Here is a 57,671-nt window from a genome sequence, read left to right on the forward strand (position 1 = left end):
CACGTTGGGATACGCGATCGACGGGCGCCGCGTCGGGCAGTTCAGGAAACCGATCGGCATCGCATCACGGCGGGCGAGTTCTTTCTTTAAGTCGACGCCCGTCATTCCTTTGCCGATCTGGTGGACGGCGCTTTGCTCGATGAACGGCAAGATATTGTAGACCCAGCCCCCGGGTTGGCCGGTCGTGGCGCCGGCGTTGGGATCGCCCGTCCAGTCGCCGAGCCAACCCGATGACGGCAGGCATTTGTGGGTGCTTTCATGCATCGCCATCGCTAGCGACAACTGCTTGATGTTGTTGCGACAAGAAGACATGCGGCTCGCTTCGCGCGCCGCCTGCACGGCCGGCAGCAAGAGGGCGACCAGTACGCCGATGATAGCGATCACGACGAGCAACTCAACGAGCGTGAATCCACTGGCTCGTGCGAAGGTGATGCGACGACTCATGGTTTTGCCTGCTTCCGTCCTGTACGGGCTTTGCGAAGAAAATGTGGGAGGGGTCTCTGACCCCGATGCGGCGTCGAAGTGCATCAACTGTTTGTGGTGGTGACTGGCATCGGCGTCGGAGACGCCTCCCACAAGTTGTGTGGCTTGGCGTCACCGGCAAGATGCCAGTGACGCCAAGCTGACTATTTATTTCATCTGCGACGGCGGTGACGCTGAGCGATCAAGCCGATGAGGGCTGTGGCCGCCAAGAGCCCCGTCGCCGGTTCGGGCACGCCAATGACGTCGATCTCCCAAACCAGCGGCGACGCGATCGGTGCATTGAAACCATCGTCGATGCCCGTGAACGGGTTCACGCCCACGAACGGATCGCGCAACTCGCCTTGGGTGTTGTCGACCGCGTAGAAATCGAAAATGACGTTCGTCACGCCGCTCGCGAGCGGCCCGCCGCCGCCGTTGGTGATCTCCACCAGCGTCGAACCCCACTGCCCCGTGTTGATCGTGCCGGAGAGATCGGATTGAAAGTAACCAAGCGTCGAGAAGCTGCCGCCGCCGTTGGTCGACGTGCTGATCACTGTCGTCGAGAAGACGCGGCCATCCTTACCGTTGTTGCCGGTGAGGATTTGGATCTCGTTGATCGTCTTCGCGCCGCCGAGCGTGTACTGCACGCGCTTTACCGGAGTTCCCGCCGCGGGAAGATCGTTGAGCAAGCCGTAGAGGCCGGTGTTGTTGACGCCATCGGTGAACGTCGGCAATCCCTCAGGTAGCAGCGAGTTAGGCGCCGCGGGATTCGCCGGATGCCAACCCATGTCGCCGGCGAGCTCGACGCCGATTTGCCCCGCGATGAGGTCGTTCGTCGAGATCAGCGCCGCGAGGCTGGTGTTCGCCGGGCCATGCGTCGTCACCGCCGTTGGCGCTCCCCAAGCCGGCATGCCGAGGAACGTGGTCGCCGCTGCAGCAAGAAACCAAGTTGCGATCTTCATTAGTCGCTCTCCGTCGTTGAAAAAGAGTTCAAGAAGAGTTGCTCTCTCCCCCTCCCTCGCAGGAAGGGGCTAGGGGAGGGATTAACGAATCCTCAACCCCGCCTCCAGCCTCTCCCTCCAGGGGCGAGGCGTATTAAGTACGCAAGTTGCAACGTGTGAACGCGGTCAACTTGCTAGTTTTCGCAGACTGCCGCCCGCGTTCGCCTGCTTTGTTGCGAGATCGACGCCAACATCCCAATGCAAACTAGCGTCAGCGCCGAAGGTTCCGGGATCGCAGCGATGCCCACGGTTCCGAATTGATTTTTCCAAACGGTCAGATCGTCGCCGTCTACGTCGTGATCGCCGTTCGCATCGCCGGTGGCTAGCGACCCGGTTCCCACGGCGCCGAACCCGCGCTGCCAGACAAGAAAATCTTTGCCGTCGACGACGTCGTTGCCGTCGAAGTCGGCCGAGTTCGCCGTGGCCGCGTTGCCGATGACGTCGATTTCCCAGATCAGCGGCGCCACGAACGCAGGCGTAAGACCGTCGTCGATCGACGTGAACGGATTCACGCCGTCGAACGGGTCGCGATATTGGCCGCCCGTGTTGTCGACGGCGTAGAAATCAATCTGCAAGTTCGTCACGCCTGCTGCGAGGACTTCGGCGTTGTCGTTGAAAATCTTCAGATGCAAGGCGTGATCTTCGGTCGCGCCCGGGACGCCCGTCTCGTTGTTGATCGACCCGAGTGGCGCCGACTCAAAGTAGCCGAGGAGCGCGAAGCTCGAACCGCCGTTCGTCGAGTAGCGGATCACCGAAGTGCTGAAGATCCGCCCGTCGGCGTTGTTGAGATTGCCCGAGAGGATGCCGATCTGCTGGATGTCGGTCGGGCCGGGCAGATTGTATTGCAGCTTTTTTGTTGGCGTGCCCGTTGGCGGGAAATCGTTGAGCAGCCCGGTGACGCCGGAGAGGTAGCCGTCGCCGTCGGTAAACGCGGCAAGTCCGTTTGGGTTCGCCGAGTTGCCCGACGCCGGGTTGCCGGGATGCCAGCCATGGTCGCCGGGGAGTTCCGTTGCGATCAGCCCGGCGAGGATGTCGTTCGTGGCGATGAGTCCGTCGAGCTCGGCGGCGCTAGCGCCGCGCGTCGCTTCGGTTGTAATGGTAGCCGAGGCCGGCGTACCGCACAGTGCGATCGCCGCCCAGCTCCAGAGGAGCAACTTGCGTCTCATAGGATGTCCTGCCAATTAGCGAGTGCAACGCAATCGGCCTCGCCCAGGCGAAAGAGTTTTCCGCCCCTGCCCCGCCGCAAACCGCCGATTGCTGACGTGAAGTCGTGAAAGGAGAACGTCGCACGAGAGCAGAAAAGCGAATGTCTCGTCGACTGGGGGCAATTCTATCAAAATGGCATGCAATGGATTGTCATTCCTTTAAGGAATATCACTTTCCGAGGTTTACACGCGCCTTCGCGATGCGTAATGTGCGCGATTCGTCTTGGATTTTTCGCGAAGGGTGGCTTCCAAAAATTTGCTGCTGTCATTGTCAACGACGACGGCCCGCGTGCATGGCGAACCATGACGCGGGCCGGGTGAGGTTTCGAGTTGACGGTGTTCGAGTACCGCTCCGGCGGGTCGTTGACCCGCGGCTACTAGGCGTGGGCCATTGCCCACTCGCGCAAGTCGTGTGGCGTGTCGTCTTCGCGGTTCATCGTCGGCAGGATGTTGTGCAGAATGCCGGTCTCGGCGTCGAGGTCGGCCACCGAATCGATCACCAGGTCCGGCTGGTAGGCGAACTTCGTGAGATCCTCGCGCTTCGATCCGCCGCTCAGGACGAGGATCGTCTTGTAGCCCATTTGCACGCCGCCTTGGATGTCGGTCTCCATCGTGTCGCCGATCATGATCGTTTCGCTGGTGGCCATGCCGAGTTCCTTGCGGGCCATCCGCATCATCACGGGGCTCGGCTTGCCGACGCTGAACGCTTGGATGCCGGTCGCCTTCTCGATGAGCGAGACGATCGCCCCGCAGCCGGGCCGCGTGCCGCTGTTGGTGGGGCAGTTGGGGTCGAGATTCGTGGCGATCAGCTTCGCCCCGTCGAGCACCATTTGCACCGCTTGTTCGAGCATTTCGAACGAGAGCGTTCGCCCTTCGCCGACGACGACGTAGTCGGGCGAACGATCGACGATTGCGTAGCCGTTCGAGTGGAGGGCGTTCAACAGCCCTCCCTCGCCGATGACGTACGCCGTGCCGTGCGGCTTTTGCGAGGCGAGGAACCGCGCCGTCGCCATCGCACAAGTGAAGATGTGCTTGTCCTCGACGGGGATGCCCATGCGAGTGAGCTTCATCGCCACGTCGCGACGGGTCCGCTGGCTGTTGTTCGTGAGGAACATGAACGGAATTTTCGATCGCCGTAGCCCGGCGATGAATTCCGCGGCGCCGGGAATCAATTCGTGGCTGCGATAAATGACCCCATCCATGTCGATGAGGAAGCCTTTGCGCGTACCGATAGTCATGGGATTGCTCCGTAGTCGAAAAAACGTGAAGGCAAGCCGACGGCGGTCGCATCATGCGCCGCGCGGGCAAGACTTGCCGATTTGTAGGCGGGAAAGCGGCAGGCTCTCAGTGTGAGTCGCCGGCTTTTGGTAGGCGGGCCGTGCGATCAGCATGCTTCGATCGCACGGGGCGAGTGAAGTATGACGACCGACGGTGAGGGGGATGTGAAGCTTTGTCGCGGGGACGCAACTTCATCGAAAACATACTAGAGCAATGAGCGTGCCGAAATGCTGCTGCGCGAAGTGACAGCAGCGCAGATTGCGGTGAAACGTCGCTCCACACGCGGCCAACTTCACCCCATCTTCACAGCATTGCGCGAATCGACTCGTTTTTAGCGCGACGCCGTGATCGCGACCACATGCTCGTGGCTGTAAATGCCCAAGGATTAGGCAGTGCGAATTGGGCGCGGCGTGCGAATAGCACGGTCGCGTAAAATTGCCAGCACATGCTTTTACGCTTGCGAAATCCAGCCGCGTCGCCGTCCGCAAATTGCCGCTCCGCAGAACGCCAGCAGTGCGAAACTCGCTGGTTCCGGCACTGGCAGAGCGTGCGAGAACATCCAATCGTAGATTCCCTCCGAGTAGTAGACCCCCAGCACCCCGGTGTGGTCGCCTGTCGGTTGCTCGTAGTACATGAGATCGAGATCAGGCCGCGAGATGAAATAGTTGGTCGTGCTTCCCGGCGGTTCGGAGTAGACGATCTCTTGATGGAACGGCACGGCGAGATTCGCAGCCAGAAAATACTTCGAACTTTGCGCAGTGGGATACGTCGGCGCCGGTTCGCCCGCCGCGGCGAGAATCTGACTCACCACGTTGCGGCTGTTCGAAACCGACGTCGTTGCATCGTCGCGAGCATGAACCGCGATGATGGGCGTATCGGTCAGGTTGGCGGCTTTGAAATCGGTCCCTTGCAGCGCCGGACTCACGACGAGCCCAGCTGCGAATCGCCCCGGGTAGCGGCTGAGCATGTTCCATGTGCCGCCGCCTCCCATCGAGTAGCCCGTGACGTACAAGCGACGGGGATCGGCGCCCAACTCATTCACGGCGCGGTCGATCATCGTCGTCACCCAGTCGGTGACGCTAGTGCCCGTCCAGCCCAAATTCGTCTGTGGCACATAGAGCATCGCGCCGCGGCGCTTCGCCTCGTCGGCGAGCATGTCGGGCGTTTGCTCGATCTGTAGCGTGTTGTTCGTCCCGCTAGCCCCGCTGCCGTGGAGGTAGATGACGAGCGGAACCGGATGAGCGGGCGACGCCTCGGGCGGAGCGTACAACCGCCCGGGCATGACGACGCCTCCGGGCGGCGTGCGTAGGGAAAAATCGACAAAGTCAGCGATGTTAGCGGCATGAGCCGGCGCGGCGAAGGCGACGATCGTCGTCGCGATGAGCGCATAGCATGGGCGCAGAATCATTCGTCTCTCCTGGCAGAACTTGACGGAGAACTAAGTAGCGAGCAACGCAAACGTCAGTGAGAAGGCAGCGACAAGAAGATGCGCGCCGTCGCCAAATTTGTGCAGCAATCGATGTTCAACAAGCCAACGGAACGGACGCCCGTTCACCGCACATAAAGCGGCGATCGTCGATCGCCGTATTGATTGATCGCCAAAACGCCGCCCCTATCGCGTCCGATTCCAAGCCAGCGCCAACGGCGTCGCCGCAATCGGCGCCACCACCAGCGACAGCGAGCCAAGGACAAGCGTTCGAGCGGTCACATCGAGAAACGCCATCTTGGCAACCATGCGATCCTGTGGACCCATTGCAGGGAGCATGTTCGCGCCCGCCGCCAGTAGAATCACCCAGACGACAACCGCGGCCATCGCAATCCGAGGCTGCAGCAGCCCGCGGTGGAACGCGTAATAGAACGAGGCGACTGTCGCCGCCGTCGCGGTGACGCCGAACAGAGCGCCGAAGGCGTGCACGATCTCGTCGCGCCCAAAACGATGCACTACAAGATCATTCAGCAACAGCAGCGCGATGAAGCCAAAGCTGATGTAAGTGATCACGCGAAAGATGAGGCGGCCTCGATCGGCGAGCGCCATAACGATGGCCGTCGCCATAGTCGCCCATGACAGCAGGATGGCGCCGAAGAGCAACGCCCAGCGGTGCGCGGGAGGGATGCGCTGCATGGGCGAGGCGCCAGCCAGCCAAGCGAGGAACAGAATTAGCAGAAAAATCACACCCCAGCAGGCCCACGTTTTGAGGAAGCTTCGCGCTGTCACCACCAGCAGCTGGCGCGACATGTCCACGGTCGTGATTGGGCGCGACGCCAGAAACTGCCCGATGCTTGTTTGGTCTTTTGAGCCTAAGGCGCCTAAGAAGAGTCCGCCGATGGCCGTCGCGATCGAGACCATGCCGCCGCTGAACGCATACGCTTCAACCAAGTCGCCCGGGTCGCGATTCACGAACATCCACAGCACGAACGCAAACGCGCTGGCCGATAGCACGCTCGCCGGCGCTACCCAGCTGCGTTGTTCGAAGTACCACGTTTGCGCCGCGAGCGGCGCGGCGAACGTTGTCGTCTTTCGTCCCTGAATGCGACGTTCGCTGAAGTCGTCGAGCCAACTGATCACGCCGGTTGAAAACGGCCGCTCCCCGCGGCGGCTGCGAGCAAAGGCTTGGACGCCGAGCCGATAGGAGATTGCCGTGATAGTCAGCAGGCAGATTGCTTCGGCCGCCGTCATCGACTGCCAGGGATGCTTCAACTCGCCGAACATCGGGCCGAAGTGCGACTTGATCCAAAAGCTGAACACCCCGGACACGACCGTTAGCGCGAATAGCATCCAGCGAGACTGGTAGGTCAGCCACATTGCAGAATAGGCGACGACGATAATTGCCGCGCCGAAAATCGCCGGCTCAAGCGTCGGCCACTGCAGGCGAAACGCCGCGTTCATGACGGCGGTCCAGACGATGAGATCGACGGCGATGATCGCTGCCGCAGGCAATATAAGCCCGTGCATTAGCGTCGCCGCCGTCGCCGGATACGAGTAGAGCCGTTTGTGCATCGTAGCGCTTAGTGCGAGCAGAGAAGCGACCAATGCCAGGATGTTCGTTTGCACGAAGCAGAACCCAAGCAGTTGATTTGATAGATCGCCGTCTCGGCCGAACGACGTGGCGCCCGTGCCCATTGATGCGAGGACGAGTAGCGGAAGCGCGAACGTCGCTAGCGCCGCGCCCACTACTTGCCAGCGCCCGCGAGTCACCAGTTCCCAAGCCATCGCTCCGGCAATCGATCGCATCGCACCCTCCACTCGCACGAACTTTTTTTACGCCCCGCTTCTTCAAATCGGGGGGCGCACCGCGCTACATCCACTGATCGTCACCCACTCACCTGCGATACAAAAATCTCATCGAGCGACAAAGCTGCATCGCCCACCACGGTCGCCCCCAGCGTTGCCGCCGCGCTCCGCAATTGGTCGCTGTCGCCGTTGCAGAGATAGGTCCATTCGAACCCGCCCCCCGAGTGCGAAAACGCTCCCACGAGCGCCGGCGGGCGTTCATGCGGCTCGTTGAACCGCAGCGTCACGCGGCGATGCCGATCTTTCACGTCTTCCATCGTGGCGGTGAGCAGCACTCGTCCTTGATGAATGATCGCCACTCGGTCGGCCACTCGTTCCACCTCGTCGAGTAGGTGCGAGGAGAACAGGACGGTGCGCCCCTCCTCGGCGATTGTGCGAATGATGGCGCTGAGGATGTCGCGGCGTACCACCGGATCGAGTCCTGACGACGGTTCGTCGAGCACCAGCAGCGGCGGCCGATGGGCGAGCGCCGCCAGCAGGCCGGCTCGCGCTCGTTGGCCGCGCGAGAGCGTTTTAATTCGCGCGTCGGGATTAAGATCGAACGCCTCGCGCAGCTCCTCGGCGTAGCGCTCGTCCCAGTTGGGAAAAAACGCTTGCGTGTAGTTCATCAACTCGCGAACCCGCATCCAGTCGGGCAGGTCGCGATCTTCGGAGAGGTAGCCGATGCGCCCCAGCACGCCGACAGGATTCGCGATCGGATCTTGCCCAAAGACGCGGACGCTCCCCTGCTCCGCTCGCAACATGCCGAGCAGGTGCTTGATGAGCGTCGTTTTGCCCGCGCCATTGCCGCCGATGAGACCGAACACGCCGCCGGTCGGCACGGTGAGCGACACGTCGTTGAGCGCCATCTTGGCGCCAAACTGCCGCGTGAGGCGATTGACTTCGATGCACGGCGGCGCCAAGGAAGGATAAGCGTCGTTCATGGGGAGTTCTCGAACGAAAGAGAGGGAACCACAAAACCCAAGCCTTAGCCTCCGGTTCTTCAAACCGGGGGCGTGTTGCGTCACCCATCCGGAGGAGTCATCGACTCGTTCCGTTTTTCCAACAACTTCGCTAAATCATCAAAAGAAACATCCATCTGCCGAGCTTCGGCGAGCAGTGCATCGACGCGCTCGGTCAGGATCTTCATCCGCTCCTTCCGCGCCAGCGGCGACCCCTGCTCGGAAACATACGTGCCGGCCGTGCGGCGTTTCTCGACGATGCCGGCCGTCTCCAGTTCGCGATACGCGCGGGCAACCGTATTTGGATTGACGATCAACTGCTCTGCCAACACGCGAATCGGCGGCATCTCGTCGCCCGGCGACAATCGCCCGGAAGCGACCATGTACTTCACCTGATTGACGATCTGCTGATAGATCGGCACGCCGTCGGCGGTGGTGATGTGGAGTTGCATGGCGAGCGTCGTCGTCGATTTTAAGCCGCGCGAATGCGAGGCGTCACTTGTATTAATTCAATAATACAATCGACGGCGGGCGAGTCAAGAGAATTTTGAGTAATCGCGGCGGCGACGCCCTAGCCCCAGGCTCTGCCCTGGGGGGAGTTTCCAATCCATTGGGCGCAGTCGCGCAGTAGGCCAACCTCGGGCGGAGCCCGGGGCTAGAACGTTGGCGCGAACCACAGTGCGCGACGTTCCGGCGGGGTGGCATGTCGTGGCGGAGTGTCAGCGTGGTGAATCGTCATGCGCCCCGCGCGCCCAATGATCAGCGCTCCGGCCGGTCGTTGACCGGCGGCTACTTGCGGCGCTGAAGCGCTAGCGGCGCGGCGAGGAGGGCGAGCAGTGCGGCGGCTGGCTCGGGGACGGGGGCGGAGGTCGCCGTTGCGGGGAACATGCCGTACTGGCGTTGCCACACGAGGTAATCGGCGCCGTCGGTCTTCGCGTCGCCGTTAGCGTCGCCGAGCGCGGTCGCGCCGAACGCTCCCTTCCAGATCGTGAGGTCCTGCGAATCGACGTCGCCGTCCTTATCGAAGTCGGCCGCCAAGAAGCTGCCGCCGACCACCGCGAGCATCACCGCGTTTGGCGTGTACTGCACGTCGAACGACAGCCCGCCGCTGAGAGCGGGCAGCGACTCCGATGAAAACGTTCCGCTGATCCCGTTGGCCGCGGTGAGGATAGTGAACGTTTCGCCGAGCATCGGCGCGAAGCCTGGCGCCAGCGACACGGCGAGCGCCCCGGCCAGCGTTGACGAGCCGCCGACGCTCACCATACCGAACGCATCGGTCGGGCCGTCGCCCGTTTCGAGGTTCGCCACTTGCAGGGCCAGCGACGACGACGGCACGAAGCTGAGGTTCTCAAGCATTACGATCTCGCTCGATGCCGAGACGTAAATCTTGCCGCTGTTCGCTACCGCATCATGAAAGACGCCGGTCGCTCCGCCGACAACGGCGATCTCCGCTCCCAGGTTGTTGTCGACGGCGCCAAACACGTCGACTGTGCCGCCGGTGATCGCGAGCTGCGAGCCGGAGTTGTTGTCGAGCCCCGCCCCGCCGACGCGGAGCGTGGCGCCGTTGCGAGCGTCGATATCGCCGTTGTTGGCGATGACGCCACGGACTTCGAGTTCTCCGCCGGCGAGATCGACGAGGCCGGTGTTCGTCAGCAAGCCGGTGAGCAGCAGGTGATCGCCCGTTTTCGTTTGGAGTCTGCCCTGCGTTTGACCGTTCACCGAAACGCCTTGCATGTCGAGCGTGCCGGAACCTTGCAGCAAACCAGAGATGGTGAGGGCCGTGTTCGACAGGGCCGTCGACGTCCACCGCCCTGCGGCCAGCGTGACGCGGCCGGTCGGCGAGATTTGCGACATCGCGCCGGTCGTCACGGTTCCGCCGTTGGAGATTGTGATGGAGGCGTCGCCAGCGCCCGTATTCAAACTCGCGGCGTTGATTTGCAGTCGCGAGCCGATCCCATCGACGACCAACTCGCCGTACGAGGCCGACGTCACGCCAACGTCCACGACCGTGTCTACTGACAAGCGACCGCCACCGTTGATTTCCAGCCGCCCCGTGCCCGCGCCGCCGACTGCGACGCCGTTCGCATGCCAATACGAGAGGTCGCCGCTCACGAGCGCCGATCCGACAGCCGTCAGGTTGGCCCCGATGGTCACCGTGTCGGAATCGAGGAAGCCGCCGGCGAGGACTTCGACTGAAGCCGTGCCGTTGAGGCCGACCGTCATGTCGTCGCCGTTGGAGTACGTCGTTCCCAGTCCCGTCACGACAAGCTTGCCGGTCGAGGTGCTTTGGCCGCCGATGGTCGTATCGTCGGGAACGATGATCTTCGCCAGGTTGGCGACGGAGACCGTGCCGACCCCCTCGTCGCCGATTAGCATGTCGAGGCTGGCGTTAATAAGTTCGTAGTTCGCGCCGTAGCCGTTCAAGCTGAACACGCCGATGCCGGCAACGCCGTTGCCGATGATGGTGGTTCCCGTGTTCGTGAGGCCGGTGCTCGCCGTGACGGTGACCGATCCGTAGGCGGCGTCGCCGATGGTGAACGCTCCGCCGATCGCGCCGCCGCCGGCCGGCGGCACGGGCGTCACGGCGCCGATGGTCGTCACCGCCGCGGACGCCGTCTCCTGGACGCCGCCAAAGCCAATCGCAAGAACAGCCGCCAGTGCCGAGCGTCGACGACGCCCCGCCTGCAAGAGGGAGTGCTGAATCATGAGAGGTCGATCCAAGTAGGCGAAAACGAGAGCCTGCGCCGCCGGAGCCATCTTAATTCCCCGGCGGCGCGGGGGCGATCATTACAGCAACTTGGCGAGTTCCCGCCGCCGGGCGGCCGCGATTCCCGCCGCCGCGAACGCCAATAGGGCGAATCCACTCGGTTCCGGCACCGCTGTGGCTACCGGCGTGCCGACCGCCACGGCCGGCTTGCTGCCAAACTGCTGCTGCCACAGCAGGAAGTCGGCGCCGTCGCTGTCGTTGTCGCCGTCAGCGTCGCCAAGCTGGTTGAGGTTGAAGGCGTTTTTCCAAATCGCGAGATCAGTCGAATCGACGTCGCCGTCTTCGTCGAAGTCGGCCGTGAAAAACGGTTCGTTCACCACCTGCAGCTGGACGGCGTTGCCGAGGTAGTTCAGATGGAACGCCAGCCCCGCTGGCATGCCGGAGACGTCGATCGTGTCGAAGACGCCAGTCACCGTGTTGCCGGTGATGATATTGAACGTGTTGCCGAGCGCCGGCACGAAGGCGCCGTCGATGTCGATGACCAAGCTGCCGTCGAGCACCACGTCGCCGCTGGCGACGAGGCGATCAAAAGCGTTGAGCGCCGTGCCGGTCAGCTCGACTTCGACCAGGCCTGTGCTCGCTTGTTGGTAATCAAACAGATTGACGCGGCCGATCGTATTGAAACCTCCCGGTCGGAAGGTTCCCTGCATGTCGAGCAGTACTCCAATGTCCGCGAGATTGTCGGCGATCATGTGACTGCCGCTGGGAATAACGATCGCTCCGGCGCCGCTGAACGTCGCGCCGGCCTCGATGCCGATATTGTTGTTCTTGAGTTGTAGGTTGCCGTTGAGCGTTGTGCTGGATCCTGTTTGGATATCCAGGAAGCGATTGTTCTGTACGTTGATGGTCGACGCCGTTCCAGCGCCGACGACTATCGCTCCGCTGATCGTCGTGGTTTCGTCAGCCTGCAAGGTTCCTTGCGTGAGGTTGAGAGTCGAACTGGAGTTGAAATTAAATCCGAATCCCTTTGTGTAGACCTTGTGATCGCCGACGGCGGTCGCTGTGCCGCCGAAGGTGAACGTGGCGTTGTCGCGCAGCTCAAGATCGCCGCTGAGCGCGTGGAGCACGGCGTTGTTCGCGGCGCCGTCCCAATCGTTGTCGTTACCGGCGGTTTCGAAGACGAGCGAACCGCCGTTCGTTGCGGAGAGTTGAGTATTGTTAATCACGCGAGCCGAGACCAAGCCATGTCCGCTGATGCCGGCGGCGACGTCGTTGGTGATTGTCCCGCCGCTCAGCACGCCGCCGTTGAGCTGCACGCCGGCTGAGACGTTGTTGTTCCAGGCGTTCGTTACGTGGAGCGTCCCATCGGCGTCGGCCGTGCCGACCTGATCGACGTCGATGATGGCGCCGTTGATGGTGAGCGTGCCGTTGTCGGCTCGCAGCTTGGCGTTGCCGTCGAAGTCGATGCCCGTGTTGATCGTGCCGAAGCCGCGCAGTTCCTTGCCCGCGTCGGCGCCGATGACGCCAACGCCGCTGATCGTGCCGCCGGCAATCGTGTTGGGATCGTTGACGTTGTCGCCGCCGGCTAACCGGAACGGCTCAGCGGCCGTGCTGATGTTGACGGTCCCCGCGATGTCGAGGCGAGCCGTCGTCCGCACGTCGCCGGTGACGTTGATGGCGCCGTTAACATTCACGTCGCTGCCTGCCAGCAGCGTCGCGGGCGCGTTGTCGTTGGCGAGGTTCATGACGCCGGGGCCGTTGAGCGTCCATTCCCCGTTAGGGTCGTCGAGATTCACAGTCAGCACGCCGGTTCCGGCGTTGTTGTTCACGTCGAGCGTGTTCACGCCGCCCCCGCCGTTGACGCGGCCAAAGTTGGCGAACGTCGCGGCGTTGATCGTCATCGGCGCATCGATGTTGATGAACTCGCCGAAAGCGTCGGCGCCGTCGAGATCGACCAAGCCGCCGACCATGTTGAGCGTCACCGCTTCGTTGACGTTGACGAGTCCGCTGAAGAACATCGAGCCGGAGCCCGTGAAGCTCGCGTTGTTGCCGCCGTTGACGGTATCGAAGCTGACGGCCTCGTTGAACGCGAGCGAAGCGCCGGCGGCGACGTTGACGTCGGCGTCGGAGTTGAAGTCGATGTTAGTGAAAAACCTCGCTTGCGAATTGATATTGCCGTCGCCGGTGACGTTGAGATGCGCGCTGAGGGCGCCGGCGTCATTGCCGATGTCGATCGATTCGCCGTCCCACTCCGCGCCGACGGCGCCGGTGGAGTTCATGTTGAGCACGCCGTCCATCACGAACTCCGCGTCGCTGGTGATGACCTCGATGTTGCCGCGATTGAGGTTGATCGTGCCGTTGAAGGCGTTCGTGGCGGAGTCGGGATCGTAGTCGGTGGTGTTCACCGTCAAGTCGCCGCCGCTTTCAACCGTGATCGTGTTCGTAAGCACCCCGAAGCCGTCGAGATTAAAGTTGTTCTGATTGATCACGACGTTGCGATTCGCGGCGACGGTGAAACTCGACGACGCGGTCGGCAGCGTCATCCCCGCCGCGGCGCCGAGCACCGTCGACGAGTTGAAGATCACCAGCCCGTTGTTCACCAGCGTGCCGCCGTTGATCGTCAGCGGCGCGTCAAATTGCAGCGTGCCATCGTCGTCGACGACGGTAATGGCGCCGCTGTTCTGCGAAAAGCTGGCTCCGGCAATCGTCGCTTTGCCAGCCAGCGCTCCGCCAATGCCGCCGACGGCGCCATTGTCGATGGTCATCACGGCGCCCGCGCCGAGGATCCAGCTTGAGGAGATATCGAGCTTCGTTTCCTGCGTCATCGTCAACGCGCCGTTGAAGATGTCGCTGAGCGGAACGTCGATGTCGAGCGTCTGATTGCGGGTGACGTTGACTGCCCCGCTCTCGCCTGAACCGTCGAGATCGAACCTCGCGTCGACGTCGACTGCCGAGACGTGTAGCGTTGCCGCGGCCGGCGGAACCAAGATCAGCGTCGACGGATTCGACGCGCTGATCGTACCGTTGTTGTTGATCAGCGTCGTGACCGCGGCGATGGAATCGGTCATCGACCATTCGCCATTGCCCGAGAGCGTGCCGCCGGAGTTGATTGTTACCGTCGAGTTGGCGGCGCCGACGACGAGCGATTCAAGCGTTCCGCCGTCCAGAAAAATCGTGGCGCCATTGCCGATCGTCACGTCGGCAGCATCGAGGACCGACAACGCTCCCGTCAAGTCGAGCCGCGTGCCGGAACCGCTGAGCGCCGTGGGGCCGTCGACGGTAAGCGTGTGGCCGTTGAGCAGCAACTCAGAGCTTGCCGACATCGTCAGCCCGTTGATCACATTGTTGGTGCCGAGGGTAACGATGTTGTTCGTGTTGAAGATCGCCGCATCGTTGGAATCGGGTTCATCGGCCGGGTTCCAGTTGGCGGTGCTGCCGCCGTCGTCCCACTGGGCGGTGCCGCCGATCCAGGTAGTGTTGACCGCCGACGCCGGAGCGGCGAGCAGCAGCGAGACGGAGCCTAACGAACCGAACGACCAACGAACGAGGCGAGAACGAAGCGACCGAGAATGGGGCGACCGAGAACGAGACGACATGGTGCGGTGTCCTGTTGAATGTGGGCGCTGCCCTGCCGGCGTGCCGCGAAGGCGACGCCAGCGGTGCGCGTACCGGGGGCGGGGATTCCGACGTAGGGGAACGGCGAAACTTTCTAGCCGAGTCGCTCTCTAGCGGAGTCCATGTCGACGCCTAAGAAATTAGGCTCGCATCGCAGACTCATCGGATGGGGACGAGCGCAGTGTTCCCCCCGGCGAGGCGGTCCAGCCTCAGCACCGGCGACCAGAGACAACTTCCAAGTAAGAACCCGAAATGAACAGGCAGTGTTCGGGGGTTAGTATACCGGCGTTGCGGTCGGCCGCAATCGAATTGGCGCCAACAAAATGTGCGTGACATTCTGCTTTACAGCTGGGCGCGTGCGTCCGCGTCTTCAGCGGGTACAGGGATCGTCGGCGTGATTGTCGCCGGATCGTCGACCGGCAGCACCGGCTCGACATGCCGTAAGTCATCCGCTGTGTAGGCGTTTGGAATCGGATTGCCGGCTTCCTCGATGAAGTACCGCATCGATCGGGCGCGCGGCTCCCACTCCATTTCACGGATCGTGCCGGTCCGCGGCGTGTTCTTCTGGCCGCGTGAAAGAACTTCGACCCAGTCGCCGACTTCGTACCCTTCCCAGGGCACTTCTTGCCACATCGTCCGCTTCACGCGCAGCTGCAACTGCCCGTAGTGGAGCGTGACGAACGGCCCATGCTCGCCGTCGCGGCGAAAGACCCGTGGACTGGGAATCGTCTCGTGCGCCGTCGGCACATCTTCGGGATGGACCCAATCGTCCCCATCCTCGGGCCACCAAGGATAGAAGCCGTACTTCGGATCAGTCTTGAGTTTGAGGAGATCCATGTTTCCGTTTCCGCCGAGCGCCCGCTGCGAACCTCGCTATCGTAAACTGCCGGACAAAGCCGGGTCAAAAAACTCACCCGGCCGCTGCGGTTTGCCTGCCGAACGCCGGCTGCTGCTCCGGCCCCGCACGACCTATACTTGGAGACCGATTGTGCAACCCGCGCGCCACACCAACCCCGCGATGCTGCCAGCGGTCAACCAAGAACCACCCTCGCCACACGAACCACACTCGCCCTAGCCCGGCGGCCGTAGGGCCACGCCCTCCGGGCTGAAGCATCGTTCGACGTCGCCAACTCGAACCCGCCGCAACCCGGACCGCGTGGCGGTCCGGCTGCCAGTGGCGGTGAGTGATTGCCAGCAATGATCAATTGTTGGACGGCAACGACCATTAAAGCGAACAGTATTAACGAACTGTAAAGAAGTAGAGCTGCGATGAAACTTCACGATCTGCTGTCACACCATGGTATCGCCGCCAATCCCTTCGCGGACGAGGACGCGCAAACCGACCCCGTCTTCCAGGGCCGCTGCCGCGCGAGCACCTTCCATCCGCAGTGGGACAAGATCTACGGCGACCCCAGCAGTCCCGCCACGTCGATCGTCTTCGGCGAAAAGGGCGCCGGCAAAACGGCTCTCCGTCTGCAGATCGCCGGTCAAATCGACGAGCATAATGCCAAGAACCCGGCCGGCCGGGTGTTCGTTATTGAATACGACGACTTCAACCCGTTTCTCGATCGCTTCGCTGATCGCCTCAGCAGCCGCAAGCGTCGCGACGCCGGCAAGGTGCTGGCGGAATGGAAGCTGTGGGATCACATCGACGCGATCCTCGCGCTCGGCGTCACCAGCATCGTCGACCGGCTGATCGGCGTTGCCCAACCGAGCGGCCCTGCGGCGAACACGCTGCCGGCTGATGCTGCGAAAAAGCTTGACCGCTTCCAAAAACGCGACCTGCTTCTTCTCGCCGCCTGCTACGACAGCTCGCTGACGGAAACCTTCCACACTCGCTGGTACAAGCTACGCCGCAAAGTTGGCTACTGGCCCTGGCTTAGCTGGGGAATCGCGCTGCTCGGCGTCGCCGTCACCGCGGCCGTCGCGGGCGTCATTCTCTACAACAAGAAATACGAGTGGCTGCAGACCGTTTGGCCCTGGCTGATCATCGCCCTCGGCTGGGCGCCGTGGCTCGCGCAGGCCTGGACTTGGTGGTTCCGCGGTTGGGGCGTGGCGAAGAACTTGCGGTCCGTCACCCGCAATGCAAACCCGTTGCGCAAGGTGTTTACGAAGTTCCTCGCTCGCGATATTCGCAACCAACCGCTGCCGAACAAGCAGCGAACCGACGATCGCTACGAGCTCCTCTACAAGTTCCAAGGAGTGCTGCGGGCCCTAGGATTTACGGGGATTGTGGTGCTCGTCGACCGCGTCGACGAACCCCATTTGGTGAACGGCGCCGTCGACAACATGCGCGGCCTCGTCTGGCCGATGCTCGACAATAAGTTCCTCAAACAGCCCGGCGTCGGCATGAAACTGCTGCTGCCGATCGAGCTGGCTGAGCATATCGAAAAGGAAGATCGCGACTTCTACCAACGGGCCCGGCTCGACAAGCAGAATATGGTGCCGTCGCTCGAATGGACTGGCCAATCGCTCTACGACCTGGCCGACGCCCGCGTCGCCGCCTGCGGAGCGGCGGGGAAAACGGCGCGGCTGCGGAGCTTGTTTGACGATTCGATCACGGATCAACGGCTGGTCGACGCCTTCGCGGGCTTGCGCGTGCCGCGGCATCTGTTCAAGTTCCTCTACCGCTTGCTAGCAGCCCACTGCCAGCAGTACACCGACGCTTCGCCGTCGTGGAAGATCTCGCCCAGCACGTTCGAAGCACAGCTGGCCGTCTACCGCAAAGACCAGCACACCGTCGACCGCGGCCTGGGGGCGTAGCAGCAATAGCCGCCGGTCAACGACCGGCCGGAGCGGTGATCGATAAAGAATGGGGAATGTGGAGCGTGGAATGGGGAAGTGCCCATCACCCCCCATTCCCCATTCAGCATTCCCCATTTGTATTCGCTCCGGCGGCTCGTTGAGCCGCGGCTACCACTCGATGCGGCTACCACGCCGCTAACGCGTCTTGACCCGTTTCGGCCCATTTGCCACACTCCCGCCCCCTTGCTGAATCTTCGGCGATTCGCCGCGATGGCGTTCGCACCCACGGATGGGAGTTGAGTGATGCGTATTGCGATGTGGGCGGCCCTGGCCGCGATTGGTTTCTCGATTGGCTGCGGCGGTTCGGACGCCTCGAAGCCGGTCGCCTCGACCACGGCGGCTCCTAGCGGCGCCGCGACCGCGGAGATTCCGAGCGATCCGGTCGGCCGGGTCGTGTACGAATTCCTTGAATCGGTTCGCGTCGGCAAAGGGAGCGAAGGAGCTGCGAAGCTGCTCACCCCGCTCGCGCTGAAGGGGATCGACGAACACGAAATGTGCATCGCCCCCCCCGGCAGCTCGACGGCGAGCTTTAAGATCAATCACGTCGAGATGATGGAAGACGGCGAGCACGCGATCGTTCACACGACGTGGAGCGACGTCGACGCCGACGGCGTCCCCTACCACGACTCCATTTACTGGGCGTTGCGCGTGGCTGAAGGGGGATGGCGGATTCACGGCATGGCGCCGGAGCCGCCGGAAGGCGAGGAGTTCGTCAAAATCGACTTCGAAAATCTGGACGAGTACATCGAGCAGCAACAGCCGTCCCCGGCGAACGTGCCGGCCGACCAACTCGCGGCGCCAGCCGGGCAGGCCGCTCCTGCTGGCGAACAACCCGCCGCCTCGGTCGCATCGGACCCGTTTAATCAAACGGCGCCTCGCTAAAAACGCGAGAAAATCAGGCTTTTTCAACGAAAACTGCTATTGGGCGTAAGTGGCTATTTGTCAGCCACTTACGCCTTTTTTCGTTGGCGTAAGGCGTTAGCCGGGGTCGTGTGAAGCTGGGGGAATTTCCCTAGAAACGGCTAGGCTCCTCCACCCGCGGCATAGGGTGTGCTAAGCTTTCGAGTCCTTAAGGTCATCGCAACCCTTGAAGGTCGCGTACACCACGCCGTTTGCCATCAACCACTTGACAGTGGTAGCTGGTCCGGTAATTTGGTCCTTCCTAAGTTCGCTGACGCGAACAAACGGTGTATACCCCCTAAGTTTTGGCGCCCGCCAACCTCAGCATTCAGTCGTTCGCGAGCGAATGCTGTCAATCGAGTTACTAGAGAGTATCTACCCAGCCGCGATCGACCGTCGAGGCGGCACAGGGGAGAGAGCTAAGTCGACGGTCACGTTGGGTACCCCAATATTTTTTTTCCGCTTTCACGTGGGAGGAGTCTGAGATGAATCGTATCGTTCTTTCGACGGTTGCCGTCCTGGTCGCTGTGGTTGGTTTCGCCATGGTCGGTGAGGATCAGCAAGCCAACGCGAGCCTCTTCGGCCGCAAGTGCTGCAAGCCCGCTTGCTGCGAACCGGCTGCCCCGGTCTGCTGCGAACCGGTCTGCGGCGGCAAGAAGAAGCATTGCGGTGGTTTGTTCGCCCGTCTCCGCGCCAAGAAGTGCTGCAAGCCCGCTTGCTGCGAACCGGCTCCGAGCTGCTGCGAACCGGCCCCGGCTTGCGGTTGCGAAGCCCCGGCCGCTGACTGCGGTTGCGAAGCTGCCGCTCCTTGCGGTTGCGAAGCCGCTGCCCCGGCTGCCGCTCCGGAAGCTGCCCCGGCCGCTCCGGCTCCGGAAGCTCCGGCTGCCTAACTTGATGGCCGCTTAACGCGGTCAATCAAAAAATAAAGACCGGGCCTCGAGCAATCGAGGCCCGGTTTTTTTTATGCGCCGATCGCGATGCCCGCAGTAGCCGCCGGTCAACGACCGGCCGGAGCGGTGATCAAAATAATGCTGAAGGATGAATGCGGAATGCTGAATGAATCGATTTTCTCCGCATTCATCCTTCAGCATTCAGCATTTCTTCGCGACGCTCCGGCGGCTCGTTGAGCCGCGGCTACCGCTGCTCGATGACCTGCAGCATCTCGCGGCGAATATGCTCGAGCCGCTCGGCGTCCTCGATCTTCCCGCCGCCGCGATTCGTCACGTAGAAGACGTCGACCACCTGGTCGATGTTCGTGGCGATCTTCGAGTGCCAGATCGTTAGCTCCAGATCGTGGAGCCGGCGGGCGAGGCTATACAGCAGCCCCACGCGGTCGAATGTGTATACCTCGACGACCGTCGCCGTCGCCGACGCCGTGTTGTCGATCCGCACGTTGTTCGGCAGGCCGGTGAGGCGGAGCGACGCCTCGGCGCTGTCCTGCCCCCAAATCTTGCGGAACCGCGGCGGCTCTTTCGCGTCGACCGACTTGATCATGTCCTTCGACACCGTAGCGAGCCGCGACGGCGGCGGTTCGCCGCTGGAGTCGGGGTCGGTCACCACGAACCGCAGCAGCAACAGGTCGTCGGCCATCACCTGCATGTCAGCGGCCAAAATCTGCAATCCATTGCTCGACAGGGCGCCCGCCATGCTGGAGAACGCCCCGCGACCGCGGCCTCGATCGACGCCGGCGATGAACTCGACCGTGGCGTTATCGCGGTTGTAGTGGCCCCACGCGTCGGCGCCCTGTTCGGGCAGCTTGCGGAACCGCCGTAAGGCTTCGCCGATGTCGCGCCCAGAGTGGGTCGCCAGGAATGCCGCGGGGAACGCCTCAATCTGACGCTGGAACCAGGCATCCCCCTGCTCTGCCGGCGACAATACTGACGCCATCTCGCGCCGGCGTTCGTCGAGCGCCCGCGAGTGCGGCGACGGCTGCCCTTCGAGCGTGGCCAGCGTCTTGTGGAACAAGTCGCCCAGCACGTCGACCTTCCACTGCGTCAGGACGTCCGGGCCAACGGCCGCGAGGTCGGCGCAGCTCAGCACGAACAACATCCGCAGCCGGTCGGGCGTTTCGACCAGCGCCGCAAACCGCCGGATGAGCTCGCGATCGCCAATGTCCCGCCGCAACGCGAGATCGGTCATGTTCAGGTGCTGGTGGACCAAGAAGCTGACGTCCCGCGTCGCCGAGGGATGGAGGAACAGCCGCGGGCCAACCTCCTCAGCAATCCGGCGGCCAACCTCGCTATGCTCTTCCTCAAAACCCTTGCCGAGATCATGCAGCAAGAGCGCCAGATGGAGCCGCTTCCGATCGGCCACGTGGCGATACGCCTCGCCGAGCGAATCTTCCCGCTTCGCGAAGCTGGTCACTTGTTCGATCGCGTGCAGGCTATGCTCGTCGACCGTGAACTTGTGGTACTGGTTGAACTGCAGCAGGCAGCGGGCGTGCTTCATCGCTGGGATTACCTTCTCGAGGTATCCCAGCTCGTGCAGCAAGCGTAGCGACGGCGCCGCCAGCGACGGCGTGCCCAGCAGATAGAGAAATCGCTCGGCGACCGCGGGCCCGACCTCTTCGCCGCATTCAGGGGCCGCCAACAGCAGCGCCGAATAGGTCGAGTGATCGAGCGGTTTCCCTTCGCTGATCGACATGTCGACCAGCCGCAGCACTTCGCCGAGGTTTCCCTGCAGCTTGGCCATACCGCTTCGGGTGGCCGACACCTCTCGCACGCCGATGCGGTAGTCGCCCTCGACCTTCCGGCCTAGCACTGGCTCGAGCATGCGGGTCGTCATCGTGACGCCGCTAAACGTCGTCGCCTCGCGACGGCGGGCCATTTGCCAGACATGGTTCGTGTGGCGAAAGTAGTCGCGCATGAACTGTTCGACCGGCAGCAGTCCCTCGCCGCCGCGGTAGCCCATCAGGGCGGCGATTCGCAGCTGTTCCGCCCGATCAAGCAGATCCTTCGCCGAGTTCGCGTGGAACTGCATTTCGTTCCGCAGCCGCAGCAGAAACGCCTGGGCCGACTGCAGGCGGTGGTGGTCGAGCTTCGACATCGCCCCCTGCATAAACAGCCGCTCGGGGTCGGATTCGCCCAGCTCCGCGAAGCCAATCCACCGCAGTAAATGGATGTCGCGCAGCCCGCCGCGAGAACGCTTCACATGCGGTTCGAGCAGGTAAAGGCTCTCGCCGTATTGGTTCCGTTCCTCGGCTCGAGCGTCGCAGAATGACTTGCAAACGGCCTTCGACCGCTTCTGCACCATGCGGTTGAACAGCTCGCGAAAGTGCTGATGCAACGGTTGACTGCCGGCGATAAGTCGATTGTCGATGAGCGACGAGCAGATGACGCCGTCGGTCCGGGCAAGCTGGATCGCCTCCTCGGCTGAGCGGAGGCTACTGCCGAGCTGCAGGCCAGCGTCGAAGATGGCATTGGTGAACCGCCGCACCAGTGCAGAGAGTTCCGTCGCGTCGGCGCTGCCGTGCAGGAGCATGAGATCGACGTCGGAGAATGGCGCTGATTGGCGACGACCGTACCCGCCGAGAGCGACCAAGGCAAGCTTCGTGCGGGCCTTGGCGGCGTCCCCTTCGGCCGCCGCGGCGGCGTCGAATAGCTTGCCGACGACGCCGTCGACGAGCGTCGTCAGCCGGTTGCAAACCTGCTGGCCGTCGAGGCCGCGGTCGTGCATTTCGCGAATCCGCGCCCTGCCGGCAACGATCTCCTCACGAGCGGCGGCGATGGCGTCGGCCATGTTCGCTGCATTGCCAGAAGGAGGAACGGAACTCACTATTCGTTTCCTGGACCGTAGGTGGGGCGATGAGCCCAACAGCGTCTCGTATGATGCTCGCAGTGCCAGCCGGACTAAACCGCGTCAGCGCCCGTCTCGCCCGTGCGGATGCGAATCGTATCGCGCAGGTCGGAGACAAAGATCTTGCCATCGCCGATCTGCCCCGTCTGAGCGGTGCGGATGATCGTGTCGACCACCTTCTTCAACTCGGCCTCCGAGACGACGACTTCCAGCTTCACCTTCGGCACGAAATCGACGGCGTACTCAGTGCCGCGGTAGGTTTCAGTATGGCCCTTCTGCCGGCCGAAGCCGCGGACCTCGGTGATCGTCATGCCGCCGAGCCCCTGCGAAGTGAGGGCGTTCTTCACGTCTTCCAGCTTGAAATGCCGGATAATGGCTTCGATCTTGATCATCGGAACAAACCTTCGTCGGGGATAAGAGCGGGGGAGCGAGCCTTCCATTATATCACGGCGGCCTCCGGACGCTGACGCTTCCGGCTCGGCGAATTGTCGACAGCGGCGCGGCGATTGTCGAGACGGCAGACGCCCAAGATCAAGACTTCTTTTCCCACAGAACGTCGGGCACGCCCGCGGCGTGGTTGGCGTAGCGGGCCATCACAAATAACAGGTCGCCCACCCGGTTGAGATACTGAATGACAGCCGCCCGAACCGAAGCCGTTTCGGCCAGCGCACAAACGTCGCGCTCGGCGCGGCGGCAGACGGCGCGGGCGACGTGCAGCGCGGCGCTGGCCGAGGTTCCCCCCGGTAGGACAAACGTTTTGAGCGGCTGGAGGTGATTCTCGAACCAGTCGATCGCCTGCTCCGCCGCGGCGATATCAGCGTCGTCGAGCAGCAACTGCCCTGGCGCCGCATCGCCCGGGCTGGCCAGCTCCGCCCCCAGGGCGAACATCTCGTGCTGCAGCCTAGCGAGCGGCTCGTCGAGCGCCGTCGGCAGGTCGGCCGACCGGCAGACGCCGAGTTGAGCGTTCAGTTCGTCGACGGCGCCATACGCGGCAATGCGTAGGTCGTTCTTCCGCACCCGTCCGCCGCCGTACAACCCGGTGAGCCCAGCATCCCCCGTCCGCGTGTAAATCTTCATCGCCCCACCCTCCCCTTTTCCGTCTTCCCTGAACCCCGAACCCCGACCACTGAACCCTCCGTAAGTTCGGATTGTATCAATTGTTCGGCCTGCCGCCGCCCAGGCGCCCGCCGCTGCCGGCTGCATCTGCCATCCGCCGTTCAGCGACCGTTTGCGCTGACGCTCGTCCGCTCCCCCCTCTAGCGCAGGCCGCACCGGTCCAGTTGTATCGGCTGGGCGGACGGCGGGTTCGCGAAAGCTGTTTGCGGACAGTCGCGAAGCGCACTCGGTTCGGACCGTGACCTACGATTTAGTAAGAAACCGTGAGGTCGCGGCGACCGTACCCCTAGGGCGTGCGGAGGGCCAGCCTCCCGGCCGCGTTGACCAGACGCTCCGCGCATATCACTCCCGGCGTATCGCGTTGAAGTTGGTTGTTTGACGTTAGGTATCAATCTCTGCTTGACCTTGCCGTGAGTGTTCGATGGGCTTCCTGAAGAAATTCTTTCGCAACGTCTATCACGAAGAGCTGCCCGCAGCCCCCGCCAGTAGTTTCGAAACGCTGAACGAAGATCAGCTCGAAGCTCACCTCGGCGTGGCGCGGTACGGCAGCTTTACGTTGAGCGACGCCGTGCGTCCTTCGTATGCCTTGGAAGTCGTTCCGTCTTGCGGCTACCGTCACGATACGTACCGCGACGAGCAATCGAAGAAGAACGTCCCGGTGCTGATGGCCGCCGCTTCGCGCGAGCAGTTGTTCGAAACGTTCATGGAACTGCTCGATCCGCTCGGTCCGGTCGTCGACGTCGTCCTTGAGACGAGCCACGATTACAACGCCTCGGGTCACCAAGACCTGTACCGCGAACACATCGACATGCCGATCCTGCAGTCGATTCTGTGGGACTTCGAAGACCTGCTCGTGAACGACGGCTGCACCGGCATCGCCGTGCTGAACCCGGCGACTCCGCAGGAAGTGCAGTTCGACGAGCACAAGCTGCTGATCGTCTACGGCAAGGAATTGAGCAAGTACGAGCATGTGCTCGGCGATTGGAACATTCCCTGCCGCGACGACATGCGGTTCATCACCGAAGCCGAGCACGTCCACTCGACGAACGACGAGTACATTCAGCAGTTCGAACAGCTGAAAATGCGGCTGGGCATCGAGAGCGAGTACTAGCATTCGCTTTTTGAAGAAGTCTCACGCAAAGGCGCAAAGGGAATACAGAGAAGGGTTGGGAATCGTCTTCCCAACCCTTTCGTCTTCCATCTTCTTTGCGTCTTCGCGCCTTTGCGTGAGATCTATTTCTCTGCTAGCACGCGGGCGGTTCGGTCTTGTGCCAACCGCCCCCTTTCACGAAGATTCGCCGCCCACGTCTCGGGCGGTCGCCGCTTGAGATCCGTCTTCGCTCGGAAAAGGAGTTCCGCGCTTTGTCGCTGGTGCGCCGATGGCTGCCCAAGATTGCCGCTGCAACGCGGAGGCCGGACTGCTGCGCGCTCCTTGGCTGGGGCGTCCTGCTCGCGGCGGGCTGCAAGCCGATTGAGGTCATCCAACCAGTCGCGCCCGGCCAGCAAGTGATGGCGCCTCCGCAGCTTTTCGGCGCCCCGCCTGTCATTAGCGGCCAAGGGGTGATGGTCGATCCATTCTCAATGGATCCGAATAATCCGATGGCGACCGGCGTGCCGATGGTCGTCCCCGGCGACGGCGGTTCGAGCCAAATCCACATCCCCGTCGCCAACCGCGATTGGACGTGGGAGCAAATCGTCGACACGGTCGACGATTACTTCCGCATCGAACGTGAGCGGCAGGTGCAGCTTGTCGGCGACGTCCTCACCGAAGGTCGCATCGACGTTCATCCACAGATTGGCGCCACGATTCCCGAGTTCCACCGCCGCGACTCGGTCGGCAAGTACAACCGGTGGGAAAGCACCTTCCAAACGATCCGCCGCCGGGCGACGATCCGCGTGATGCCCGACGCCACCGGCTACCTTGTCGACGTGCTGGTCGAGAAGGATCTCGAAGACCTGCCGCGGCCGGAGAATTCGACGGCCGGCGCCGCGACGTTCCGCAATGATTCGTCGCTTCCTAGCACGGCGGCTGAGGCGGTGAGCCGGACAAAGCTGGCGAGCAACTGGATCTTCATCGGCCGCGATCCGGAATTAGAGCAAGCAATTATTGCCGACCTCCAGTCACGGTTGCTCGTTTCGCCGACGATGCCGGTTGTCGCGCAGTAGGCGTGTCACGGCGAAAGAATTCACCAATTCTTCAGGTGATCGCTGGCGTGCCCGCTGTGAGTAAGGGCATCAGAGGTCTTTGTGCCTTATTCCGCGATTGGTCGCGAAATCGCGCACGCCGTCTGCATCTATCCGCAATGGCTGCCGGGCGATCGATAGTCGACGCATGAGAATTGCCGCGATATCGCGACCTCGCCCGTCGAACGAGCGGACTTCTTCTTGGACGACGCGCAGTGCGCTTAACCGCAAGCGGCGTGACGTTCGCCGCAGCCTAAATCGGAGTCGCAGCACTGCTGGCGGGAACTACGCATTGTCTGCCCGTATCTCGGTGGTTAGCATCGAATTGGGCGAACTGCGGCGTTCGCTCTCTCCTGAACAGAGACCAGGCACTCTCCTTCTTCCGCGGATTCACCCCCATGAGATGTTCGTTCTCGGGCCAGCGGGGCATGCGCCTCGCCTTGGCCGTCGTTGCGTTGTCGTTCCTTCCTCAGCTCTCGCAAGCACAGACCTATACCTGGAATGGCGGCAACAGCGCCTACGGCACTGCCGGGAATTGGTCGCCGAGCGGTCCGCCGACAAATGGCAGCAATGTCTTCATCAACTCTGGGACGGCGAACTATTCCAGCGGCAATACGAATCCTCGCTCGGTGAATGTCGCATCGACGACCGGTTCGTCGGCCACGCTCGCGATGACCGGCGGCGAAATCTTCGCTGACCAAGGCAACGACGGCGGCGTCCGCATCGGCGAAGCAGGTACGGGCGTCGTCACTGTGAACAACGCGACGCTCCGCACGGGCGACGGCAGCATCTTTGTCGGCGGCCAGAACGGCGCCGGCACGGGCACGCTGACCCTCAGCGGCGCTGCGGGGCAGGTGCAGTCGACCGACGACTTCGTCCTCGGCCGCACTGGCACCGGCACCTTCAACATGCAGGGCGGCTACGCCACGGCCGATTACACCGTCATCGGCAAGTTCGGTACGGGCACCTGGAACCAGTCGGGCGGCGCGTTCGTGCAAACGAGCGGCGACTTCGAAATCGGCGACGGCGGCAATCCCAGCCAAGCGAACATCGCCGGACCTCGCACCGGGACGATGAACCTCACCGGCGGCGTCCTGCAAAGCTCGGGCTTCATCGCCATTAGCAATCGTCGCGGCAACGGCTTCGTAAACGTCAACGGCGGCGTCTTGGCCGCAACCGGCGTCGTCAACAATGGCGCCATTATCGTCGGCCGCGGCATGGAGTGGGACGGCTCGCCCGGCACGGGCGGCGTCACCGAGTTCCGCGTGCGGGGCGGTAACAACGTCATCATCGCCAATGGCGATTTCGAAATGAACGTCAACAACGTCGCCCTATCGTCGACGTTGGTCGCGCAGATCACCGGCCAGGCGCACACCACCATCAAGGTGACCGGCAACGCCAAGATTGCCAACGGCTCGTTCAAGGTCCAACTCGACGGCTACGCTCCGGTACTTGGCGATAGCTGGACGATCCTCAGCGCGGGCGTCACCGACCTCAGCGCGGAGAAGAACGAGATCGATACTCGCCTAGCCGCGATGAACTTGCCCAACTTGCTGCACGCCGCCCCGGGCGCTGTGGGCACGCTGCAAGGCGAGTTCAAGAGCACCGACTTCTCGCTCGCGCCGCTCTCGAGCGGTCTGCAGTGGGACGTGACGTACGCCGACAATTCGGTCGTGCTGAGCGTCGTCGCCGGCGGTTACGCCGCTGACTTCAATCACGACGGCCGCGTCGATGGTCTCGACCTCACGGCGTGGAAGTCGGCCTACGGCCAACCGAGCAACGGCGCCGACGCCAACGGCGACGGCGTTACCAATGGCGCCGACTTCCTAGTGTGGCAGCGCGAGTTCGGTTCAGGCGTTGCAGCGGCTCCGGCTGTTGGCGCCGTGCCGGAACCGGCGTCGATCGCCCTGATCGGCCTCGCTGCCATGGGCTTCGCTGCTTACGGTCGCGCCCGCCGCGCGTAAGCGGCGCGGCATTCTAGCCCCGGGCTCCGCCCGGGGGTCGAACCGCGCACCATGCCTCTCACGGCAGGCAGCGCGACCCCCCGGCGGAGCCGGGGGCTAGGGGAAGGTTAGCAACGCACGCGACTGCGTTAGGTTCCCAAAGAAGTCGTCGACGATGAAAGCGAGTTCGGTACGCCCAGCGGCGCGATTGGCGCCGCGGCGGCCGACTCGCTTTTTTCTTGCCACAACGGCAACCGCACCGTGAACGCCGTTCCCTTGCCGACGGTGCTCTCAACTCGCAGTCGGCCGTGATGGGCGTCGACGATCTCGCGGCAGGTCGAAAGTCCGACGCCGGTGCCACCCTTGCCGGTGGCGTCGGGGCCCGATTTGGTCGAGTAAAACTTGTCAAAAATCTTCGTCAGCTGCTCGCGCGGAATGCCGCTGCCATTGTCGCGGACCGTGAGGTCGACGAAGCCGGCCTTTGCATCGTGCGTGATCCGCAGCACAAGCTCGCCGCCGTTCGGCATCGCCTGGCGGGCATTCGTCATCAGGTTGATGAGCACCTGCTGCACCTGGTTGCCGATCGCTCGTACCGGCGGCGCCGCACTGAACTCCTTGCGAACCTGCACGCGATACTTTTGCATCTCGCGCTCCAGCAGCAGGAGCGACTGGTCGACGAGCGGTTCAAGTTCGGTGGGAGCGAACTCCTCGCTCCGATTCCGCGCCATGCCGAGCACGGCGTTGGTGATCTTCTCTGCCCGCACCGCCGCGGCGAGGATGCGATCGAACGCCTTATCGCGTGATGCCTCGTCCTTATTACGCATGCCGAGCTTGGCGTAGTTGATGACGGTCATCAACACGTTGTTGAACTCGTGCGTCGTCGTGCCGACGAGCTCACCAAGCGACGCCATCTTCTGCGAGCGAAGCAGTTCTTGCTTGAGGGCGGCGATTTCGTCGTCGTAAGAAGTCTTCGGCATCCGCCCCTCGGCTTGGTAGCGGCAACGACTGCAGGCGTTGCGCTGTCGGGTGGTAGTGAAACCCCCTCCCCTGCCCCGTCGCCGCAGCCTAGCCACATCGGGCGTCTTGCCCGGGCCGCGGTCGTTAACTCGTTGCAGGAAAAGATGTTGCTTCAGTCAGTTCTATCGTCGAATCACGCTGGGCGACTGGAATTGATCGCGTTACAATCCCGCCCCAATCTTTAGCCGCTCGCGGCGACGCGACTCTCGAACGAAGGACCACCCATGCAAGCCGTCACCCTGCTAGCAGAAGCCGCCGACCTCGCGCGGCGACTCGACTACACGCTGCGGGAAGAGTATCTCGACGGCGCCGGCGGCGGGCACTGCTTCTTCGGCGGCAAGAAGTGGCTGCTGCTTGATGTGACGCAATCGGTCGATGAGCAGCTGAGCGTGATCACCGACGCGCTTCGCACGGACGACGCCGTGTGGCGGATGCCGGTCTCGCCGCAGCTAGCGGGGATGATTCGCGTGAGCCGTGCGGCCTAGAACACGCGCAGCTTAAGAACGGTACAGCCCGCGCTCTTCGATATACTCCGCAACGCGCTCCGGCACGAGCGTCTGCCACGCGCCCTGCTCGGCAATCAGCCGGCGAATCGCGGAACTGCTGATCGGCGTCGCCGGCATCTCGACCTCTTGAGCGCGAATCGCCGCCAAGCGCTCCGCCGAGGCGAGCGGCGCTAGCGACTCGAAGTTCGGCGGCGGCGTGCCTGCCCGCCGCACCACCAGCGGCGCCGCTAGCTCGCAGATCGTCGCCGGCTCGCGCCACGTCGGGAAGTCGGCGAGCGAATCGGCCCCCATCAGAAAGAACAGCTCGGCGCCCGGGTGCGACTGCTGCAACGCCCGCAGCGTCTCGACCGTATAGCTCACGCCGCCGCGGTCGATCTCAATCGTCGAGACGCCGAACTCCGGCCGCCCCGAAATCGCCAGCCGCAGCATGGCCAGTCGATCGGCTTCGCTAGCCACCGGCCCGCGCGGCTTCAGCGGCTGCTGAGCCGTCGGAATGAACACCACCCGATCGAGCCCCGCTTGCCGCCAGCAGCACTCGGCAAGCAGCAGATGGCCGCGGTGCACCGGGTCGAAGCTGCCGCCGAAAATGCCGATGCGCGTGGGAGTCGTGGCCATCAGTGCGAGCGGCGAGTTGCCGGAGCGGGGAAAACGGGTTAAGTTCGCCCCCTGATTCTACGCGAAAACCGCCCGAACCGCCGCCAGCATCATGTCGACCGAGTTTGCCTGCTTCGATCTCGATTCCGTCATCGCCCAGATCGCGACCGCCGTCGGCGCGAACGCTCAGCAGGTTCGCGCGGCGGTCGAACTGCTCGACGCCGGCAACACGCTGCCGTTCATCGCCCGCTACCGGAAGGAAGCGACCCGCGGCCTCGACGAAACGGCGCTCCGCGCAATCGACGACGCGCTCACGGCGGCCCGCGAGCTTGCCGCGCGGAAGCAGACGATCCTCAAAACGATCGACCAGCAAGGCGTCCTCACCGCCGAGCTCCGCCGCCAGATCGAACAGTGCAGCGACAAGCAAACGCTGGAGCTGATCTACCTGCCGTTCAAACCGAAGCGCCGCACCCGCGCGACGATCGCCCGCGAACGCGGCCTCGAACCGCTCGCCGAGCTGCTCTGGAAACAAACGCGACTCAACCGCCCGCGGCACGAAGTCCTCAAGCCTTACATCAATCCGGCGAAGGAAGTCCCCGACGCCGAGGCCGCGCTGCAAGGCGCTTGCGACATCGTCGCCGAGCGCTGGGCTGACGACGTCGAGCTCAACCAGTGGCTCGCGCAGCAAGCGATGGGTTTTGGGCACGTCACTTCCACCGTGAAGCGCGGCAAGAAGACCGACGGCGCCAAGTTCGAAACCTACTTCGACCATCGAGAATCGGCCAAGCGGGTCCCCTCGCACCGCTTCCTGGCGATGCAGCGCGGCGAAGCCGAAGGCTTCCTCAACGTCGGCGTGCAGCTCGACGACGAGTTCACGCTCGGCAAACTGCGGCCGCGCCTCGCCCACAACCGGCAGTTCGAGTTCCACGACGACCTGCTCCGCACTGTCGACGATTGCTACACGCGGTTGCTCCTTCCAGCGGTGGCGTCGACGACGCTCCAAACGCTCAAGGAGCGGGCCGACGACGAGGCGATTGGCGTCTTTGCCGGCAACTTGCGACAGCTGCTGCTCGCGGCGCCGGCCGGGCCGCAGGTGACGATCGGCATCGACCCCGGCTTCCGCACCGGCTGCAAGATCGCGGTTGTCGACGGTACCGGCAAGTACCTCGCCAGCACCGCGATCTATCCCACGGCGCCGAAGAACGACGTCGAAGGCGCCGGCCGCGTGCTGAAGGATCTCATCGCCAAGTACAACGTCCGCCTGATCGCGATCGGCAACGGCACCGCCTCGCGCGAGACCGATGACTTCGTCACCGGCGTGCTCAAGTCGCTCGGCAGCGATGTGATCAAGGCAATGGTCAGCGAATCGGGCGCCTCGATCTACTCCGCCAGCGAACTCGCGGTGAGCGAGTACCCCGATCTCGACGTCACCATTCGCGGCGCCATCAGCATCGCGCACCGCCTGCAAGACCCGCTCGCCGAGCTGGTAAAACTCGACCCCAAGTCGATCGGCGTCGGCCAGTACCAGCACGACGTCAACCAGAAGCAGCTGCAGTCGGCGCTTGGCCGCGAGGTCGAGTCGTGCGTCAATTCGGTCGGCGTTGACCTCAATCTGGCGAGCCCCGCCCTCCTCTCTTACGTCGCGGGCATCGGCCCGAAGCTGGCCGAGCGAATCGTCGAGTACCGCGATGCGAACGGCCGCTTCGATAGCCGCGCCAAGTTACTCAAGGTGCCGAAGCTCGGTCCCAAGGCGTACGAACAAGCGGCCGGCTTCCTCCGCGTGCGCCAAGGCGCCGAGCCGCTCGACGACTCGGCCGTCCATCCTGAAAGCTACGGCGTCGTCGCGCGGATGGCGAAATCGCTGAGCGTCGACTTGCGCGCACTCGTCGGCAACGCGGCGCTCACCTCGCGACTGCAGGCGGCCGACTTCGTCGACAAGACGTTTGGCTTGCCGACCGTCGCCGACATCATCGCCGAACTCGCCAAGCCGGGCCGCGACCCTCGCAGCGAGTTCCGCCAGGTAAAATTCAGCGACGGCGTCAACGAGATCGGCGACGTCCGCCCTGGGATGCTGCTCGACGGAGTCGTGACGAACGTTACCAAGTTCGGCGCCTTCGTCGACGTTGGCGTCCACCAGGACGCCCTCATCCATATCTCGCAGCTCGCCAACGCCTACATCAACGACCCGTCGGAAGTGGTCGCCGTCGGCGACTTGGTTCGCGTGAAGGTGCTGGAGGTCGACGTCGAACGGAAGCGGATCGCCGTTTCGCGGAAGCAGGCAATGCCTGGCTGAACCTCCTCTTAAGCGCAGCGTCTGTCATCCCGAGCGGAGCGAGGGATCTCGTGGCTCCAACGAGCGTGCAGATTCTTCGCTGAGTTGACCCTGAGCGGTTCGAAGGGCTCAGAATGACGTTCCTGCTCGCCAACATTCGCTTCTAACAGCCCGAAAATCGGCAAAATCGGGCGTTGCGGCGGCCGCCTGCAGGAAGGGTTTCGCAACGCCGAAATGGAGAGTAGAATTGCGAGACGCCGTCCCGAGGAGCCTCGGGACGCTGCCGCCGCCTCGCCGCTGCGACCCGCAGATTGGCCGAGTTTCTTGGGGTTTCCGACCTCAATGGGCGACAGATCTCGCTTCGGCGGAGTAGCTCAGTCGGTTAGAGCAGCGGAATCATAATCCGCGTGTCGGGGGTTCGAATCCCTCCTCCGCTACTTTTACTTTTGTCGGTTGCTTCCTCGCGGGCGGCGACGCATTGCGAATCACCCTTGCCTCGGCGAGGGTTTTTTTATTGGGCTCTATTCTTTTGGGGCCTGCTTTTTGGCGCCGGCTAGATGGGCTGCTGCGTTGTATTTGTCACCCTTTGCGCAGCGCTTGTCATCCCGAGCGGAGCGAGGGATCTAGTAGCTCAAACGAGCTTCCAGATTCGTCGCTTCGCCCCGCATGAATTTGCTGTTCACTGACTGTCGCTTGAGCCCTGCAGATGTCGTGTCGCGTCATGTCGCGTCGCGTGAATGTCGCAATGCGATTTTAGGCGACACTAAGGTTTTGTTCTAAGTAGCGGCTGTCGCCAGTGTTGCGGCAATGGTCGCGTTCATGTCGCGTCGCGGAGGCGACACTAAGGAGAGTTTCCAGGCGCGAGATGCTGGTTCTTAGAGCCGGAGCTGGAGGTCGCGCGGAGCGACAACGGAGCCGTGACGGCGATCGCTTGATCGGCGGGGCGTGAGTTTTCAAAGAGCGCACGGGCATTCGTCTGAACAGAATGCCGCACGTGCGAGCCTAACCGATGGAGTGGCGTTTTACAGCGCGCGATTTTCGGCCACTTGTAGGCGCCGGCAGCGATGTCGACTGAAAGCAGGCGACGGTCGCCGCGTCGACAGCTTCGCAATCTTGCATCCGCTTATACCGTCTAGAACCTGACTCGCAGCGATACCTAGTCCTCGGTGGGCTGGAATTGGGGGGTAGAAGAGGCTAAAACCAGCTTTTTTGAGTTGATTTCTGTCGCCCAAACGCGCTCAATATGGTGCAGGCGCCGCTGTCTTGGCTGGGGTGGCGAGACATTTTTTTGCAGGTTACCCAGGCCGTACAGTTTAACTTTTCTAGCCGTCGATACTCTCTCAGTCCGAAACAATGAAGTACGCCTACGAAAATCTTAGTGATAAGCAGTTTGAAGCATTGGTAATCCTAATCTGCCAGCGTTTGCTGGGGATTGGCGTGCAGGGATTCAGTGACGGACCAGACGGAGGTCGGGACGCCAAATTTGTGGGGACCGCCGAACTTCACCCTAGCAAATCATCGCCTTGGACGGGTACCACGATCGTCCAGGCGAAGCACACGATTGGCTACAATTGCACGTTCAGCGACTCGGATTTCTACAGCGCCGGTAGTGCTGCATGCACCATTGCAGAAGAGCTTCCACGGATCAGGGCGTTGCGAGCGGGCGGGAATTTGGATAACTGCATTCTTTTTTCCAATAGAAGGTTGGCGGGGAATGCCGAGTCGATCATTCGTCGGCGAATTGCAACCGAGTGCGGAATTCCAGAAGAGTCCATTCACTTGTGTGGTCTTGAGCATTTGGAATTGCTGCTGGACGCCTTTCCCGAGATTGTCGGGAAGGCAGCGCTAGATCCGATCGATGGTCCGCTAATCATCACATCCGAAGATCTGGCTGAAGTCGTTACGTCGTTGGTGGAGCACAAGGCCGCTATAAGCAATGAGCCCCCCCGCCGCCCAGTGATCGGATTAGTTACGAAGATAAGAATGCATCAAACAATATGACGCCGGCTTATGCTGAGGCGCAACGTCGAAATTACCTCAAGGATACGGCTCAAATCGATGCATTCTTGGCGGCCCCTGAGAATCATGAGATACTGAAGCTCTATCAGGCTACAGTCGACGAAATTGAGCTCAAGATCATCGCACACCGGCAGGAATATCAAACATTCGATCGCGTAATGAATCGCCTTGCCGACCTGCTTTTCATGCGAGATCCCGTCTTGAGGAAGCACAAGAAGCTAACGCGAATGATGCTGTTTTATATGTACTGGAACTGCGACATCGGAAAGGTGCAACATGCTTCGGCCAGCTAAGCATTCGCACCCGGATCGAACGATTGTAAGTCTTTCGCTGATGCTCCTGCTGCGTCTCAAGGAGAAGCGGCTGGTCGGGTATGAGTCACTAAGAGAGCACGCCCAAAAATCCGTGCGAGGCGGTGAAACGTTGTTTCTGCCCGCAGTCAATTTTCTGTACTTGATGGGGATGATCGAGTACCGCCCTAAAACTGACTCATTCGAGTACGTCGGCCTCAATGCAACTATCTAAGCTCTATTCAGATAGGCCTCAAGACTATCAGCCAGTGACATTCGTCGCAGGATTGAATGTAGTCATTGCCGAGATACGCCTCCCAGAAAATAAGGCTAGGGATACGCACAATCTCGGCAAGAGCACACTCGGCAGGATGCTGGATTTTTGCTTCCTTGCAGATCGTGATAAGAACTTCTTTCTGTTCAAATATTTTGACAGATTTAGCGAGTATTGTTTCTTTCTTGAGATCCAACTTCTCGACGGAACATTTCTGACCATTCGGAGGAGCGTGAGAAGTCACTCAAGGATTTCTTTCAAACGGCATCTGTCGCCTGATCAGGACTACTCCGGACTGCCCGTCGAGGCTTGGGATCATAGCGAAGTTCCCATAGAGAGAGCTCAATCGATTCTTGACGGCTTGTTGGACTGGCGGCCCATGAAGCCATGGCCTTACCGGAAAGGTTTGGGGTACTTCCTTCGTTCCCAAGATGATTTCCGCGAAGTGTTTCAACTGCGGCGATTTGCAGCGGCTCACGGTGACTGGAAGCCCTTTCTAGCCCACCTCTTGGGATTTGACTCTACAACGATAACGCAGCACTACCAAAAAGAATTTGCTCTCGAAGAAGCGAAGAAGCAAGAAGATGTCGTTAAAGGTGAGCTCGGTGGAAGCGTTGAGGATGTCAGCAAGATCGACGGAATTCTGCTGCTTAAGCGAGCGCAAGTTGATAAGACGCAAGCTCAGCTCGACGCGTTCGACTTTCGTAATCAAGATAAAACGGATACGAAACGTCTGGTTGAAGAGATTGACGATCGAATCGCTCAGTTGAATGAATCTCGATATGTTTTGTCGCAAAGTCGAAAGAAAGTGGTTGCTTCGATCAAAGAAGATGCCGTGTTGTTCGAGCCCGACAAAGCAGCTCAATTGTTCAAAGAGGCGGGCATTCTCTTCGAAGGACAAATAAAGAAAGACTTCGAGCAGTTGATTGGCTTTAACAGAGCCATCACGGAAGAGCGTCGAGCCTATTTAGAACAAGAAAGAGCTGAAATTGATTTTCAGCTGAAAGAAATTGGATCTGAGCTTACGAAGTTTGGAAAGCAGCGGGCCGAATCACTCGCGTATTTGACCGAGACGGATGCACTCGAAAAATACAAGCGAGCATCGAATAAATTAATCGACCTGCGTGCTGATATAGTCTCTCTTGAGCGCCAGCGGCAGTTTATTTCAAAGCTCCAGGAGTTGCGTAAAAACATCCGAACTCTTGGTGGTGACTTGCGAGAGTTGCAATCTACAATCGAAGCCGATGTGGAGAAGCAGAATACCGATGATAAAAGTCTTTTCTCAACTATTCGGTTGTATTTCAGCGACATCGTAGAGGCAGTAATTGATCGCAAAGCGCTACTTAGCGTATCAGTGAATCAAAAGGGGCATCTTGAGTATAAAGCTGAGATCCTGAGCATTAGTGGTGAGTCAACGAGCGCCGATGTTGGGCACACATATCGCAAACTATTGTGCATCGCCTTCGACCTGGCGCTACTGCGAGCTTACATAGCAATGCCGTTTCCAAGGTTCGCCTATCACGATGGCGTCTTTGAGTCGTTAGATGACAGGAAGAAGGAGAACCTGCTGTCCGTGCTTCGCAGTTACGCCGAACTCGGACTTCAGCCGGTAATAACGCTGATTGATTCAGATTCTCCGCCCAGTGCCCCAGGCACTTCTGCATTTTCCGAGTCTGAGATAGTCCTTAGGTTACACGACGAAGGGCCTAAGGGACGCCTTTTTATGATTGAGTCGTGGTAGCTGGGAATAGTCACAAGTCCGCAAGCAACCAGCGGACTCGCGCCGCCTCGCGGCATTGTTCGTTGTAACTTTCCGCGACAATGCGCCACGCCGGCGCCTTTGATTTTCGTTCCGAGACTACTATCGCGCTGATCGCCTTTATCCACCAGTTAAGGTTGACTGATGACTGCTTTAGTCGCCCGCCGCGATCAGGCACCAACGCAAAAAAGCCCACGCGGGTGCGTGGGCTTTTTTGTTTCTGCTTGTTAGATCGTCCCGCTCGCTACCGCAGATGATGTTTGATCTCCGCAGCCACTTGCCGCAGCGAGGCCTGCACCGCGGGAACGGTGCTAATTGGGTTCAACAGCCCCCAGTCGTGGATCATCCCTTCGTAGCGGACGGCCGTTACGTCGACGCCGGCCACGTCTAGCTTGCGAGCGTATTCTTCGCCTTCGTCGCGGAGGACGTCGTTGCCGGCCGTGAGCACCAGCGCCGGCGGCAGGCCTTGCAGTTCCTCGGTCATCGCACGGAGGGGGGAGGCGTAGATTTCAGAGCGTTCGTTCGGGTCGGTGGTGTAGTTGTCCCAGAACCACTTCATCATGTTGCGGGTGAGGAACCGGCCTTCGGCGTATTGCTCGTACGATTCGGTTTCGAAGTAGGCGTCGGTCACCGGCCACATGAGGACTTGCAGGCGGAGCGCGGGGCCCGCTTGGTCTTTGGCCATGTGGGCGACGACGGCGGCCATGTTGCCGCCGACGCTGTTGCCGACGACGGCGAGGCGGCTGCCGTCGACGTTGATTTCGTTGCCGTGCATCGCGACCCACTTCGTCGCGGCGTAGGCTTGGTTGATGGCCGTGGGGTACTGGGCTTCGGGCGACGGCGTGTAGCCGACGTAGACGGCCACGGCGCCAGATTCCGCAACGATGTCGCGGATCAGCCGCTCGTGCGTTGGGTAATCGCCGAGCACCCAGCCGCCGCCGTGGAAGAACATGAAGACTGGCAGCGTCGCCGTGACGGCGGCGGGGCGGACGATGGTGAGATCGACCTGCACGCCGTCTTGAGTGATCGTCCGCTGGCTGACGTCGGCCGGCCGGAGATTGACCGGGACTGACTTCTGAGCGTTCACGAGGACCGCCCGTGCGTCTTGGGGCGTCATCTCCTCCATCGGCGGACCGCCGGCGGCGTTGAGCTTCTTGAGGAACGCGCGGATGCGGTGATCGATGGCGGGATCAAGAGTCGGGTCGAGGGCGTGGGCGGCGGCGGACATGGGGAGACTCCTTGTGCGGGGGGAGTGAGCTGGGTTTAGGTGTTGGGGTTCGGGGTTCAGGGAATGCGTTGGGGGGCGTGCGTTTGTGAGGGTTCGGACTGGTCGCTTAAGCGACCAGTCCAGTGGCGCGATGGGGCGCCTGCAGCGTTTGACTAGCCGCTCGCGGAGGCTAGTTCAATCGCTGCAAGTATCGAACCACTTTCGATAGGCCCGTCGTAGCGGACGCCGTTGATGAAAAACGTTGGCGTGCCGTTGACGCCGCTGCGGGCGCCGCTGAGGAAATCTTCGCGGACTCGGTCGGCGAATTTGTGGTCGCGGAGGTCGTCGACGAACTGTTGTTCTTCGACGCCGAGCAGCGATGCGTCGCGAACCAAGTCGCGGTCGGAGAGCGAATCTTGGTGGAGGAACAGGTAGTCGTGCATCTCCCAGAACAGGCCTTGGGCGCCGGCGGCTTCGGCGGCTTCGGCGGCGTGCTGGGCGTGTGGATGAATTGTCGTCAGCGGGAAGTTGCGGAACACGAAGTTCCACGCGTCGCCGAGGCGATCGGCGAGGTCCTTCACCACCAAGTGGGCTCGTGCGCAGTAGGGGCATTCATAGTCGCCGTATTCGACGATGGTGACGGCGGCGCGGCGGTCGCCGAATTGGTGATCTCGCGCCGAGACCGGGAGGGTGAGTTGGGCGGCGTCGGCAGTTTTCATGAGTGGGCTCCGGTTGAAATGGTGAGTTGTTCGAGGGCTCGCAAGATGCCGTCGGCGCCGGGGTTCACTCCAACCGGCGAGAGGTAGCTCCAGCGAATGATCCCTTCCGCGTCGATGACGAAGAGGGCTCGCCCTGAGACCCCCTCCCCTTCGCGATAGACGCCAAACGCTTCGGCGACGGTGCCTTTCGGCTGGAAATCGGAGAGGAGCGGAAAGTGAAGTTTGCGTTGCTCGGCGTAGGCGAGGTGGCACCAAATGCCGTCGACCGAGATGCCGACGATTTGTGCGTCGTACTTTTGGAACTCGGGAAGGAGTTCGTTGTAGAGCGCGAGTTGGTCGCCGCAGACGGGGCTCCAATCTGCGGGGTAGAAGACGAGCACGAGCGGGCGGCCGAGGAAGTCGCCGCAGGTGACCGTTTGGTCGGGCGTGCTGTGAAGGCAGAACTCGGGGGCGCGCTCGCCGGCCGGCAAGATGCGGGCGGCGGCGCTGGTTGATGCGGTTGGCATGATTCGCTCCTCGTGGGGGCTGCGAGGACCACGGTTATCCCCACTGTGGTTGCGGCTATTCGCAATAGCCGTGCCATCTGTGCAAATGCGGGAAAACCAGGGGTTTTTCGCGTGATGGGCGCGTTTGACGTCATGGGTGCGGCCGGCCGTCGGACAATAAATTTGCCTCGGCGACTACAAAGTTTCCCGGGCGTGGAGAGTGGGGAGGAGCGAGCGATTCGGAATGCCGAAAGGGAGCGGGCGTTTCTGCGAGAAACACGGCCTGCACCGCTGATCGCGACGCCCTGGCGCCGAAAGTGCGTTTGAAGCCGGTATGAACACTTCATCCACCACCAGCAGCGTCGCTTCCGCCCCAGTCGCTCCCGCTCAGTTGGCGCCGAGCACGCCGGTTCCGGTGACGCCGAGCGCGCCGGCTCCGGTCGCGCCGGTTCGCAAGGGTGTGGAAAAGCCGTCGTGGCTTTCGGGGAGAGGCGCCATGCCAGTTGATGCGGCTGCCGAGCCGAGCGACGCCGGCGCCACGCCGAAGCGGATGGCGCTCTACATCGCGCTGGCCATCGCGGCGACGGTGCTGATGCTGTACTTCATCGTGCCGGTGGTGCGGACGGCGTTCACCACGGTGTCGACTGACGACGCCTACGTGAACGGCCACGTGACTTTTGTGGCGCCGCGCGTCGGCGGGCAGGTGACGCGCGTGCTGGTGGATGACAACATTCGCGTGAAGCGAGGCGACGTGTTGGTGGAGCTCGATCGCGAGCCGTACCTGGTCGCACTCGAAATCAAGAAGGCGGCGTTGAAGGCGGCCGAAGCAGAGTTGGTGGTAGCTCAGGCGAACGTGCGAGGTTTGGAAGCGGCCATTCGCTCGGAACGTTGGCAGCTGGAAACTTCAATGGAACAAGTGGCGACGCAGATCGCGAACTTGCACGCGAATGTGGCGACCTACAAGAGCAACATCGCCACCCGTGACCTCGGGCTGGTGAATCTGCACCGCGCTGAGCGATTGGCCCCGAAGGGGGCGATCAGCCAGGAAGAGCTGGACGAGCGGATCGAGCAAACGCGGGTCGATGAGGCGAGCGTTGAGCAAGCGCTGCAGAATGTTTACGCCACGCGGGTGGCCCTTGGCCTGTCGGCGAAGCCGGCGGCAGGAAGCGAGCTCGACGATACGCCGGCCGATTTGGTGCAAACCTTCTCGCAAGTGCGGGCGGCGCTGGCGAGCATGATCGAGACGATGGCTCAAATCGGGCTGCCGCTGGCGAGCGTCGATGCGACGCCGGAGGCGGTGCTCGAGCAGTTCCATCTGTGGGACCAAAAGGGTGATGCTAATCGCGTGCTGGAGGAGCTTGTTCCCGAATCGCCTGAGGTGAAGCAAGCCGAGGCGAACGTGCTGCAGGCTCGCCGCGATCTGGAGCAGGCGGAGCTCGACCTCCGCTACTGCACGGTAGTGAGCGATATCGACGGCGTCGTCACGCGTCGCAATGTGAACCCCGGCAACAACGTGACGGCGGGCCAGAGCTTGATGGCGGTCCGCTCGCTCACCGAGATCTGGGTCGACGCGAACTTCAAGGAGACGCAACTCGCGAATCTGCGGATCGGCCAGCCGGTGTCGCTGGAGGTCGATATGTACGGCGGGCGTCGCGAGTTCAAGGGACGCATCAGTGGCTTCGAGATGGGAACCGGGCAGACGCTGGCCTTGCTGCCGCCGCAGAATGCGACGGGCAACTTCGTGAAGATCGTGCAGCGGCTGCCGGTGCGGATTGACCTGGTCGACTACGACCCGGACGTGGCGCCGTTGTTCGTGGGGCTGTCGGTCGAGCCGTACGTTTACTATCGGAAAGAGGCGACGGGGCCGAACGCCGGAAAGTTCCTGCAGTATCCGCTGCAGCTGCCGACGGCGGCGGTTGATCCGACTCCGGGCGGCTAGTTGAGCGAAATGCGAGGTGTTCGTGCGAGGTTTTGTGGGAGGGGTCTCCGACCCCGAAGCGACGCGGAGTGACCATCACCGCTTGTGGTGGTGAGAGTAATCGGCGTCGGAGACGCCTCCCACAGAGCGGTTTGCAAGTTCAGCCCTCGTCCGACGACTCGACCGCGTGCGTCACTTGCAGCCCGAGGTCGCGGAGTTTCATCCGCAGCGTTTGTCGCGCGATGCCGAGAATCTTTGCTGCTTGGTGTTGGTTGCCGTTGGTGTGCTCCAGCACGCGGGCCAGCAGCACGCGATCGACGAGCCCGTGAACCTCGGCGTAGAGGTTCGCCATCTCCGGCGTGAGTCGTTCGGCAATGAGCTCATCGAGCGGGAAGCCGCCCGTTGAGCTGCCGCTCGCTTCGGCTGGCGTCGCGGCGCTAGGGGCGAGTTCTGGCAAGAAGCTATCGAGCAGCGTCGGGCCGCTGGCTCGCAGCAGCGCTTGCTTGAGGACGCTCTGCAGTTCGCGAATGTTGCCGGGCCATGAATACGCAGAGAGCCGGGCCATCGCTTCGGGCGAGATCTCGCGAATGTCGCGCCCCAGCTCTTGCGAGAACTTGCGCACGTAGAAATGAACGAGCGTCGCCACGTCGCCGTCTCGCTCGCGGAGCGCCGGCAAGCGGATCGTGAACACGCCGAGGCGGTAATAGAGGTCGGCCCGAAATTTTCCCTCCTCCGACCATGCCTTCAAATCACGATGCGTTGCGGCAATCAGCCGCACGTCGGTGCGTACCGTCTCGCCGCCGCCGACGCGTTCGAACTCTTGCTCTTGGATCAGCCGCAAGATTTTTGCTTGCAGCGCGATCGGCATATCGCCAATCTCGTCGAGGAAGAGCGTGCCGCCGTTGCACTGTTCGAACTTGCCGATGCGGCGGCGATCGGCGCCGGTGAAGGCCCCCTTCTCGTGGCCGAAGAGCTCGCTCTCCAGCAGGTTCTCGGGAATGGCTGCGCAGTTGAGCGCCAGAAACGGCCCCTTCGAGCGGGCGCCATGTTGGTAAACGGCGCGGGCGACGAGTTCCTTGCCGGTGCCGCTTTCGCCGGTGATCAGCACCGGCACGTCTTGCGCTGCGACGCGGCCGATCGACTTGTAAACGTCGAGCATTGCCGCACACCCGCCGACTATGGCGCCGTCGACGTCGTCCGCGGGAAGCTCCTGCGCCATCACGGCTGGTTGCCGCATGCGACGGGAAACCTCGACCGCCTCGCCGACGACGCGGCGGAGTTCGTTCAAATTGAGAGGTTTGAACAGGTATTCGAACGCCCCCAGCTTCATCGCCTCGATGGCGAGCTCGGCGCCCTTGGTCATCGTGATAAAGATCACGGGAATGCGCGCGTCGAGGGCTTTGATCTGCAAATAGACGTCGAGACCCGACTGGTCCGGCAGGCGAACATCAAGCAGAATGACGTCGGGCGGATCGTTCGCAATTTGCGCCAACCCCGCTGCGCCGGTGTGAGCAATGTCAACGCGATGCGTCGGAGCCGCGAATGCCTGCTTGACTTGTTCGGGAACGAGCGCGACGTCGTCGTCGATCAGCAGCAGGTGGGCCATGAAGGTTCTCTTAGCGGTGGGCGCGCAGCGGTGGCGTTGCCGCCTGCAGTATTGTCCTGGGCCGGCGGTGCGTTGTCTAGCGTTGCAGTGGGAGTTCGCATCTAACAACGGTTGAGTCACTATGGCGCCATCTTGGCTGCGTAATTTGCGGCTGCGGCATTTCTTCGATCAGTCGCACGAGAGTCCGCGCTCTCAAGCGACCGCGTATGTGACGGCGCTCATCGCGACCGCGTTCGGACTGCTGCTGCGCTACTGGCTCGCCCCTCACATCGGCGAGCGCGGACTCTACAGCACCTTTCTGCCGTCGGTGATTTTCGCGGCTTACTTCGGCGGGCTCTGGCCGGGATTGTTGGTGACGTTTCTCTGCGCGTTGCTGGGGCACTTTCTGCTCGACGATTTCCTGACGGAGTCGTTGGACGGAGCGGTCGGCGAGACGGTGGCGCTCGTGCTGTTCGTCATCACCGGCGTCTTCATCAGCGCCATGAGCGAAGCGCTCCATCGGGCCCAACGGCGGTTGCTTGCCGAGGCGCGGCTGCGCGCCGACGAAGCGCTGCGGCAAACGGAAGAGCGGTTTCGCTACCTCGTGACGAACTCGTCCGACGTCATCAGCGTGTTCGACGCTGAGGGGAATATTCTCTACCAGACGCCGTCGGTCGAGCGCGTGTTGGGGATTGCGGCCGACGAATTCATTGGGAAGAACATTTATCGCGACGAGATTATTCACCCCGACGATTTACCGCGGAAGCAAGAGTTTTTCGAGCGGTTACTCGCGTCGCCGCAGGAACTGATCAAAGTGGAATGCCGGCTGCGGACCGCGACCGGGTCGTGGCGGAACGTCGAGGCGATCGGCCAGAACCTGCTGGCCGATGCGACGGTGGCGGGGATCGTCGCCAACTATCGCGACGTCACCGAGCGAGTCGCCTTCGCGACGGAACTGCTGCATGCGAAGGAAACCGCCGAGCAAGCCAATCGTGCGAAGGGCGAGTTTCTGGCGAACGTCAGCCACGAGATTCGCACGCCGATGAACGCGATCATCGGCATGACGGAACTGACGCTCGATACGCGGCTCGAACCGAATCAAAAGCAGTATCTCGAAACCGTCAAATCGTCGGCTGACAACCTGCTGGTGATCATCAATGACCTACTCGATTTTTCGAAGATCGAAGCTGGCAAGGTCGAACTCGAGCAGGTTGCGTTCTCGCTACGTTCGATGATCGACGAGACGATTCGTACGCTTGCCGTGCGGGCTGATCGGAAGGGGCTGCCGCTCGCCGTGTCGGTGGATGCGGACGTTCCGGACAGGCTTCTTGGCGACGTTGGCCGTTTGCGGCAAGTGGTGATCAACCTTGTCGGCAACGCGATCAAGTTCACTGAGCGCGGCGAGGTCGCGGTCGGCGTGGAACTGGCCGGCGACGACGAGGCGTCGAGCGACACGCGAAGAATTCGCTTCACCGTTACCGATACCGGCATCGGCATCCCGTCTGAAAAGCTGGCTGCGATCTTCTTGCCGTTCGAGCAGGAGGATACGTCGACTACCCGCAAGTACGGCGGGACGGGGTTGGGACTGACGATTGCCGCCCAATTGGTGGAACTGATGGGGGGCTATATCTCGGTCGAGAGCGTCGCCGGCGCGGGGAGCTCGTTTGCGTTCACTGCGTCGCTGCTGATCGACGCCAGCGAGCCGGCACCGGTTGAGCTGCCGACGCCGGATGCTCTTACGCTTCCCGGCGGTTCGGTTGCCGCCCAGCGCTCGCTAAAGATTCTGGTCGCCGAGGACAACGAGTTCAATTCGCAGTTGATGGAGCAATTGCTCCGCCAGCGCGGCCACGGAGTGACGCTGGCCCGCAACGGTCGCGAGGCGTTGACGCTTGCGTCGAACGGTGCGTTCGACCTGTTGCTGCTCGATCTCCACATGCCGGAGCTCGATGGCTTTCAGGTCGTTGCGGCGATTCGCGCGGCGGAAGCGGGGACCAAACGACGGCTACCGATTTTCGCGCTTACCGCTCGCTCGGGAACGGAGGATCGCGATCGGTGCCTCGCGGCGGGGATGGATGGGTTTCTCACGAAGCCGATCCGTGGCGAGGCGCTCAACGCAGCGTTGGCGACTTTTACTAGTACGAACACGATCGCCGCGCCTGCTTCGCCCGCAGTGGAGCAGAAGAACGCACCGCCAGAAGTTGCCGGCGATTCGCTGCTCAACTTGGATGTGATTTCCGCGAGTTGCGGCGGGGAGCCGGCGATTTTGGAGCGGATGAAGGTCGTGTTCGCCGAGCAACTTCCGGCATTGTGGACGGGCGTTCGCGACGCCTTTAAAGTAGGCGATGCGGCGGCCCTGCGCGAGGCGGCCCACAAACTGAGCGGAATGCTTAGCGCCTTCTCCAGCATCGCGGGCAGCGTCGCGACGGCGATCGAAGAGCACGCTGCACGCAACGAACTGACTCCATGCGGCCCGCTGATGGACCGCATGGAGTCGTTGTGCCAGCAATTGCTGCGCGAAGTCAATTCGATTGATGCGACGCAACTACTTGGTTGACTAGGCTTTGCCCCCAAAACGCCTTCAATTGGAATTGGAACTCCGGCGCTAACGCTCGCAAGATAAGACAACGTCCCAGCGTGACGGCCGACAATAGCCCAGCAATTCACAGGATTATGCATCTGTTATCAGCCCCCGGCGGGGGCGGCATGATGTAGCCAGGGGCGTCAGCCCCTGGTTCAGCGCATCGTGATGCCCAAAGCCCCGGGAGGGGCGACACACTCCTATTTGTTGAGGACGAACAGTACCGCCCCTCACGGGGCTGAGAAAGCTGTTTGGCCCGGAGACCAGGGGCTTGCGCCCCTGGCTACATCACTCGGCCCCTTCAGGACCGGGATTGGCGGCAACCCATGCCGCTAGCAAGTACATAATCCTGTTCATTGCTGGGCTATTGTTGAATCTCCCTCCGGGAGAAAAAGATGCAACTCGCTCGAACAGCACTTTTGGGACAAAGCCTAGCGTGCGTGCGGATCGCTACCGCGTCTCTGCCGCGACGAAGACCTCTTCATGCGGGATGTCGTCGAACGAATCGGCCGGTTGGCTGAAATTCGTCGCGAGCACATCCTTCGGATTGCCTGTGAGCCATTGCGAGATGCCGATCGAAGCGTAAACGCCGCTATTGAAACCGATCAGCAAGCGGGCGTCGCCGTCGCCGATGTTTTCGATCGAGTGGCCGTAGCCTTGCGGGATGTAGCCGACGTCGCCCGCTTCGAGAATCTCCGTGCGGAAGCGACCGTGCGAGCCGAACAGCGTAACACTCACCTTGCCTTCGACGACATATTGCCATTCGTCGGCAGTGGGGTGCCAGTGAAGTTCTCGCAAGGCGCCGGGCCGCAGGTCGAGGATGACGCCGGCCATAGTCTTCGAGATGGGAAAGTTCGTCGAATCGACGCGCCATTCTTGCCCGCCGGCGAAGACGCCGTGCGGCGGTTCGGCGAGCATGCGATACTTGTGCGTGAGCGGCGGTTGTTGCGTGCCATGCAGCGGGGCTTGCGCGACCTCCGGCGGCACGGCGCCGCGGGCGAAGTAAACCTCGCTCGTGGGGTAATCGGCCAACTGCGACTCGTCGACGCCAAGGTTCTTGGCCAAGAGCGCCTTCGGCACGTGGCCGAGCCAGTCGGTGACGCTGAAGGTGCCGAACTCCGAGAAGTAGCCGTTGTCGAAGATCAACACGAAGTGGCACGGCTCGTTGCCGAGGCATTCGAGCATGTGCCCATGGCCGCGGGGGAAGAACCAGATATCGCCCGGTTCAAAATCGTTCGTTTCGGAATTGCCCTGCGGATCGATCACCGTGGTGCGGACGCGGCCTTCGACGACGAAGGCCCACTCGGCGGCGGTCGCGTGCCAGTGCATCTCGCGCATGGCGCCTGGTTCAAGCCGCATCGAGACGCCGGCGATGCCTTTGGAGATTGGCAGCTCTTCGACGGTGACTTCTTTACCCTCGCTGTTGCCGATGATCTTGCCGACGGAACGTTCGAGGGCGAACTTGAACGTCGGGAGTTCCTTGTCGGCGAGGAGCGGATCGGGGACGTTGTTCATGAAGCTCGTATCGCCGCCGTTGGCGTCGCGGGGCGGCATTGGCGGGGCCAAGCGACTGATCATGCGAGCGGACGGCGGGACGGCGGTCGGCGTTTCCAGGCTGGGCGACATGCTAAACTCCCTCCAAGTTAGTTGAGTCGGTTGGTTCGTCGCGGCTCGAAATGGTGCGGCGGCCGCGTTGACGGGACGGCCCAAGGCAAGCGTCGTGCCGATGCGGTTTTGCTTGGTTTTGGGGCGGCTTTGCGTGTGGAGAAGATGTTGTGGCGACGAAATAGTTGTCGCGGAGGCAAGTTTTTATCCGCCGCTTGGACTGCTGCCTCGTGAATGTGAACGGGTGCCACTGGCATCTTGCCAGTGAGAAGTGTCGAGCGAGTACCTGCTTCAGCACTGGCAGGATGCCAGTGGCACCCAAATGATGGCTGAGCATCGGCATCGTTGCGTGACTCTGGCCCGCGAATTGCCTTAGCGGCGGCGGGGCCATCGCCGGTTCCCACGGCCGAGTCTTCACGACGACTTCAGGGACCTGAACTGTGGCTCAACCTGCAACGCCTGCGAACGCGGCCATCAATCCGTGGATCATTGCGGCCGCGGTGGTCGTGCCGACGTTTATGGAAGTGCTCGACACGACGATCGCCAACGTCGCGCTGCGGTATATCGCCGGCGGCATCTCGGCGGCGGAAATCGACGCCGAGTGGGTGATCACCAGCTACTTGGCCGCGAATGCGTTTGTGCTGACGATCAGCGGTTGGCTTTCAGCGCGACTAGGGCGACGCAATTACTTTTTGCTCTCGATCGCCATCTTCACGATTGCGTCGGGCCTGTGCGGCATTGCGACGAGCCTGTCGCAGATCATTGCTTGTCGCATTCTGCAAGGTCTCGCCGGCGGGGGGCTGCAGCCTTCGAGCCAGGCGATCCTCATCGATACGTTTCCGCCGGAGAAGCAAGGGACCGCGATGTCGGTGTTCGGCGTCGCGGCACTCATCGGGCCGATCGTGGGACCGACGCTCGGCGGCTGGTTGGTCGACACCTATAGCTGGCGATGGATTTTTTACGTCAACCTGCCCGTCGGGGCGTTGGCGTTCGCGGCGAGCTACTTTCTGGTGCGTGATCCAGAATACCTGAAGGAGCAGCGGGCGAAGCTGCGGAGCGAACCGCTCAATCTCGACTACATCGGCATCGGCCTGTTGGCGCTCGCGATCTCCAGTTGGGAAATCTTGCTCAGCAAGGGGCAAGAGTGGGATTGGTTCGGCGACCCGTTCGGCCGCATCCAGACCCTGACTATCGTCCTGACGGTTGGCGCCGCGATCTTCGTCTATCGGTCGTTGCGGCGCGAGAATCCGCTCATTAATTTACGCGTGCTCGGCGAACGCAACTTCACGATGTCGGCGATCATTATCTTCAGTGCGTTCTCGGTGCTGTACGCCGCGAGCATCGCGCTGCCGGCGATGTTGCAAACGTTGTTCGGCTACGACGCGTTGCATGCCGGGCTCGTGCTGTCGCCGGGCGGTATCTCGTCGATTTCGATGTTGGTGATTGTGAGCGCCCTACTCGGTCGCGGCTTTGACGCCCGCTGGTTGATCGCCACGGGGCTCGTCGTGTTGGCGATTTCGAATTACTGGATGGCGTACATGAACCTGGAGATCAGCCCGTGGCAGGTGATCGCGCCGCGGATGGTGCTCACCGGCGGACTCGGGTTGATCTTCGCGCCGATCAACGTCGCCGCGTATCTCTACATCCCGCGCGAGCTGCGTGGTTCGGCGATCGCCCTCTTCAGCCTGTTGCGGAACGAAGGGGGGAGCGTCGGCACCTCGATGAGCCAAACGATTCAAGAACGGCGCGAGCAGTTCCATTTGGCGCGATTGAACGAGCTGCTCGATCCGCTTAACCCCTACGTCAGCGAGTATTTCGCTCAGGCGAAAGCATTGTTTTTGAAGCAATCTGGCGATCCCGTCGGGGCGCACCAGATGGCGCTGCAAAGCTTGGACGACCTGCGGCAGCAGCAGGCTTCGTCGCTGGCGTACTTCGACGTGTTCTGGCTGGCGGCGGTGCTGGCGATTTGTCTCGTGCCGCTGGTGCTGTTGATGAAACGGTCGGTGGCGGAAAAAGGGGCGCATGTGGGGGCGGAATGACGATATGTCCCGTGCGCGACTGCATTTGATACATGGCTGAGAGGGCATTGCACCAACAATCCATTGTGGGAGGCGTCTCCGACGCCGATTCCGTTCACCACCACAATGTCTGGTGGCAGCTTGCGGCCGCTTCGGGGTCGGAGACCCCTCCCACAGATTTCTGGTGCAAAGCCCGTGGCTAGGCATGAATAATGAGTGAAGGCAAAACATCGCCGACCGACGGGACCTGGGTCCGCTCTGCGCGTGCGGCGGCATTTGCGTTCGCCGGCGTTGCCGGGTACGTCGATGCGTATGCGCTGATTCAGTTCCAGGTGTACGCCTCGTTCATGAGCGGCAACACGACGCGCGGGGGCGTCGAGGCGGCGTCGGGGCGGTTTGCCATCGCGGCGCTCAGCCTGCTCGCGATCGTCTGCTTCGTGCTCGGCGCGTTTATCGGCGTGACGTTGCTTCATTCGTTGAATCGCCGTGCGGGTCGCATGGTCGCGTTGATCGCCCTGGGGCTCTTGGTGGCGCAAGCGTTGCTCGATGCGTTCAGCCCGCAGGCGTGGCTTTCCGTGGCGCTATTGTGCGTGTCGATGGGCGCCCTCAATTCCACGATCACGCAGATTGGCGGGCAGGCGGTCAACATCGGCTATGTTTCCGGCGGGCTGCACAAACTGGCCGAGCACTTGGCGCTGGCGTGGCTGCGGCTGCCGGTCGACGCTGCGGAAGGACCGCACGACACGCACCTGCGGCGTGCGGTGCTCATCGGCGGGCTGTGGGCAGCGTTCTTAGCCGGCGCCTTTTTGGGAGCGCTCGCTCAGCATTATTGCCGGCAGTGGGTTCTCGCCTTTCCGATCGCGACATTGATCGTCGCGGTCATCTCGCCAGCCCGCGGCGGTCGTACGGTGTGACGCTGGCGTCGAGCTCGAGGTTGAAACTGGCGCCGCGAGACGTCGTGTCGCGTCGCGTGCGAGTCGCAATGCGATTTTAGGCGACACTAAGGTTTTGTTCTAAGTGGCGACCGCCGCTCGTGTTGCGGCGATGGTCGAGTTAATGTCGCGTCGCGGAGGCGACATTAAGGAGAGTTTGGAGGCGCGAGGCGCTGGTTCTCAGAGCCGGAACTGGAGGTCGCGCGGATCGACAACAGAGCGACAACGGGGCGTTGGCCGCGGTTGCTGGATCGGCGGGGCGTGAGTTTTCAAAGAGCGCGCGGACGTTCGTCGAAACAGAATGCCGCACGTGCGAGCCTAATCGATGGAGCGGCGTTTTGCAGCGCGCGATTTTCGGCCACTCGTTGGCGCCAATAGTGAAGCTGACTGGCGGGGGGGGCTGCCAATTAGTTCCCGCCCTCGTCGTCCGCTATACTGCCCCGAATGCTCACCTACCTCCGCTATGGTCTGGCGACGATCTGCTTCGCGCTTAGCGTGGCGTGCTGGGGATTGCGGTGGTGGGCTTCGATTAAGGGAGATTTCTACTGGAGTTACTCACTGGCCTACGAGAAGGTTGTTTTGCTGTCTGCCAATGGCATGGTTGCTCTCGGAAAAATCCCGCACTTCTCGCGACGGTCAGGGATAGATCTCTATTTTTTCAATGTCCATGAAGAGGCGAGGTTCGAGAAGTTGGGCTACCCCGAGGGAGGCGACGAGAAGGTTGGGTGGTTTGGGGTTGTTGGACCGTTTTATTACTTCCCACTCTGGTATCCGTCCCTCGTCTTCGCCCTTCGTCGGCATCGCCGCCCTTCGCTTCGGCCGTCGTTTCACGCTCCGCTCGGCGACCATTGCCACGGCGATTGTCGCGTGGCTGTTGGGGATGACGGCGACGTTATGATGCAGAAACGTTGTCGCGTTGAAATCTTCTAAAGTGCCAAACCGCGATGGTGCACCCCGTGAACCAACCCACGGCTGCTGCCTTCGGGAGCCACCATTCGAGGAATCGCTCCGGTCCGGGGATTCGAAGAGGCTTGCGGAGAATCTATGCAAGCATTGAAATACGACTGCGACGCAGAGTATCGATGCGATTACGGTCGAAAAGTAGATAATCCGACACCACAAGCCAAACGGAAGAGTAATTGCCAATACGCCTAAAGTAGTCAGTAACAGCAACACTCCGGTCTGAAAGCTTACGTACGCAAACGAGATCGCAATGCACAAGGCTACAGCCTGAAGTGCGATTACTTGATGTGACCCGCGCATTGTTTCCCCGTAGCAAGAGCGTATTGCGACTCCGATCCAACAAAATTGAGCAGGCTAGGCGAGTATAAAGGCAGTCGATCGCTTCGGCAAACTACAGGGCGTATGCGTGCTGGCGATGAGAGAACCACTGCAACCCGCCCGCCTCGGCGGCGGTTAGAATGGGCGGCATGAGTGAAGCCTCAAAGCACCGCTACTTCCGCTTTAGCGTGAGGATGCTGCTTATCGCAGTTCCCATTGCCGCCATTCTTGTCTGGCAGGCAAGCATCGTCCACGAACGCAAGTCGCTCCTCGTTCGCGCCCAAGCCAGCGGCGTTCACGTCAAGTATGCCGATCAAGCAACGCTCTTACCCGCTCTGTTGGGAGATCGAGCCGTCTGGTCAATCGACGTTCCGCCAGATTCCGAATTCTATGGCCATACGACGAAGCTGCGCCGTGCCTTTACCTAGGCGTACATCAACTATCTTCCACCCGCCATGCAAGCAGTGAATCACGCGGTTCCAGTCGTTCCAATCGTCGTGGACGTTCCGCCCTCGTCGCCGCCGCTTCGTTCAGCGTGGTGGGGGTTCTAACTGACTTCTTCGGCGGCTCGGAATCCGGTAACTAGGTCTGTTTTCGCTAGGATGCCACGGGCATAGAATGCAGGACATGAGCAGCCAATTCGCAGAATACGCTTCCCGTCGTCGCCGATTCTGGCTGACTGTCTTGGCGTTCCTGCCGATCGCGGCGGCGGCACTGGTGCTTGTCGGCGGCGGCGCGTACTTCCGAATCGATAGGAAGCCATGGGCGGGTTTTGCCGCTACGGTGGTCGGGAGCGCTCTCATCGCCTGGCTAGTGAAAGCCGCCGTTGCATGGCATCGGCTGTCGAGTTGGCCCTGCCCTCAGTGCAACAAATCGTTTGTAATGGCGTGGTGGTCGAGTTGGCCCACCGATGAATGCAAACATTGCGGCGCAAAAGTCGACCGTTTGTAAGTCGCTTTCGCCCCGCCCTTCGCCAATGGGTATCGTGGAGGCATGGACATACTCGCTCAGCGCAGCTCGATCACGGAATCGCCGTTGGGCGTGTGCATCGTATTGGGCGTCATGGGAGTTCTGTATTTCCTTCGATGGAGGTGGCGGCAACTCACGCAGCAGTCTCCATTCCCAGTCTTTCGTCTCCTCTCGACGTTGCTGTTGATGGTCGCAACGGTCATTGGATTCGCCTACGCGGTGCGTTGGCTCGGAGCTCAATCCCCAGACGCCCCATCACAGCATTCGGAATCCGCCGCGCTTCCTTGAAGTTTGCGGCCGAGGAGCGACGGCGATAGAGCGGCGACATGACAACACTCTTCGCTTGGATGCCGGGGCCGTTCGAACTGCTGATCCTTGGTTCGATCATCGCCATACCGGGCGGCGCTATCGCCGTGATCGTTTGGCTGTTGCGGAAGAAATGATCGCTTCACGCCGCCTTTGCCGGCGGCGATTCTTCAGCTTCGTTGGGACAATCGAGTTCCGAGTCATTCAGTCGTCCCTCCGGGACTTCTGGATGAGTCGGGGCTCTTACCCAGCAATGAATTGCTGGGCTATTGTCGATATCTCTCTCCGGGAGAAGAAGGCGTGGCTTGCCTGCGACACGCTTTGCTCGAAATGGGCTTTGGGCACGACGCATCATTCAGTAACCGCACTCCCCTGCTCCGCTTTTGCGGAGCCCTCGAATCGCTGAGTGGCGCGCCAGTGCCTGCTCGCGAACGAGTGGTTTCCCCCCGTTCCGCCCCTAGCCGCCGCCCATTCATTCGCAAAACAATGGGCTGGCTCGTGCGTTCGTCGTTGCGTACGATGTGGTGTACGCGCGATCACAGTGTTCGCCTGATCACAATATGTGGCGGGCGTGGTTCACGTGTGGCGAAGCGGTTCGTCGCGATCGCCGCGAGCACACGGCTTGGTTCAAGCTGAGCGAGTTTGCCTAGACTCAACGAGGCGTCATGGACGTACGCAACAAACTCGAAATCCTCGCCGACGCCGCGAAGTACGACGCCTCGTGCGCGAGCAGCGGGTCGAAGCAGGCGCGGGCCGGCAGTTTGCTCGGCAGCACCGAGGGGATGGGCATTTGCCACAGCTACACCCCCGACGGGCGGTGCGTCTCGCTGCTGAAAATTCTGCTCACCAACTACTGCATCTACGACTGCAAGTATTGCATCAATCGCGTTTCGAGCGATGTGCCGCGGGCGCGGTTCACCGTCGACGAAGTCGTGCGGCTCACCATCGAGTTTTATCGCCGCAACTACATCGAGGGGCTTTTCCTCAGTTCGGGCATTATTCAGAACCCCGATTACACGATGGAGCAACTGATCGCCGTGGCGCGGACGTTGCGCGAGGTCCATCGGTTTGGCGGTTACATTCATTTGAAGACGATTCCGAAGGCGGCGGAGCGGCTGACCATCGAGGCGGGCCGGTGGGCCGATCGGATTAGCATTAACATCGAGTTGCCGACGGCGGCGGACTTGGTGGAGTTGGCGCCGGAGAAGCGGCGCGAAGACGTCGACGAGGCGATGGGCGATATTCGCGAGGAGATCGATCAGCGGCGCGACGATCGCAAGGCGGGGCTGAAGCCGCCGACGTTCGCTCCGGCGGGGCAAAGCACGCAGATGATCGTCGGCGCCACCGATTCGCCCGATGCGGCGATCCTCGGCACGGCGACCGATCTTTATCAGCGGCATCGGTTGCGTCGCGTCTATTACTCGGCGTTTAGTCCGATTCCGTTTGCCGACGATCGGCTGCCGCCCGCGTCGCCGCCGCTGGTGCGCGAGCATCGGCTCTATCAGGCCGATTGGCTGTTGCGGTTTTACGGGTTCAAGCTCGATGAGATTGTGACGCCGGCGGCGCCGAACTTGGCGCTCGACGTCGATCCGAAGTTGGCGTGGGCGCTGGCGCATCGCGATCAGTTTCCGATGGACGTCAATCGCGCGCCGCGGGAGTTGCTGCTGCGGATTCCGGGGATCGGCGTGCGGTCGGTGAACCGGATCGTCGACAGCCGGCGGCATCGGGCGATTCGGTTGGCCGACTTGCGAAAGCTGCGGCTGCCGTGGCGGCGGGTGCAGCATTTTGTGGCGGCGATTGATCATCTGCCGCGAGCGAAGGATTTGGAAAGCGAGTGGCTGCGGGCGCGGCTCGGCGGGAACGCGACGGGCTTGCGGCAGCTCGATTTGTTCGAGGCAGCGCGATCGGCTCATTCAGGCGAGGTGTGAGCAGCGTGCGCGTCATTGAGGTGGAACATTTTGAGGCTTGGCGGGCGGCGGCTCGTGAACTGTTGCGCGAGGGCGTGGCGGCGGGGGATGTTGATTTTTTCTCGCCGTCGGTGCAGAAGTCGTTGTTTGGGGGTGAGGATGGCGACGGGGGTGAAAGTGATGGAGGTGGTGGAGGCGACGCGCTGCAGCAGCGATCAGTGAAGGGGCAAGGCGCCGTTGCTCAACGACGCGATACTCCGACCGTGCCGCCGAACTTCATTAAGTATGCGCGCAGGGTTGCCTGCCATCGCGATGAGCAGCGGTGGAATCTGCTCTACCGCTTGCTGTGGCGGCTGACGACCGCAGAGCCGAATTTGCTGCACGTGGCGTTCGACGACGATGTGCGCCGGTTCGATCTGATGGCCAAGAGCGTGGGCCGCGATGCGCACAAGGCGCAGGCGTTCGTGCGGTTCCGGCGGATTGAAACTGAGGATGGCGAGCAGTTCGTGGCGTGGCATCGACCCGACCATCGCATCTTGCGGCTTGTTGGGCCGTTCTTTTCGCGGCGGTTCAAATCGATGCGGTGGACGATTCTCACGCCGGACGAGTCGGCGAGTTGGGATGGGGCCGCGCTCACCTACGGGCCGGGGGCGCCGGCGAGTGCGGCGCCGGCGGTGGACGATCTCGACGAGATGTGGCGGTCGTATTATCGCTCGATTTTCAATCCGGCGCGGATCAAGCTCGCGATGATGCGCCGCGAGATGCCGGTGCGGTATTGGGCGGCGCTGCCGGAGACTCAAATCATTCCCGAGATTCTTGCCGAGGCGCCGGCGCGCGTGGCCGCGATGTTGAAGTATGGCGCTGCGGGTACGCGAGCCGTTTCGGCGGCGGAGTTTTTGCCGGAGGCGCGCGATCTCGATTCGCTCGCGCGGGCGGCGGCCGGGTGCCGTGGCTGCGAGCTGTGCGAGCGGGCGACGCAAACGGTATTTGGTCGCGGGCCGAGTGCGGCGCGGCTAGTGTTGGTGGGCGAGCAGCCTGGCGATCAAGAAGATCAGCAGGGCGAACCGTTCGTTGGTTCGGCGGGCGAGGTGCTAAACCACGCGCTCGCTGCCGCCGGCTTGGCTCGCGATGAGGTTTATCTCACCAACGCCGTAAAACATTTTCATTGGGAGCCGCGCGGCAAGCAGCGGCTGCACAAGAAGCCGCCGAGTCGGGCGATTTCGGCGTGCCGGTCGTGGCTGGAAGCCGAGATGGCGGCGGTGGCGCCGCGCGTTCTTGTGTGCCTGGGCGTGACGGCAGCGCAGGCGGTGCTCGGGCGCGATACACGGGCGCTGAAAACCCGCGGCGTGCCGTTCGCTAGCGAGTGGTGCGAGCGGACGATCATCACGTGGCATCCGGCCGCATCATTGCGGGCGCGGATTGACGGAGAGCGGGAGCGGATTGCTCGCGAGCTTGCAGAGCATTTGCAAGTGGCTGCTCAAGCGTGAGCCGTCGACGCTGAGTTACGATGAACTAAGACGCTGCCTGCTCGTACCCAAACGCCTCGATATACGGCTGCAACGTTGACTGGCAAGGCTCGAGCTGCTTCGCGTAATTCTTCCAGCGGCCGATCGAGCTTGTGTAGAGCGGCTTCGTCACCGCCTCGTACGTCGGCGAGTGGACATGCTTTTCTTGGGCCCGCTGGCGGTAGTTGAGCACCGATTCGTCCCAAGGGAGTTCGAGAAACTCGAGCACGCGGCGGGCTTGCGATTCGATGTCAGCCACCGTGTCTTCGTAGCGGACCTCGATCCACGGGTTGGTCATCATCGTCCGCAGCTTGAGCCACAGCCGCATCGTGGCGGCGTACTCGCGCGCCGTTTCCTCGATGGTGAGATAGTGGATGCTGACCGGATTCAGCGGCAGCTGTTGCAGGAAGCAACTCATCACGACGTCGCGGGGATCGCGCAACGCGAAGACGATGCGCATGTCGGGGAAGACGCGGCCGATGAGCGGCAGCAGGCCGGTGAGGGCGGGGTTTTTGTCGAGCAGCATGCGATCGCCGATCGACTGGCGCAGCGAACCTTCCATCGCTTGCCAGTAGGCCGACCGCCGCGCCGAGATTTCTGCGTTCGGCTTGGCGTCGAAGATCGCCGGCGCCGGCGTCGTCATCGGGGCGCCTTCGCAGAGCGGAATATAGACCGTCTCCGACATCGCTGGGACTTCGTCCGCGCTGATGAGGCCAGGATGCGAATCGAGCACTTGTTCCAGTAGCGTCGTGCCGCTGCGAGGGTGCCCGGTGAGCACGGCCAAGCGGCCTGGTAACGACGCCAGTTGCGGCGCGGCGGAATTCCAACGCTGGAAGAGTTCTGCCGAAACGGCGGCGTAGGTGCGCTGTCCCGCGGCGGAGATGTCCGCGGCGTCGTACCGCACGTCGCCAGCCGCGCTACCGAGAATCCGTTTCGCCTCCGCCGCCGCGGCGAAGGCGCCGTCGTAGTCGCCTTGGCGATCGTTGATCAACGACAGTTGGTAATGTGCGTCAGCGCGAAGCTCCGGCGTCATCCGGTCGTTCGACGCGAGGAGCTCGGTTAATCGCTGGCGCGCCGACTCGACGTTCCCTTGGCGCCGGTCGACGACGGCGAGCAAGTACCGCAGCACATACTGATGCGGGGCGAGCGCGAGCGATGCTTCGGCGGCGGCTCGCGCTTCGTCCAGGCGGTGGAGCCGTTCGTACATGTGCGCCAGTTCGTAGAGCGTGCGGGCCCGCTCCGGCGAGTCTGGCTCCAGTTCCAATGCACGATTGAAGCAGCCGATCGCTTGTTCGAAATGCTGTAGTTGCACGTAGGTTCGTCCGAGCATGCACTGCAGGCGCGCATCGTCCGGATGGAGCCGACAGGCGCGATCGACGAGCTCTTGCGCCTCGGCGTGTCGAAAGCGCAGTGCGTACGCGCGGGCGACGTCGATGAGCAACACGGCATTCGTCGGTTGGCTTTCGAGGGCCCGTTCGTACAGACGAATCGCTTCGTCGTAGCGTCGCGCATGCCAAGCCGCTTGCGCCTTGTCGATGCGAACGTCGGGCGCATGGCCAAGTTGAGCACGGCGCTGCTGCTCGAGCTGCTTGCTTTTGTCGGCAGCGCCGTTGCGGGCGGTTCGAGGCGACGCCGGCTTCTTGCCATGCGGCTTTTTCTTACGCCCGGGGGCCATGTCGCCGTTCCTGAATCATGCCGCTGAAGAAGGTGCGACCGCAGTCGCAATGATCGTCTTAGTTTAGTCGGGCGATGCGCGGCTCGTAAATAAACAGAGAGCCGCCCGCTCCCCAAGCGGACGGCTCTCGTGTGCGACGAACCCAGCGTGCGGCTAGCTGCGCTTGCGGCGCGTGCTCAGCAGCGAAATTCCGGCCAAACCAGCCATGATCGCGCTCGAAGGTTCGGGAGTCGCCGACAGCGACGCGTCATCCAAGCAGTTGTCCGAGGCAGACCAGAACGCTACGCCGACCGGCTTGCCGATTTCGGCGGCGCCAGGCTGCACCGTCCAGCTGATGCTGATTTGCTGCCATGCCGCGCGACTCTGTGCGGCCGTGGAGCCAGGCGTGCGATTGACGAAGTTGTTCTGGTTGAAGCGATCGCCCGCGGGCGAGTAGCGGCCGTAGGTCAACGAGCCTGCTTCCGAGAACGGCTTGCTGCCGTCGTAGAGATAGAGCCAGACGCGCGAATCCCAACCCGGCCCGGTGACGTTGTCGCCGATGATTGCGGAGTTGTGATCGCCTTGCGCGAAGATCGAGAAGGTGTAGGTCTTGCCGGCTTCGAAGACTGCCGACGATTCTTGCGCGCTGTATTGACCGCGGCCATGCATGGCCTGAGTGCCGGTGCGCGGGGCGCCGCGGAGCGTCGATCCTTCGGCGTAAACAGAGTCGTAGATCCAGTTGCTGGCGTTGAAGCCGCCGTCGAGCGGCCCCGTGCCATCGGGGTTGCCGACCCAGCCGCTCGTGGGGCGGTAGACGTTGGCATAAGCGTAGCCGCCGCTGGGGAGGACGTACGCTTCGAAGCTGGGATCGCTCAGCGGCAGGTTGCCGGCCTGCACGAACGACGGCGTCCAGCAGCCGGCTGCCATCAGCGTGGCGGCCACGGCGCGTTTCCAATTCATCACTTTCATGAGACAACTCCTAGGTGAAATGTCGGCGTTGGCACGAGTGCCGCCTGCGGCGCGGTGG

At 62.1% G+C, this 57,671-nt stretch carries 43 protein-coding genes and 1 tRNA gene (1 of these 44 cut by a window edge); 21 read left to right on the plus strand and 23 right to left on the minus strand.

Annotated features, from left to right (window positions below):
• The 11 genes from PLANPX_RS01525 to PLANPX_RS01575 all read right to left on the minus strand — a co-directional run.
• A protein-coding gene (locus PLANPX_RS01525) for a DUF1559 domain-containing protein (protein ID WP_172991794.1) crosses the window boundary here: on the minus strand, window positions 1–444 show its start. Its footprint begins 579 nt before the window's first position; the window shows 444 of its 1,023 coding nt (coding positions 1–444); it begins with the start codon at window positions 442–444; its stop codon lies beyond the left edge, outside the window.
• Window positions 445–635: 191 nt separating this feature from the next.
• Window positions 636–1,424, minus strand: a complete 789-nt coding sequence (locus PLANPX_RS01530; RefSeq protein ID WP_152097022.1) for a PEP-CTERM sorting domain-containing protein — start codon at window positions 1,422–1,424, stop codon at window positions 636–638.
• Between the two features lie 173 nt (window positions 1,425–1,597).
• Window positions 1,598–2,629 (minus strand): hypothetical protein, encoded by a 1,032-nt coding sequence (locus tag PLANPX_RS01535; protein ID WP_152097023.1) that lies wholly within the window; start codon window positions 2,627–2,629, stop codon window positions 1,598–1,600.
• A gap of 416 nt (window positions 2,630–3,045) precedes the next feature.
• Window positions 3,046–3,906, minus strand: coding sequence for an HAD-IIA family hydrolase (locus PLANPX_RS01540; RefSeq protein ID WP_198421830.1), 861 nt, complete (start codon window positions 3,904–3,906; stop codon window positions 3,046–3,048).
• A gap of 491 nt (window positions 3,907–4,397) precedes the next feature.
• Window positions 4,398–5,354, minus strand: coding sequence for a PEP-CTERM sorting domain-containing protein (locus tag PLANPX_RS01545; protein ID WP_152101761.1), 957 nt, complete (start codon window positions 5,352–5,354; stop codon window positions 4,398–4,400).
• 204 nt (window positions 5,355–5,558) lie between these two features.
• Window positions 5,559–7,178, minus strand: a complete 1,620-nt coding sequence (locus tag PLANPX_RS01550; protein ID WP_152097024.1) for a hypothetical protein — start codon at window positions 7,176–7,178, stop codon at window positions 5,559–5,561.
• Window positions 7,179–7,258: 80 nt separating this feature from the next.
• Window positions 7,259–8,161, minus strand: coding sequence for an ABC transporter ATP-binding protein (locus PLANPX_RS01555; protein WP_152097025.1), 903 nt, complete (start codon window positions 8,159–8,161; stop codon window positions 7,259–7,261).
• Between the two features lie 80 nt (window positions 8,162–8,241).
• Window positions 8,242–8,631, minus strand: coding sequence for a GntR family transcriptional regulator (locus PLANPX_RS01560; RefSeq protein WP_152097026.1), 390 nt, complete (start codon window positions 8,629–8,631; stop codon window positions 8,242–8,244).
• Window positions 8,632–8,968: 337 nt separating this feature from the next.
• Entirely contained in the window at window positions 8,969–10,885 is a 1,917-nt protein-coding gene (locus tag PLANPX_RS01565; RefSeq protein WP_172991795.1) for a hypothetical protein, read from the minus strand.
• 81 nt (window positions 10,886–10,966) lie between these two features.
• Window positions 10,967–14,482, minus strand: coding sequence for a beta strand repeat-containing protein (locus tag PLANPX_RS01570; protein ID WP_152097028.1), 3,516 nt, complete (start codon window positions 14,480–14,482; stop codon window positions 10,967–10,969).
• Window positions 14,483–14,843: 361 nt separating this feature from the next.
• Entirely contained in the window at window positions 14,844–15,338 is a 495-nt protein-coding gene (locus PLANPX_RS01575; RefSeq protein ID WP_152097029.1) for a DUF6960 family protein, read from the minus strand.
• Window positions 15,339–15,770: 432 nt separating this feature from the next.
• Between PLANPX_RS01575 and PLANPX_RS01580 the strand changes: the two genes are divergently transcribed.
• The 3 genes from PLANPX_RS01580 to PLANPX_RS01590 all read left to right on the plus strand — a co-directional run bounded on the left by PLANPX_RS01580 (window position 15,771) and on the right by PLANPX_RS01590 (window position 19,096).
• Window positions 15,771–17,264 (plus strand): hypothetical protein, encoded by a 1,494-nt coding sequence (locus tag PLANPX_RS01580; RefSeq protein ID WP_152097030.1) that lies wholly within the window; start codon window positions 15,771–15,773, stop codon window positions 17,262–17,264.
• 285 nt (window positions 17,265–17,549) lie between these two features.
• Window positions 17,550–18,188: a hypothetical protein gene (locus PLANPX_RS01585; protein ID WP_152097031.1), complete on the plus strand. Its 639-nt coding sequence runs from the start codon at window positions 17,550–17,552 to the stop codon at window positions 18,186–18,188.
• 503 nt (window positions 18,189–18,691) lie between these two features.
• Window positions 18,692–19,096 carry a hypothetical protein gene (locus tag PLANPX_RS01590; protein ID WP_194175114.1) on the plus strand — a complete coding sequence of 135 codons (405 nt, stop codon included), beginning with the start codon at window positions 18,692–18,694 and terminating at the stop codon, window positions 19,094–19,096.
• 244 nt (window positions 19,097–19,340) lie between these two features.
• Here the strand turns inward: PLANPX_RS01590 and glnD are convergent, their stop codons facing one another.
• From glnD to PLANPX_RS01605, 3 genes are all read right to left on the minus strand, one after another.
• Window positions 19,341–21,980 (minus strand): [protein-PII] uridylyltransferase, encoded by a 2,640-nt coding sequence (gene glnD / locus PLANPX_RS01595; RefSeq protein ID WP_152097032.1) that lies wholly within the window; start codon window positions 21,978–21,980, stop codon window positions 19,341–19,343.
• A gap of 74 nt (window positions 21,981–22,054) precedes the next feature.
• Window positions 22,055–22,393 carry a P-II family nitrogen regulator gene (locus tag PLANPX_RS01600; RefSeq protein WP_152097033.1) on the minus strand — a complete coding sequence of 113 codons (339 nt, stop codon included), beginning with the start codon at window positions 22,391–22,393 and terminating at the stop codon, window positions 22,055–22,057.
• A 139-nt stretch (window positions 22,394–22,532) separates the two neighbouring features.
• Window positions 22,533–23,078 (minus strand): cob(I)yrinic acid a,c-diamide adenosyltransferase, encoded by a 546-nt coding sequence (locus tag PLANPX_RS01605; protein ID WP_152097034.1) that lies wholly within the window; start codon window positions 23,076–23,078, stop codon window positions 22,533–22,535.
• A 460-nt stretch (window positions 23,079–23,538) separates the two neighbouring features.
• Here PLANPX_RS01605 and PLANPX_RS01610 point away from each other — a divergent pair, with 460 nt between their 5' ends.
• The 3 genes from PLANPX_RS01610 (at window position 23,539) to PLANPX_RS01620 (ending at window position 27,265) form a co-directional block, all read left to right on the plus strand.
• Window positions 23,539–24,228: a hypothetical protein gene (locus tag PLANPX_RS01610; protein WP_152097035.1), complete on the plus strand. Its 690-nt coding sequence runs from the start codon at window positions 23,539–23,541 to the stop codon at window positions 24,226–24,228.
• Between the two features lie 251 nt (window positions 24,229–24,479).
• Window positions 24,480–25,283 carry a hypothetical protein gene (locus PLANPX_RS01615; protein WP_152097036.1) on the plus strand — a complete coding sequence of 268 codons (804 nt, stop codon included), beginning with the start codon at window positions 24,480–24,482 and terminating at the stop codon, window positions 25,281–25,283.
• A 416-nt stretch (window positions 25,284–25,699) separates the two neighbouring features.
• Complete coding sequence (locus tag PLANPX_RS01620; RefSeq protein WP_152097037.1) at window positions 25,700–27,265, plus strand: dockerin type I domain-containing protein; 1,566 nt, start codon at window positions 25,700–25,702, stop codon at window positions 27,263–27,265.
• Window positions 27,266–27,393: 128 nt separating this feature from the next.
• Here the strand turns inward: PLANPX_RS01620 and PLANPX_RS01625 are convergent, their stop codons facing one another.
• Window positions 27,394–28,221, minus strand: a complete 828-nt coding sequence (locus PLANPX_RS01625) for a sensor histidine kinase (protein WP_152097038.1) — start codon at window positions 28,219–28,221, stop codon at window positions 27,394–27,396.
• 264 nt (window positions 28,222–28,485) lie between these two features.
• On the opposite strand from PLANPX_RS01625, the gene PLANPX_RS01630 reads away from it, so the two are divergent.
• Window positions 28,486–28,746 carry a hypothetical protein gene (locus PLANPX_RS01630; RefSeq protein ID WP_152097039.1) on the plus strand — a complete coding sequence of 87 codons (261 nt, stop codon included), beginning with the start codon at window positions 28,486–28,488 and terminating at the stop codon, window positions 28,744–28,746.
• A 12-nt stretch (window positions 28,747–28,758) separates the two neighbouring features.
• On the opposite strand, the gene nadD is transcribed toward PLANPX_RS01630, so the two are convergent.
• On the minus strand, window positions 28,759–29,382 hold the full coding sequence (nadD, locus tag PLANPX_RS01635; protein WP_152097040.1) for a nicotinate-nucleotide adenylyltransferase: 624 nt from the start codon (window positions 29,380–29,382) through the stop codon (window positions 28,759–28,761).
• 91 nt (window positions 29,383–29,473) lie between these two features.
• Between nadD and PLANPX_RS01640 the strand changes: the two genes are divergently transcribed.
• From PLANPX_RS01640 to PLANPX_RS01660, 6 genes are all read left to right on the plus strand, one after another.
• Entirely contained in the window at window positions 29,474–31,654 is a 2,181-nt protein-coding gene (locus tag PLANPX_RS01640) for a Tex family protein (RefSeq protein ID WP_152097041.1), read from the plus strand.
• Between the two features lie 342 nt (window positions 31,655–31,996).
• A tRNA-Met gene (locus PLANPX_RS01645) sits at window positions 31,997–32,070 on the plus strand.
• A 916-nt stretch (window positions 32,071–32,986) separates the two neighbouring features.
• Window positions 32,987–33,634, plus strand: a complete 648-nt coding sequence (locus PLANPX_RS01650) for a hypothetical protein (protein WP_198421831.1) — start codon at window positions 32,987–32,989, stop codon at window positions 33,632–33,634.
• The gene (locus PLANPX_RS27710; protein WP_198421832.1) at window positions 33,631–33,945 is read left to right on the plus strand and encodes an ABC-three component system protein; all 315 of its coding nucleotides are present in this window, start codon (window positions 33,631–33,633) and stop codon (window positions 33,943–33,945) included. Before PLANPX_RS01650 ends, PLANPX_RS27710 begins: the two co-directional genes overlap by 4 nt.
• A 40-nt stretch (window positions 33,946–33,985) precedes the next feature.
• Window positions 33,986–34,177 (plus strand): ABC-three component system middle component 8, encoded by a 192-nt coding sequence (locus tag PLANPX_RS28375; RefSeq protein ID WP_420844088.1) that lies wholly within the window; start codon window positions 33,986–33,988, stop codon window positions 34,175–34,177.
• Window positions 34,164–35,957 carry a DUF2326 domain-containing protein gene (locus tag PLANPX_RS01660; protein WP_152097043.1) on the plus strand — a complete coding sequence of 598 codons (1,794 nt, stop codon included), beginning with the start codon at window positions 34,164–34,166 and terminating at the stop codon, window positions 35,955–35,957. The genes PLANPX_RS28375 and PLANPX_RS01660 overlap by 14 nt, the downstream gene beginning before the upstream one ends.
• A 262-nt stretch (window positions 35,958–36,219) precedes the next feature.
• Here PLANPX_RS01660 and PLANPX_RS01665 read toward each other — a convergent pair whose 3' ends face one another.
• The 3 genes from PLANPX_RS01665 to PLANPX_RS01675 form a co-directional block, all read right to left on the minus strand.
• Entirely contained in the window at window positions 36,220–37,203 is a 984-nt protein-coding gene (locus PLANPX_RS01665) for an alpha/beta hydrolase (RefSeq protein ID WP_152097044.1), read from the minus strand.
• A gap of 152 nt (window positions 37,204–37,355) precedes the next feature.
• A complete protein-coding gene (locus PLANPX_RS01670) occupies window positions 37,356–37,901 on the minus strand; it encodes a DsbA family protein (protein ID WP_152097045.1) in 546 nt (181 codons plus the stop codon).
• Window positions 37,898–38,407 carry a redoxin domain-containing protein gene (locus PLANPX_RS01675; RefSeq protein ID WP_152097046.1) on the minus strand — a complete coding sequence of 170 codons (510 nt, stop codon included), beginning with the start codon at window positions 38,405–38,407 and terminating at the stop codon, window positions 37,898–37,900. The genes PLANPX_RS01670 and PLANPX_RS01675 overlap by 4 nt, the downstream gene beginning before the upstream one ends.
• Window positions 38,408–38,720: 313 nt before the next feature.
• On the opposite strand from PLANPX_RS01675, the gene PLANPX_RS01680 reads away from it, so the two are divergent.
• Complete coding sequence (locus tag PLANPX_RS01680) at window positions 38,721–40,325, plus strand: HlyD family secretion protein (protein WP_198421833.1); 1,605 nt, start codon at window positions 38,721–38,723, stop codon at window positions 40,323–40,325.
• 139 nt (window positions 40,326–40,464) lie between these two features.
• Here the strand turns inward: PLANPX_RS01680 and PLANPX_RS01685 are convergent, their stop codons facing one another.
• Window positions 40,465–41,910 (minus strand): sigma-54-dependent transcriptional regulator, encoded by a 1,446-nt coding sequence (locus PLANPX_RS01685; RefSeq protein WP_152097047.1) that lies wholly within the window; start codon window positions 41,908–41,910, stop codon window positions 40,465–40,467.
• Window positions 41,911–42,031: 121 nt separating this feature from the next.
• On the opposite strand from PLANPX_RS01685, the gene PLANPX_RS01690 reads away from it, so the two are divergent.
• A complete protein-coding gene (locus PLANPX_RS01690) occupies window positions 42,032–44,443 on the plus strand; it encodes a hybrid sensor histidine kinase/response regulator (RefSeq protein ID WP_152097048.1) in 2,412 nt (803 codons plus the stop codon).
• 474 nt (window positions 44,444–44,917) lie between these two features.
• Here PLANPX_RS01690 and PLANPX_RS01695 read toward each other — a convergent pair whose 3' ends face one another.
• Window positions 44,918–46,093, minus strand: coding sequence for a cupin domain-containing protein (locus PLANPX_RS01695; protein ID WP_152097049.1), 1,176 nt, complete (start codon window positions 46,091–46,093; stop codon window positions 44,918–44,920).
• 419 nt (window positions 46,094–46,512) lie between these two features.
• Between PLANPX_RS01695 and PLANPX_RS01700 the strand changes: the two genes are divergently transcribed.
• From PLANPX_RS01700 to PLANPX_RS01725, 6 genes are all read left to right on the plus strand, one after another.
• Window positions 46,513–48,111 (plus strand): DHA2 family efflux MFS transporter permease subunit, encoded by a 1,599-nt coding sequence (locus PLANPX_RS01700; protein WP_232536276.1) that lies wholly within the window; start codon window positions 46,513–46,515, stop codon window positions 48,109–48,111.
• A 191-nt stretch (window positions 48,112–48,302) separates the two neighbouring features.
• Window positions 48,303–49,004, plus strand: coding sequence for a YoaK family protein (locus PLANPX_RS01705; protein ID WP_152097050.1), 702 nt, complete (start codon window positions 48,303–48,305; stop codon window positions 49,002–49,004).
• 462 nt (window positions 49,005–49,466) lie between these two features.
• A complete protein-coding gene (locus PLANPX_RS01710; RefSeq protein WP_152097051.1) occupies window positions 49,467–49,952 on the plus strand; it encodes a hypothetical protein in 486 nt (161 codons plus the stop codon).
• Window positions 49,953–50,452: 500 nt separating this feature from the next.
• Entirely contained in the window at window positions 50,453–50,731 is a 279-nt protein-coding gene (locus tag PLANPX_RS01715; RefSeq protein WP_152097052.1) for a hypothetical protein, read from the plus strand.
• A gap of 1,512 nt (window positions 50,732–52,243) precedes the next feature.
• The gene (locus PLANPX_RS01720; RefSeq protein WP_152097053.1) at window positions 52,244–53,506 is read left to right on the plus strand and encodes a putative DNA modification/repair radical SAM protein; all 1,263 of its coding nucleotides are present in this window, start codon (window positions 52,244–52,246) and stop codon (window positions 53,504–53,506) included.
• Window positions 53,503–54,972 (plus strand): UdgX family uracil-DNA binding protein, encoded by a 1,470-nt coding sequence (locus tag PLANPX_RS01725; RefSeq protein WP_232536277.1) that lies wholly within the window; start codon window positions 53,503–53,505, stop codon window positions 54,970–54,972. Before PLANPX_RS01720 ends, PLANPX_RS01725 begins: the two co-directional genes overlap by 4 nt.
• A 25-nt stretch (window positions 54,973–54,997) precedes the next feature.
• On the opposite strand, the gene PLANPX_RS01730 is transcribed toward PLANPX_RS01725, so the two are convergent.
• Window positions 54,998–56,665 carry a tetratricopeptide repeat-containing sulfotransferase family protein gene (locus PLANPX_RS01730; RefSeq protein WP_152097054.1) on the minus strand — a complete coding sequence of 556 codons (1,668 nt, stop codon included), beginning with the start codon at window positions 56,663–56,665 and terminating at the stop codon, window positions 54,998–55,000.
• A gap of 153 nt (window positions 56,666–56,818) precedes the next feature.
• The gene (locus PLANPX_RS01735) at window positions 56,819–57,613 is read right to left on the minus strand and encodes a hypothetical protein (RefSeq protein WP_152097055.1); all 795 of its coding nucleotides are present in this window, start codon (window positions 57,611–57,613) and stop codon (window positions 56,819–56,821) included.
• Window positions 57,614–57,671 lie beyond the last annotated feature (58 nt).

It is taken from the genome of Lacipirellula parvula, from assembly GCF_009177095.1.
Taxonomy (GTDB): Bacteria; Planctomycetota; Planctomycetia; order Pirellulales; family Lacipirellulaceae; genus Lacipirellula; species Lacipirellula parvula.

Coding starts and splice junctions, on each gene's coding strand:
- nadD (WP_152097040.1), bottom strand. CDS start 29,382: ATGGCCACGACTCCCACGCGCATCGGCATTTTCGGCGGCAGCTTCGAC.
- PLANPX_RS01695 (WP_152097049.1), bottom strand. CDS start 46,093: ATGTCGCCCAGCCTGGAAACGCCGACCGCCGTCCCGCCGTCCGCTCGC.
- PLANPX_RS01660 (WP_152097043.1), top strand. CDS start 34,164: ATGCAACTATCTAAGCTCTATTCAGATAGGCCTCAAGACTATCAGCCA.
- PLANPX_RS01550 (WP_152097024.1), bottom strand. CDS start 7,178: ATGCGATCGATTGCCGGAGCGATGGCTTGGGAACTGGTGACTCGCGGG.
- PLANPX_RS27710 (WP_198421832.1), top strand. CDS start 33,631: ATGACGCCGGCTTATGCTGAGGCGCAACGTCGAAATTACCTCAAGGAT.
- PLANPX_RS01690 (WP_152097048.1), top strand. CDS start 42,032: ATGGCGCCATCTTGGCTGCGTAATTTGCGGCTGCGGCATTTCTTCGAT.
- PLANPX_RS01600 (WP_152097033.1), bottom strand. CDS start 22,393: ATGATCAAGATCGAAGCCATTATCCGGCATTTCAAGCTGGAAGACGTG.
- PLANPX_RS01580 (WP_152097030.1), top strand. CDS start 15,771: ATGAAACTTCACGATCTGCTGTCACACCATGGTATCGCCGCCAATCCC.
- PLANPX_RS01565 (WP_172991795.1), bottom strand. CDS start 10,885: ATGATTCAGCACTCCCTCTTGCAGGCGGGGCGTCGTCGACGCTCGGCA.
- PLANPX_RS01560 (WP_152097026.1), bottom strand. CDS start 8,631: ATGCAACTCCACATCACCACCGCCGACGGCGTGCCGATCTATCAGCAG.
- PLANPX_RS01670 (WP_152097045.1), bottom strand. CDS start 37,901: ATGAAAACTGCCGACGCCGCCCAACTCACCCTCCCGGTCTCGGCGCGA.
- PLANPX_RS01705 (WP_152097050.1), top strand. CDS start 48,303: ATGAGTGAAGGCAAAACATCGCCGACCGACGGGACCTGGGTCCGCTCT.
- PLANPX_RS28375 (WP_420844088.1), top strand. CDS start 33,986: ATGCTCCTGCTGCGTCTCAAGGAGAAGCGGCTGGTCGGGTATGAGTCA.
- PLANPX_RS01685 (WP_152097047.1), bottom strand. CDS start 41,910: ATGGCCCACCTGCTGCTGATCGACGACGACGTCGCGCTCGTTCCCGAA.
- PLANPX_RS01640 (WP_152097041.1), top strand. CDS start 29,474: ATGTCGACCGAGTTTGCCTGCTTCGATCTCGATTCCGTCATCGCCCAG.
- PLANPX_RS01675 (WP_152097046.1), bottom strand. CDS start 38,407: ATGCCAACCGCATCAACCAGCGCCGCCGCCCGCATCTTGCCGGCCGGC.
- PLANPX_RS01720 (WP_152097053.1), top strand. CDS start 52,244: ATGGACGTACGCAACAAACTCGAAATCCTCGCCGACGCCGCGAAGTAC.
- PLANPX_RS01710 (WP_152097051.1), top strand. CDS start 49,467: ATGCTCACCTACCTCCGCTATGGTCTGGCGACGATCTGCTTCGCGCTT.
- PLANPX_RS01605 (WP_152097034.1), bottom strand. CDS start 23,078: ATGAAGATTTACACGCGGACGGGGGATGCTGGGCTCACCGGGTTGTAC.
- PLANPX_RS01625 (WP_152097038.1), bottom strand. CDS start 28,221: ATGCCGAAGACTTCTTACGACGACGAAATCGCCGCCCTCAAGCAAGAA.
- PLANPX_RS01540 (WP_198421830.1), bottom strand. CDS start 3,906: ATGACTATCGGTACGCGCAAAGGCTTCCTCATCGACATGGATGGGGTC.
- PLANPX_RS01650 (WP_198421831.1), top strand. CDS start 32,987: ATGAAGTACGCCTACGAAAATCTTAGTGATAAGCAGTTTGAAGCATTG.
- PLANPX_RS01545 (WP_152101761.1), bottom strand. CDS start 5,354: ATGATTCTGCGCCCATGCTATGCGCTCATCGCGACGACGATCGTCGCC.
- PLANPX_RS01575 (WP_152097029.1), bottom strand. CDS start 15,338: ATGGATCTCCTCAAACTCAAGACTGATCCGAAGTACGGCTTCTATCCT.
- PLANPX_RS01555 (WP_152097025.1), bottom strand. CDS start 8,161: ATGAACGACGCTTATCCTTCCTTGGCGCCGCCGTGCATCGAAGTCAAT.
- PLANPX_RS01630 (WP_152097039.1), top strand. CDS start 28,486: ATGCAAGCCGTCACCCTGCTAGCAGAAGCCGCCGACCTCGCGCGGCGA.
- PLANPX_RS01680 (WP_198421833.1), top strand. CDS start 38,721: ATGAACACTTCATCCACCACCAGCAGCGTCGCTTCCGCCCCAGTCGCT.
- PLANPX_RS01535 (WP_152097023.1), bottom strand. CDS start 2,629: ATGAGACGCAAGTTGCTCCTCTGGAGCTGGGCGGCGATCGCACTGTGC.
- PLANPX_RS01735 (WP_152097055.1), bottom strand. CDS start 57,613: ATGAAAGTGATGAATTGGAAACGCGCCGTGGCCGCCACGCTGATGGCA.
- PLANPX_RS01585 (WP_152097031.1), top strand. CDS start 17,550: ATGCGTATTGCGATGTGGGCGGCCCTGGCCGCGATTGGTTTCTCGATT.
- PLANPX_RS01590 (WP_194175114.1), top strand. CDS start 18,692: ATGAATCGTATCGTTCTTTCGACGGTTGCCGTCCTGGTCGCTGTGGTT.
- PLANPX_RS01530 (WP_152097022.1), bottom strand. CDS start 1,424: ATGAAGATCGCAACTTGGTTTCTTGCTGCAGCGGCGACCACGTTCCTC.
- PLANPX_RS01610 (WP_152097035.1), top strand. CDS start 23,539: ATGGGCTTCCTGAAGAAATTCTTTCGCAACGTCTATCACGAAGAGCTG.
- PLANPX_RS01570 (WP_152097028.1), bottom strand. CDS start 14,482: ATGTCGTCTCGTTCTCGGTCGCCCCATTCTCGGTCGCTTCGTTCTCGC.
- PLANPX_RS01665 (WP_152097044.1), bottom strand. CDS start 37,203: ATGTCCGCCGCCGCCCACGCCCTCGACCCGACTCTTGATCCCGCCATC.
- PLANPX_RS01715 (WP_152097052.1), top strand. CDS start 50,453: ATGAGTGAAGCCTCAAAGCACCGCTACTTCCGCTTTAGCGTGAGGATG.
- PLANPX_RS01730 (WP_152097054.1), bottom strand. CDS start 56,665: ATGGCCCCCGGGCGTAAGAAAAAGCCGCATGGCAAGAAGCCGGCGTCG.
- PLANPX_RS01620 (WP_152097037.1), top strand. CDS start 25,700: ATGAGATGTTCGTTCTCGGGCCAGCGGGGCATGCGCCTCGCCTTGGCC.